The organism is Enterococcus spodopteracolus (assembly GCF_030441955.1).
GTDB classification, from domain to species: domain Bacteria; phylum Bacillota; class Bacilli; order Lactobacillales; family Enterococcaceae; genus Enterococcus_B; species Enterococcus_B spodopteracolus.
On the sequence record NZ_JARJHD010000015.1, the window covers coordinates 1 to 46168 of the forward strand.

Consider the following 46168-nt stretch of genomic DNA (forward strand, 5'->3'; position numbering starts at 1 on the left):
TTTGATGTTTCTTCAGTTGTGTCGTCTGCGAAAGCTGTGATGCCTCCGGCAAAAATGGTGGATGTTAACGCTGCAATGGTAGCTAATCTAACGAATTTCATGTATTTAAATCCTACTTTCTTTTATTGTTTTTTTCATTTTGTGTTTCCAAAAACTAAGAGTAACGACGATGATCAGAATACCCAATATTTTCCAAGTATTCATCTGACTCTCGTTCGTTTGCGGTAATCTTTTATGCTCGCTCTTTGTCACTTCTGATGGTGCTTGAGCGATTTCTTTGGGAAAGGTTGGTTTTACTTCAACTTCGGGTGCTGGCTCTGGCGTTCCCGGTGTTTCATAGACGCCAGTAAAACCAATCGTCCCTTCAGTTTCCACCGAACGTACTTCTGTCCCATGAACAACTAGTGGTGTATACATTTGAATCAGTAACATACTTACACTTAGTATGTATCTTTTTTTGAATTTCATATCCCTCCCCCTACACTTGTTTCTGACCAGTAAGAGAATATTTTGTTGTTTCCTCTGCCTGTACATACAAGGTTAACGTAATACAAACAAAGAAGAAATTCAGGATTTGCACTAACTAGTGAACCTGATTGTAATCATTACAATCTTGTAGTTATATTCTCTTTATCTTTCTTATTACAAAACAAACAATCGAGAAAGAACCAATAGAAACTGCTTTCCTTAAGTCCTTCCTCAATTGAGTGCTATTTATTCGCTATGTCATGCTAAAAGCATTTTATCAATTAGAGGGTTCATGCTTGTTAAAATATTAAGCCAATCGTTTTTATCCGGTACGCGATTAATCAACAGGTAATCTTTTTTTAATTGATAGTCTAATAAGTATGGTCGATAATTGGTCACGATCAAGTCAACATGTTCAACATTCAAACGTTCCTCTGTGAGTTCTTGTAACCGAATAAATAGAACGTTGTGTTGCTTTGAAAGAAGTTGGATTGCTTGGACTTTGATCAGTTGAACCATCAAGTGATTCCCTTCTAAAAGAAACAATACTGTTTTTTTCGGACCATAATAAGAAAATAGAATCTCTGTGTACATTGTTAAACTCGCTACGACATCATCCAAATAGGCTTCTGAAAAAGCCAGTGATTTTTGATTTCTAAGGATAAATTGCTTGTTTTTTTCATAGGGTATGGCGTATAGTTCTTGGATGGTTCTATTTTCCTCACTTAGTAGCTTATTCAAAATAGGACAGATTTCATTATTGATTTTTCTACCTAGAAAAAATGCTTTTAGGAAAATTGGTAAGACAGAGTCATTTGCCACATCGATATGAAATACTTCAAAATAGGACTCGACAACTGCAGTAATTTCAGGCCATTGATTATACTGCTCGAAAAAAGTTACCTCATGTGACACGCTATCAATGGTTCGTTGACTTACGGTAACAAAGAAAAGCCAGATCAATTCGTCAGGGTGTAGAGTAATTCCATAGTTTTCTTCGATAAGAGGAACAATTTCAGAAAGCAAGACAAAATCTTCTGTATCTGAAATTTTTATACCCTTGATGCTTTGTGGAAGTATAATGATGTGTCCTTGCTGATTTCTGACCATTGAAATGTATACACAATAATAAAAAGCATTGACCATGATCCCTGTCCCAAATTCATACTTACCAAGACGTTCACCTAGATTATCTAAAAACATCTGGTGGATACTTTCTGGGGGATAGACCGTATAAGGAGTAGGCTCCCCTTCGTAAAAGAAATCAAAAAAGAACTTGCGGATATTTCCTTCTTCTCCAACAAGATCTACTGGTTTCAAACTAAGTGAAAGCTGATATTCTTCTAACGCCTCATTGATTTGAGATACTGCACGTAGCATTGTACTTTCTGAATAGCTATAACGATCCGCTAATTCTTCAATCGATACTAGTTCTCCGAAAAATATATCGCTAACGATCTCAAACCAAATTTCAGATTCTAATAAAGCTTCTTTCTTTTCGTGATACAGTTGGCGATTTGTTTCTTTAAAAAAATAACCAGATGTATTTGACTCAAAAATTGCAGTATCTTCAAAGTATTTTTTCAATTCGCTAACGTCTTTTAGGATCGTCCGTTTAGATATCACAAGTTGCTGCGAAAGACCAACAATTGTAAACATATTTTGTTGTTCGATGACATTTAGGATACGCATCCACCTTTCCGTAATCGTGTTCGTGATAAACTTTAATTGTAATTCTCGCATCTAAGCACCTCATTTGTTTTTTATATCTATTCTTAAAAAAAATAGATTGTAAACATGTATAACAAAAAAAGTGAAAAAATACTAATAATAAATAAGTAAATAAACTAAAAATAACACACTTATGGTACCTTTTTATGACAGAAACACCGGTTGACAGGTTTCAACTTATGATGTTACTCTCACTTTAACAATTGAGGTCATTATGCGAGAAACATTTTTAGCGTTATTACGGGATTCCACGCCGCTGTTTGCAACATTACAAGAAGAAAATCGTCAAGAAATCGTCAGTTTACTAGTAGAAAAAGGCGGCTTAAGCGTGACAGAAATCACAGAAGAAATGTCGATTTCTCGCCCAGCTATTTCTCATCATTTAAAGTTACATTTACAAGCAGGGATTGTGTCTGTCGAAAAACGTGGCAAAGAGTGGATCTATTCTTTGGATGTTGCCTACATCCAACGTAACTTCAAAGGATTTATGCAACTATTGGAAAAAATATAACCAGGCTACGGCTTTTCTTTTTAAATAAACAGGTTCATAAGTTCGAACATATAAATCGATTAAAAGGAGAAAACGGATGATCAACCAACTTTTACAAGAGCAACAACAATTTTTTGAAACAGGACAAACAAAATCAATTGATTTTCGCTTGGCACAATTAGCAAAACTGAAACAAGAAATGAAAGAGAGCGAGATTGAATTGACACAAGCCTTGTTCAAAGATTTGCGAAAACCAGCACATGAAGCATACGTAACTGAAATCGGGGTCGTCTATCAAAGCATTTCTATGATGATCAAAAAATTAAAAAAATACGCGAAACGTCAAACCGTTCATACACCGATCTATATGTGGGGAAAAAGTTATCTTGATTATGAACCTTATGGACAAGTCTTGATCATCGCACCTTTCAATTATCCTTTTCATTTAGCTATCGAACCACTGATTGGGGCGATTGCTGCGGGGAATACGGTAATTTTGAAACCAAGTGAATTAGCACCCAATGTATCCAACGTTCTGGCAAAGCTGATCCGTTCAATTTTTCCCAAAGAGTACATTGCCTCGGTCGAAGGTGGTGTGGACGTAACGACTGAATTACTCGCACAAAGATTCGATTATATCTTCTTTACTGGCAGCGTACCTGTCGGAAAAATCGTAATGCAAGCTGCCGCAAAGAATTTAACACCCGTCACTTTAGAATTAGGTGGCAAAAGTCCCGTGGTCGTCGATGATACTGCGAATCTAAAATTAGCAGCCAAGCGGATCATTTGGGGAAAATTGCAGAACAACGGACAAACATGTATTGCACCAGATTATGTTTTAGTGTCTCGTAAACGAAAAGAGGCATTAATCAAAGAAATGATGATTGCCATGAAAGAATTTTATGGTTCTGATGTCAGAAAAAATACAGATTACGGCAGGATCATCAATGACCGGCATTTTATGCGACTACACAATTTGTTGAAAGTAGATCAATCATTCATCGCCGCGGGTGGTGAAACCAATCGGGCAGACTTGTTCATTGAACCGACTTTACTAGACCTTCCTTCCCATGAAGCGGCAAGTATGCAAGAAGAGATTTTTGGTCCGATTTTACCAATCTTGTCGTTCGATACGATCACTGATGCAATCACTCAAATCAAATACTATGAAAAACCATTAGCATTGTATCTTTTTACAACCTCTACTAGGAATAAAGAGAAAATCATGTCGGCCATTTCATCAGGGAATGTCACCGTCAATGATGTACTCAAACATGTCGCGAACCACCATTTGCCTTTCGGCGGAGTTGGAGAATCTGGTATAGGCGGTTATCATGGCAAGTATAGTTTTTTGACTTTCTCTCATCAAAAAGGAGTATATGAAAATCGATCGAAATTCAATGTCCCCGGCTTATTTCCGCCATATAATGAGCGAACTTTAAAATTACTGAAGCAAATATTGAAATAGATATCCAGTCATTTTAGAATAAATAGAATGATGCCTCTCCCGTATCTCCTAAAACTGAATTAACAGCAAAAACAGAAGTACAATCATTGAAAATAAGGTGACCACCATGAAAATTGCTCTGCCAATTTTTGTGGTTGTCGCCTTATTTCTCAAGTCTAAACACTCCTGTCTCAACCTCATTTTCAAGCAATATGATTTGGCAAAAAAAAGGAAGTTTTACCCTCGTTGCTACAATATAGATCCAATCTGATAGTTACTTTGATTATTAAAAAAATGAGAGGGGCTACCCCACAACAAAAAAATTTTACCCTTATGTATTGTATTCATTAATCAATCGAATTATTTTCCTATTCTTTTATTGATTATTAAAAAAACTGACCTAATTTCTTAGATCAGTAAATATCTCTATAGAGTTGATTAAATATGAATAGCCACTTACAAATTTTCATAGAAAAAGCAATATATTCACTTTTACAGGAATGAGAAAGAGTAAAACTCACCCTTTAAGAAATTGATGATTCATTGCCTGTAAACTTAGTTGATCGATAGCCAATGCTTGTTTCAAATAAGTTTGGATCGACCCGTATTCCTTTTCTATCACTTGATAAAAACGGTCCAAGTAACTACTGTCCACATTCAATGCAACATTTAAAGCAGCTAGATTCCCCTCGTTCAAGTGGACTTTTTTAGCTTGCGCCAAAATCAATGCATTTTCTTTTTTACGTAGTTCATTCGTGCGTAAATAATCGACATAGATTGCCTTACGAGGAACGTCTAATGACTCTAATATTAGCAAAGCTGCGATTCCCGTTCGATCTTTCCCAGCAAAACAGTGAAATAACAGACTTTCCTCTTGATCCAAAGTAAGTACTTCTTGGAAGAAACGAGCATATCCTTTCTGTGAAGTGGGATTCAAGGCAATATCTTCATATATTTTTGTCATATAGTTCGTGGCTTTTTCAGGTGAGCCGATTTTCACAAAATCTTCCAGCCCAGCGCCTTCTTCTGCCACATCTTTCATGATGTCGATATGAATATACTTCGTTTGTGGAACAGGTTTATCTGGTCGAGCTTGGATTTCATCTTCGCCACGTAAATCAACGATTTTACTTAAACGATAGGAGGTTTCTAAATGTTTAGCATCTTCTTCTGTCAAACTAGATAATTCACCTGAACGCAAGAAAACATTTGTTAAAACTTCTTTGCCATTTCTATTTTTGATGCCACCGATATCGCGAAAATTTGTGATTTTTACCATTTCTGCAATGACCTTCCTTTTTCCATATTTTAGGATTTTTTCCACTTAGTTCCTCAGAAGCGGTTGCGTACTGCATCTGAAAGAACCACCAAAGATCCTTGTCAGTTGATAGTCAACATACTCGACGGTGATTCCTCGTTTCTCTAATTCTTCTCCAATAAACATAAATTCTGGATCTGTGATGTACGTTGTTTCATTGATCGGCAAGCCATTCGTTGCCAAGCGAGAGGCTTGTGCTAAAGACACATCTACCCGATCCCAATGGCTTAATTGTTCTGGGATACCACTTAGGAACGCTTCTTCACACACGATCATCAATCCATCTTTGACAAGGCTTAATGCGCAGTCTAAATGTAGGATCGTCGGATGAAGTGGCACTTCGATCACTTTGTAGCCAAATCGCTTGACTAGATTTCTTAACCATTCAATACCACGAGTATTGGATGCTAACCCTGAGTTACCTGCAAAAATCGTTTTTCCTAATACTAAAACATCTCCACCTTCTAAGAAAGGCCCTTGTTCTGAATCGATACCTTGCGAAATATCCGGCTTAGGAATAGAAAAATACAAGCAGTCATTCTCATTCGATTCATTCATTAGTAGCTCACGAATCGGTAGAATCTCATTTCTGCGGTGTGGGAGCTTCAATGAGCCTTCAATCAATAGATCCCCGATCGTAAAAAAGGGATCTCGGGTGAAAAAGTTACTGTAGCCATACTCTAGTCCTAGTTCTTTTTCAAAAGAGGTCAATTTTCTTGGTAAAAGGACTTCTACCTCATGTTTTTCTAGTACTTTTTGTAAATTCTTTCGTTCGACTTCCCAAGCTTTTTGTTGTTCTGGGAAAGCTTCACTAAAGTCTTTGCCTATCACTTCAGGCCCACTAAATAATTCATGGTTTTCTTCTGTCAAGAAATCGACACCGGTTAATTCTTTCGTAGGAAAGCCAAATTCAGACTGTGCTAAAACGACCCGTTTTAGCGGTGCAAACTCGCTTTTCACAAAAATATGATCCATCGTTTCTGCTCCTCCTCGATTTGTTCGAATCTTTACAGGAAATAACATGCGAAACCAACCAAAAATATTAAAACAATCAAAGCAATCATTGGTTCGACCCATGTTTTTTTCGAAGAAAGAAAGACATTTTTCTTATTTTTTACAAATCCCCAACCAAAATTTCTAGGGAGTTGTACTTCTAATATCATCCCACCTGATAAAGGCAACAGTGCCACTTTATATCTGGATTTTGCAAACAAAAACAATGACATAAAATAAAGACCGAACTGGATGATTTTGATCAATCGAATGATTTGGATATTTTTGATTTTTCTCACTATTTCTCTCCTTCTATCCTAGCGGTTATCGTCTAACAATAACACCCTTTCTCTTTTTCTTAGGATATTTTTTAATTATTTGGTTAAAAGAGCGTCCTATTCCGTTACCTCTGCTCCCCAACCCCCACTATCTGTCAGAAGCAACTTTTTTACTATAGCATGAGTTGACTTCGTCTAGATCAAATCGATCATAATCGTTGGTTTTAGACTCATAACCTGCAAAATCACTCACTAAATAGCCCACATCCAGTCGATTGGAGGTGGGCTATTTTCTACCGAATTATTTCATTTCTACGCTTTCACCATTTGTCGCAATCACTTTTTGATACCAGTAAAATGATTTTTTAGGCGAGCGGGCCAATGTTCCGTTGCCCTCGTCATCTCGATCGACATAGATAAAGCCGTATCGTTTACTCATTTCACCAGTTCCTGCACTGATCAAATCAATACAGCCCCATGAAGTATACCCGATCAAGTCCACGCCATCATCGATTGCTTTCCCCATTTCTTGGATATGTTGGGCGAGATAATCGATTCGGTAATCATCATGGATCGAGCCATCGGATTCTACTTTATCGACCGCACCAAGTCCGTTTTCTACGACCATCACTGGGATTTCATAGCGCGAATAGATTTGATTCAAGGTATATCGCAGTCCGACCGCATCAACTTGCCAACCCCACTCGCTTGTTTCAAGATACTCATTGGCAACCCCACCAAATAAATTGCCGCCACTTTTATCTGACCGAGTATTTAGATCATGTGCTATACACGTACTCATGTAATAACTGAACGTATAGTAATCGACAACGCCTTCCTTCAGGAGTGCCAAATCCTCTTCTGTGATGTCCACTTCGATTTGTTCTTTTTCAAAGTAGCTTTTCATGTAATAAGGATAGGCTCCTTTGACTTGGACATCGCCACAGAAATAATTTAACCGGTCATTCATTTGTTGCGTCTTCAACACATCTAATGGATGACATGTTTTGGGATACATCGTGATATACGCCAACATACAGCCGATCTGAAAATCCGGATTGATGTTATGTCCAGCAATCACCGCGCGAGCAGAAGCAAGGAAGACATTGTGTAAGGCTTGATATTTTTCTGTTTCCGTATACGTTCGATTGAATAATCCATTGATTTGTTTGCCATGCTCTAAGACACCAAAATTGATTTCATTGAAGGTCAACCAGTATTTCACTTTGCTTTTGTAGCGTTCAAAAAGTGTCGTTGCGTAACGTTCGTAATACTCGATCGTTCGTGTGTCTAAAAATCCGTCATACGTTTTTCCCAAATGAAACGGTAACTCAAAATGTGAGATCGTCACGATCGGTTCGATCCCATATTTATGTAGCTCATCAAACACTGCATCATAGAATTTCAAGCCTTCTTCATTTGGCTGTGCCTCATCCCCATTAGGAAAAATCCGTGTCCACGCAATCGATAAACGATAGGCTTTAAATCCCATTTCCGCAAATAATGCGATATCTTCTTTGTAGCGATGATAAAAATCAATCGCTGTGTGGCTCGGATAGTAATACTTGGTTTCATCAATCACCAAATCAAATGTGCGCCGTTCCCCCATCTCACGATTGCCTGCCCGATTGTGATCGCTGATCGAATCTCCTTTGCCATTGACATCCCATGCTCCTTCACATTGATTCGCCGCTGTTGCACCACCCCATAAAAAATTCTTCGGAAAACTCATCAGTCATTGCCCCTTTTCAGTTTGATATGATAGCCTTACCGCAGTTATTCTGCCGTTGGGTATAAAAAAAGACCCAATCTACCACCTAAAAAGGCCGTTGATCAGGTCTAGCTTAACTGAATAATCACTATCCTAACTAAAAAGATACTATTTTTTGTAAACGTTGTCAAATATTGATTTATTCGTCATCTTCAGCCAATGCAGCAATCACTTGGTTCACATTCAGAATATTTTCTGCACCAGAGCGAACATATTCCGGCGCCGATCCAACCATTTGACTATTGATAAATTCGATGACCATTGGCATATTCATGCCTGCATATAATTCGATTGCTTCGCCTTCCATGATCAATTGAGCAATACTATTTGCAGGTGTCCCACCCATCAAATCACAAAAAACGACATAGTCTTCCAACGAAGAAACGACCGCAAGAAATTTTTCTTTGAAGTCCTCTGTTCCTTCTTCTGGCAATAAAGCCACAGTATGAATATGAGCTTGCGGTCCCATGATCATTTCGGTACTTGCCTTTAGTCCTTCACAAAGTCCTCCGTGACTGACAAGAACTAACTGTTTGCTCATTTTCACCACTCTCCTATTTTGAAATCACACCTAAAGCGGATAAAACGACACAGATGATCAAGACGATAAAAATTGCTCTTGTGGATGTCATATTCTTTTTGCCTAATAACCAATAGACACCACCAACGATCGCGGCTGGTAATAATTTAGGCAGGATCATATCAATATTATTTTGCATGTTCATCGTCACATCACCAATGCTCGGCGCCCAGGAAACTTGTACATTCACCATTGTAGCAACTAATGCCCCGACCATAAACACCCCTAACAAAGTGGCGGCATCTGTGAGGGCTGTTAACCGTGATTGCATCGTGGTCACTAAAGAAATTCCTTCCTTATAAGCAAATTGCAATTGTTTCCAACGAAAGACCATGACTGCGATTTGTGCTACTATCCAGATAAAAATCCCCGCGGGGTTCCCATTAATTGCCATATTTGCGGCTAATGCCCCAAAAATGGTCGGGATCAATGCGGCGAAAATGGAATCGCCAATCGCGGCGAAAGGCCCCATCAATCCAGCTTTCATCCCGGAAATGGTTTCTTTTGCAGCAATGCCCTCTTTTTCTTCAATTGCTAAATCGATCCCAGTAATGATCGTGTTGAAAAAGTTAGAGGTATTAAAAAATTGTGTATGAGTCTTCATTATTTCTTTTAATTCCGGCGTATCATCTCCGTAGATTTTTCGCAATTGTGGCAGGATCGTATAGAGATAACCTGAACCTTGCATCCGCTCATAATTCCAGCCTAATTGGAAGGTCAACAAGCTTCGGCGGTTGATTTGTGTAAAGTCTTCTTTCGTTAACTTGTAATTAGATTTCGTCATCTTCGATTTCTCCTTCCTCAGAGGTTGTATGGGGACTTGCTACTTGCTGGTTTTCTGTTCGTTGATTGTTTTTATAGCTGATCGCTGCTAAAGAGAAACCGATCATTGCTACTGCCAACATCGGTAATGAATTGAAGGTTGCCGGCAAATCTTTGACGACACTTGCGACACTCGTGCCAAGCAACTGGACATTTGAGAACAACGTTGCTAATAAGGCAGTGATCGTAAAACCTAAAATCAGATAGGGAAAATGTTTCTTGACCGGTAAATAGCGTAGTAAAATAGCAAAACCAACAGCTGGTAAAACGGCTCCTGCGACAGATAAGCCATCGCCTAACCATTTCAACTCGCCATTTAGTACAGCGACGACGTTTTCGACTAATCCGCCACCAAATGCTAAGGCTAAAAAGACAGGGATCAAACGTGACAAGGACCAAGGAAGAGCACCTAATAAATAATTGCGTTCAATTGCTTGATAATTCATTGTTTCGACATGTTGGTCGATACGATGAGCGAAGTACGTATTCGCAAATCGAGCTAAAATATCCAATTGGATCATTAAACTAGCGACAGGAACTGCAATAGCCGCAATTGCCTGTTCTGGATTCATCCCTAATGAGATGGAAAAAGCAGTTGCTAGTATCGTTCCGGAGTTTGCATCGATCCTTGAAGCACCGCCAAATGTTCCAACACCTAGAACGGTCAATTGCATACTACCACCGATGATCAATCCAGCTTGTAAATCCCCCATGACTAATCCGGTGAACAAACCGGCAAAAACGGGGGCACTCATTGAGGAATAAATTTGTAGTTCATCTAAAATCTGATAACCTGCATATAAAGATAATAATAAGATTTGCCACCATTGAATGGACATCTACTTAACCCCCTTATTTATTCAAAAGACTCATAAAATCTTCTGATTTATCACTTGGTACCATTTGTGCGGTCAAATGGACCCCACGCGCATGTAACTGTTTGAAATCCTCCATATCCTTTTCCACCACATTGATCGATTTGGTGATTGATCTGGTTTCATTTGTCTGAGACATATTCCCTACATTGACTTCCTTGATCGGCACGCCTCGTTCAACAAGTTTCAATAATCGATCAGGTTTTTTGGCGACGATCAGTAAGCCTTGGGAGTCATATTTCCCAGCGAGAATATTCTCTGCAGCTTTTTCAATCGGTAAGACACTTAACTTTACTCCTGCTGGTGTGGCTAATTTCAAGCCACTTTTTTCTACTGTATTCATTGCAACCTCATCATCTACAACTAGTATCCGAGTAATCGACAACTTCGTTACCCAAAGATTCGCGACTTGTCCATGTATCAAACGTCCATCGATTCTTACACCAATAATTGCCATTGTTCATTCTCCTTTACCACTAAATTTATCATTCTTAAACCAAAGGTAACGCTTACATTATTCACCTGTTTTTTGATACCAAGGTGTTGCTGTCTGGTTGATTACTTGATTCAAGTTCTCAATATTCTTTCTACCTTGTGTCCGTAACCATTTGATGGCTCCTTCTTTCCCAGCATCTACATAAGCTTTGACGCCATCTTTCCAAGTCGCTCTTCCGCACAAGACACCATTGAAGGTGGAACCTGACTCATGAGCAAAGACTAGTGTTTGTTGGAATAATTCAGAAGATACACCCGCACTCAAGAAAATGAATGGCAAGTGAGTCGCCTCGCTTTGTGCCTTGAAAAAGTCAGCTGCTTCTTTTTGACTATAGACGATTTCCTTGTCACCAAAACCTTCGACAAAGTTCATATTGACTGGTACTTCGACTTTCAAAACATCTACTTGGTAGCGAGGCTTTGAAAATTCTCTCATCATTTCAATCACTTTATGCGGTTTGACCTTTGCATACTCCGATGAAGCGTTATCATTTATGTTTGCATCATAAGAAAGCAGTTCTAAATAAAACGGGCGATCCTCTCCTGCACATTCACTTCCTAGACGTTCAATAAAGACATGTTTCAAATGATTGATTTTTGGATCTTCATCAACGTCATAATAAAGTAAAAATTTCACTGCATCTGCTTGTTCTTCTTTTAATCTCAAGGAAGACCAGTCTCCTAATAGATCTGGTAAACGTCCAGGAGTCGATACGTCATAACCCGTTTTTTCATATGCCAAGAGCAAACCAGCGGATTGATCACGTACTTTGGCCGCAGGCAAACCATATTCAGGATCTAATAAAATAGCTGAAGCATAGGGCGTCAACTCACGAGAAACCAACGCTTTGAACTCAATCAATTGTTCATCTGTGGGTGTTTCTCCTAAAGCCGACAGCATTTTCTTCAATGCCCCCCGCTGATCGATTGCTAATGCACTGATGATGCCGTCTTTTGTTGCTAATCGTTCCATCGCTTTTTTCTTATTTGGTGTCATCGTTTTTATTGACCTCCTTGTGATTCATTTTGGTACGCATGGATCGTCACACCTTTGACTACTCGATTCACCGTTCCTGTCGGTGAAGGTGTGTCAGGCGTATTTCCGACTTGGATCGACATCTGCAAAGCAATGATTTGTGCGGTCAGGATCATCACAACAGATAGATAGGCATCGGGTAATTCTAGCGCGACTGGTTCTAGGAAAAAGTTTGCTCCAGAAAAGTCTCTTTGCGTCGATTGAGCAATGGCTAACACCTTTGCAGCAATAGCATTGCCATTGATTTCCTCTAAAATATCTAAATCATAGTTGCGTGTGTACTCTTGGTTCGTCACAAACCCAATCACTAAGGTTTGCTCATTGACAAAGGATTTTGGTCCATGACGAAAGCCCATCGAAGAATCAAAGATCGTCGCGATTTTCCCAGCAGTCAACTCTAAGATTTTCAGCTGTGCTTCTCTTGTGGCGCCAGCCAAGCTACCTGAACCAAGATATGCGACCCGATTGAACGGTACTGCTAAAAATTGGCTCAGTTCTTGCTCTCTTTTTAGAACATCTTTGCCGATACGGATCAAGGAATTAACATACTTTTGTTTTGTTTCTTGGTTCGTTTGATCAAACAGCCAAAGGGCACTCAATAACATACATGTAAAACTACCTGTCATGGCAAAGCCAGCATCATTTGCTTTTTGTGGCATCAACAACAAGAAATGTTGCGATTGTTCACGTGCAACTTGTGCTAATTGTCCATCTTCTGCACACGTAATCGCTAAATGAAACAACGTATCCACCACTTGATCGGCGATTTTGACCGCTGCCAGACTTTCCGGACTATTGCCACTTCTAGCAAACGAAATCAATAACGTGGGTTGATCCGGAAACAAATACTCTCTTGGCGAAGCAACAATATCAGTCGTACCAAAACTATGAAAAGCAAATCGTTTGGTGTCTCCATGCTCATTCAAGTAAGGAACAAGCGTATCGCCTACATATTGAGAAGAGCCTGCACCGGTAAAGATGACTTGGATTTGTTGCTTGTTTGCTTGTTTTTCAAGTTCATCAAAGAAAAGAGTTAATTCATTTTTCTTCTCTTCTAAGATGTCCACAACCACTTCCCACAGATTTGGTTGTTGTTTGATTTCTTCTGTAGTGATCCTTGCCCCTATTTTTTCTAATTCATCCTTCGACAGTTCAAACATGTTATTTTCCTCCTAGATTACTCCGAACATGACGGATCTTATAATGGAATTGGTCTGCTCTTGCGATACTATCGGTGTATTCGATGATCTCGTTTTTAATATTGAATGTCGTCCGTTTCAAATGTAGGATCGGCGCACCATCACAGATGTGCAGTAACTCCGCATCTGTTGCGTACACAATACTCGCATAGAATTCTTCTTCTGCCACTTGGACATGTTGATCAAAATCCTGCAGAAAGACATCATATAAAGGCTTACTTTCCAATAACGATAAATCAAGACCAAGAAATAGTTTTGCTGGTAAATAAGATCGCTCAACCATTAAAGGTACATCGTTCGCCAAACGTAATCGTTTGATCTTGAAAATCGCTTCGCCTAAATTGAGATTCAAACATTCAGCCAACTGCTTAGTCGCAGCTTGTTTTTCAAAAGCTAAAATAACCGTTTTCGGTGTACGCCCCAATGCCAACATTTCTTCTGTGAAGCTGTAAGCACCTGCTAAACTCGCTGCTTGATGCGATAAGTCACTGACAAACGTCCCTTTTCCATGTTTTTTATAAATATAGCCAAGTGTTTCTAATTCCCGTAATGCCAATCGAACCGTCGTCCGACTCACACCATAGTAGAGACATAATTCCCTCTCAGACAGCAATTTATCATGGGGGATCATTTCTGTCTCAATTCGTTTCTTTAGCACATCAACTAGTTGATAATATAACGGTTTCCCTTTACGAGAATTTTCCATTTCTTTACCCCTTCCAACTGGTTATAACCACAAGACAATCGTAAAGTAATAATAACTAGCTGTCAACATAAAAATCGTTTAAAAACCTCTACATAACAACGTTTACATTAACTATATATAAAAAAATTTTAAATACCTCGAAAATACCACTTAAAATAAAAAAACAGCATAACCCTCATAAAAAGAAACATAAAGCTTAGCCTAAAAAAAGCTTGTTATACTAGAAAATTTATAAAATAATGAACAAATCCAACGATTCTTTTTCTTCCATTCCGCTAAATTCCAATGAAAAATAACAAAAAAAGAAACACTTCATTTGCCATGTCTAGGCGCTCAAAGTGTTTCTATTTACTATTTCAAGATGACTAACCAACTAGCGACAAATCTTATTTTGCCAAGGCGAAGCTGTCTTCATCAAGACGCCATTTAATTCCTCAATGTTGTTTCTTCCTTGTTCAGCTAGCCATTTTTTTGCCGCCTTTCCCCCTTGATCTGCAAAAGGTACCACGCCACCTGCCCATGTAGCTCGCCCACATAAAACACCATTGAACGAAGACCCAGCGTTTTTGGCAAAGTGTAACGTTTCTTGGAATCCTTTGGCACTGACACCTGCACTCAGAAAAATAAACGGTAAGTCAGTGGCTTGGCTTTGCTTGATGAAGAAAGCGGACGCCTCTTGCTTGGAATAAATGATTTCTTCTCCAAAACCCTCAACATAAGTCATATTGACAGGTACTTCTACCTTCAGGACATCCACATTGAACCTCGGCTCTGAGAATATTTCCATCATTTCAATGACTTTTTTTGGTTTGATCTTGGCATATTCTTTGGAGGTCGTATCTGGGATCGTTGCATCATAAGATAGCAATTCTAAAAAGAAAGGAAGATCTTCCGCCAGACATTCTGAACCGATTCTTTCTACATATGCCTGTTTCCGTTCATTGACTTCTTCGCTTTCGTCGACATCATAGTAAAGCAAGAATTTGCAGCCATCTGCTCCAGCTTCTTTTAGCCTTTTGACTGACCAAAAAGCTAAAGTATCTGGCAAACGTCCAGGTAGCGTTGTATCATATCCTGTTTTCTCATAAGCCAACAATAGTCCAGCTGTCTTGACGCGTTTTTCGGCAGCGGGCAACCCATATTCTGGATCTAAAAGAATCGAAGAAGCAAAAGGTGTCAATTCTTCGGACACGAGTTCTTTGAAATGGATCAAATCATCCACTTTGACCTCCTCTTGATGTCTCGCTATCATTTTTTTCAATGCCCCTCTTTGATCAATTGCTAGAGCCCCAATGATTCCGTCTGGATTACTCATGTTTACCAATGCCTGATATTTTTCCGCAGATACTTTCCTCATATTCTTAACATCCCTTCTAACTTAGACTCAATCAAACCAACAATTTCTTCTTGGTTGGGAGCCGCAATAAATGCCTGTTTAAAACTATCATCCAGCAACATTCGTGCCATTTGCGAAAGAAGCGCCAAATGACTGGTTCCTGCTTCTTTGGCTGGAATAAACAACGCAATCACATACTTGATCGGTTGACCGTCTAAACTATCCCAGGCCACTGTATTCGTTAATTTCAAGATCATGATCGTTGGTTCTTCTATACTTTCACTTTTCGCATGAGGGATCGCAAAGCCATCCATCATACCAGTCGTGCCTTCTGCCTCTCGTTGTTTCAAGCCGATTTTGACCGCCTGTTCATTGGTCGCTTTTCCTACCTCGACGATTTTTGTTGAAAGAAACTCAAATACCGCTTCACGAGTATTCGCCGTCACATTGGTATAAACAAATAAATTTCCCATCAAATGAATCCTCTCCCTTTCACACACTCAGTGACTTTCTTTTTTGAACCAAGCCTAGTAATACTCCGCCGACAACAGAACCAGCAAGAATCGCAAGCACCCACAGTAAGCCATGCGTCACTACTGGTAAAACGAGAAATCCGCCATGGGGTGCCGGTACTTGTACGCGAAAGAAATAGGTCAATACAGCGGCGATCGACGAACCAAGCATCATGATCGGCAAGACACGAAGCGGATCTTTTGCTGCAAAAGGAATCGCCCCTTCCGTAATATGTGTTGAACCTAAAATGAAATTCACTAGACCAGCATTCTTTTCGTTTGGCTCGAAGTATTTCCCAAAAAGCAAGACAGCAAAGCCTGTAATCAACGGCGGAGCAATACAGGCTGCAGAAACGCCCGCCATAAAGCTAGTATTTCCTTGTGCTAACAGAGCAGTCCCAGTAACATAGGCTGCTTTATTGATCGGACCACCCATATCGAATGCACACATACAACCGACGATCACCCCTAACACTAAGGGACTTGAGTTTTCAAAACCTGCTAGAAAATCCATCATTCCCTCATTGATACTAGCCATCGGTTCTGAAATGACCGTCATGATCAAACCAGTAGTTAACACTCCTAGGACAGGATACAAGAATATCGCTTTTAAACCATCCAGTGTTTTAGGTAAAATTTTCAATACTCTCATTAGCCCCAACACCACATAACCTGCCAAGAAACCTGAGATAATCCCACCTAAAAAACCTGTGCCACCATCTGAGGCAATCAATCCACCGACAAAACCAACAACGAGTCCAGGACGTTTTGCAATTCCTTCAGCAATAAACGCGGAAAGGATTGGCACCATCATACTCATCGCAAAACCACCGATTCGATTCAAACTCGCAGCAAATTCATTGTATTGTGCATTCGTTGGATCAGCAGAATAGATGCCCCATAAAAAAGAAATCGCAATCAAGACCCCACCACTGACAACAAAAGGCAACATGTGGGAAACCCCATTCATTAAGTTCTTATAGATTTCATGCCCCACGCTTTGTTGTACATGTTGTTTTTCCTTGTCTCCTTCGGCCCTTTCGATTTTTTCAGAAATCACACCTTCACCGTTCAAAACCGCAGCAATCAATTGATCGGCTTCTTTGATCCCTTTCGAAACAGAAACATCAATGATCCTTTTCCCAGCAAATCTTTCCGATTGGACATCTTTATCCGCCGCAATAATCACTGCTTCTGCTTCAATGATTTCTTGTTCCGTCAGTTGATTTTCTACCCCTACTTGACCATGGGTCTCCACCTTGATTGAAATGCCTTTTTTCTTTGCTGCCTGTTCCAGTGCTTCTTGTGCCATATACGTGTGGGCGATACCTGTCGGACAACCGGTTGCTGCAATTAATCGATACTTAGCCATTATTTGAATTCCTCCTTATAAATGGTGATTGCTTTTTTCAACGCTGCGACATCTGTAAAATCAGTCAATCCTTTTTGAAACGCAGTCGAGCTGCCCGCAGCTAAACTATCCTTTAAACAATCGGTAGGGTCTTCTCCTTTGATCATACCTGCCAGAAAAGTCCCTAATAATGTATCGCCGGCACAGGCAGTATTGACGACTTTTCCTTGTGGGGCATTTCCTGTCAAACAATAATTCTTGTTTACATAGATGCCACCAGCTTCACCTAATGACAACAACACATTTTGAGCGCCTGCGACTAACAACTTCTGACAATAGTTCACGTATTGCGTTTCTGCGATTTCTTCCTCAAACCATTCTGCCAATTCCTGCTCATTTGGTTTTAGCAAAAATGGCTGATACTTTAAACATTGGGTGACAATCTTAGCGCTCGTATCTAAAATCAAACGCACGTGATTCTCATGACAAATTTTACTGATCATTACTAAGATTTCTTCTGGTACCCCTCTGGGCAAGCTCCCCGAAACACAAAGATAATCCCCCGCTGACAATTGCTCGATTTTCGCAAGCAATTCTTCCATCGCTAACTGGTCGATTTCTGGTCCACGATTGACCAACTTGTATTCACTTGATTCCTCATTCACTTGTGTAAATACGTTGATGCGCGTCATTCCGGGTATAGAAACAAAATGAGCATCGATTCCTTCCTTCGCCAAACATTCCTCAATATAAGCCCCAGTAAATCCTCCGCTAAAGCCCAACGCAGTATTTGGTATCCCGAGTTTATTTAAAATCAATGAAACATTGACCCCTTTCCCATTTGCTTGGATGTCCTCATCGATTGAGCGGTTCACGATATTCGGTTTGAGTTGTGCCACTTCAATAAACAGATCAATCGCTAGATTCATCGTACATGTATATACGTTAGCCACCTGTATCCCTCCTCACTTTATCTACAGTATGACCTGTTTTTGGATGTACATGTTTTCTAAATAAGCGAAATTTTAGGTAAATATTTACAAAATAAAACTCATCCAAGTAAGGGTTTACATCCGTGGTAGAATAAAAAGAAGCTACAAAGAAAAGGGGAGGAGTAAATGGAACCTAAATTAAGCGAGGCAGAATATTTTTTATGGGCGTATATGATGAATCACATCCAAGAAATCCCAAATCTATCAATTATCAAACTAAGCGAACGAGCCAACGTATCCACCACGACCATTGTTCGTACCATGAAGAAAAAAGGGTACGAAGGCTATACTTCTTTTAAGCATCATTTAAAAGAAAAGAAGAATACCACCATCAATTTTGCTATGGTCGATAAAGTAGATGAAGAAATAAAAACCTCCATTCTAAAAAACGAGCAAGAAGTCGTACGTACCATCAATCTATTGGATACAGGAGTAATCGAAGATGCGATTCAAAAAATCTGGAGCTCACAAAGAATCATTATCTTTGCCAGAGGATTTTCAGAAATGATTGGGGAAGAAATACAAACAAAATTCCAACTACTCGATAAATATTGTGTCCTTCATACCGATCCAAATATCATCAAAACCGTTAGTCGCAAACTGCACAAAAAAGATGTCGTTCTCTTTATTTCCTTAAACGGTGAAACAGACGAACTCGTAGCAGCAGCGGAGAATTGCTACCGCGAAGAAATCAGTTCGATCCTGATCACCGCCTCACGGGAAAGTCGCTTGAACCGCTTAGCAGAATTATCCTTGATCGGCTTCAAATCCGAAATCTCCTTCTTCCCTGAATATGAAGTCCGCTCTCGCCTGCCACTTTCTGTGATTGCGCGGATCTTGCTAGATTCGTATGCGATACGGGTGAAGAAGGGGGATTGAGAAATAAGTGTAAGAAGCATCAATCACCGAAAATGTGAAGTTTTTTCGGTGATTGATGCTTCTTTACGAAAGAGTTTATTCAGTTTTATTTACGTTTGATTTACATTTGATTTACATTTGATTTATGACGTTCATCTACATTCATGTCTTGTCATAACGCCAAAACAAAACAAATAATAGAAACTACAACCGTCAAAACAAATTCAACCTTCACTTCCGTTCCATACGTTTGATTCGGTAGATAGATTGCTTTTCGTTTCGATTGATAGGGGATTTTTGGTCGATTAGGTTGGGCAGACTCAATGAGTATCGATAACAAAATCAGTGTGAAGTAAATAGTATTTTGCTGTGCCGCAAAATAGATGCTTGAAGCTAATAAAATCAAACTAGTCCCTTTTAGTATCCTAGCGTAGGGCATTTTTATCTCTCCGTTCTATTCTTCTATTTGTAGATTTTCTGTCCTGTTTTCTAACTATTTTCTATTATTTTTATACCTCCACATGACAATCAATAGAATCGTCATCACTAGATAGGAGGTGAGAACAATTATTTGGTTCACTCTTTTCACCTTCTCTAAAATTCTCAAACGATCGGTACTTTTATGTATTCATTTTTATTACTAATAAATAGACGTGGTTCAAATGATTCCTGTTACTAAAAATGATACAATTCTAATTCTAAAATGGAGCAAATCATAAGAACTAAAATCGTGGGAATCAGCGCAAACATCACTTCCGTTTTAGATATTTGATTCGGTAGATAGATTGCCTTTTTTCCCGATTTGTAAGGAGTTTTAGGTTGGTCGTATTGAACATATTCAATAAATAGTGATAGCATAATCAGTGTGGTATAGATCGTATTTTTCATTGCCGCAAAATAGATGCTTAGTGCTAATAAACCCAGTTGGATTATTTTGAATATTCGAACGTAGGTCATCTTTCAACTCTCCATTCTATGTATAAATAGTAACCGATCCCTCTCTACAAATATATATACGTAAAGCGCTAAAATATTACTTTAACAAATTAAAATAACTTCCACTTTAATCATATCAAAAAATATCAAAAAAATTTATTTCATTCCTAAAAAGCTGTTTTTACATCATAATTGCCCTTATTTTATTTGCCATTTAAAAAAATCGTTAAACAAATAAAAAAACGAAACAACAGGCTGAATGTTTCCATCTACCTGTTATTCCGTATTTACTATTACTTAAATTTAGTTTTTATTCCACAAATGGCTCTTCACCTAGTGCTTGTTGTGCGGCTAAGTTTAGTAGGCTCCATTGACGGTCGTGTTCTGGTTGGAAGAAGAAGTCTGCTTCTGCCAAGTCTTCGATCGTTAATTTTTGTTGGATCGCTAATGCCAAGACATTGCCTTGTGCAGTGATGTCCTTCGTTGATAATACCGCACCGCCTAGCAATTGATGGGTAAATGGATCGTACGCTAATTGCACAGCTGCTTTCGCATTACCAAATTCTTCTGGGACGAATTTGGGACGGATCGTATCTTCGTAGAAGGCTGTTTTGATGGCTACGCCAGCACGATCAGCTGTGAAACTGTTCAAGCCGCTTGCAGCAAAATGATAGTCAAACACACGTAACGCAGATGAGCCGATTAAGCCACCAAATGGTTTGCTTGGTGTTTGTTCAAATAAATGTTGGACCACATAGCGTGCTTCTCGACGGGCAACTGTTGCTAATGCGATTGGCACTTTTTTGCCTGCTGGGATCGAGTAAGCAAGGGTTGCATCTCCTACTGCGTATACATCAGGTAAGTTGGTTTGTAGATATTCATCTGTCATGATCCAGCCACGTTCATCTAAATCAACGATGCCTTTCAACCATTCGGTATTCGGTTTGACACCGGCTGCTTGGATGATCAAATCCGTTTCGATTGTACCACTCTCTGTTTCGATGGCTGCGACTTTCCCCTCACCTGTGAAGGCTTTGATAGTCACGCCAGTTTCGATCTTCATGCCTTTTTCTTTTAAGTGCGCTTCTAAGATATCTGTCATTTCCTTATCTAAGTAAGTACCTAAAGGACGATCGATCATATCTAATAACGTTACTTCTTTTCCTGCATTCAAGAAAACTTCTGCTGCTTCGATTCCGATGTAACCTGAACCGATAACGGCTACTTTTTTCACTGCTGGGTCTGTCATGCGTTCTTTGATTTTCGTTGCCCAATTATAGCCACGCATCAAATATACATTTTCTAAGTCTGTTCCTGGAATAGGTAATGAGTTTGGTTTCACACCTGAACTCAAAATCAATTTATCATAAGCATACTCTTCTGTATGTCCATCTTCTTTACGTGTAACTGTCACTGTTTTTTTATCGGCATTGATTGTGTTGACTTCGTGGTTATTTAATATCGCCACATTTGGTTGTGGAAAGTTTTCCGGTCTGAAATTACGGACATCATTCACACTAGTGACTTGATCCTCTAAATATAATTCCATGCCACATGACATAAATGAAACATAGTCGCCTGCTTCAAACAAGGTGATATCCACATTTTCTCCGTATCTAGATAGTAATTCTAAAATGGATTGATGCCCTCCATGTGATGCACCGACAATAATGACTTTCGTTTTTTCCATTGACAAAACCCTCCTCATAACAATTGTTTAGAATCATTCTAAACAATTTCACGATATCATTCTACGAATAATAATGCAAATGAAAAGGTTTGCCTAAAAATTTTATTCGTTATTTTAATCTTATTGCTTTAATTGTGCTAAAAATGTGCCGATACGTTTACACGCTTCTTTTAGATCGTCCATCCCACTTGCATAAGAGATTCGGATAAATCCTTCGCCTTCTGGTCCAAAAGCGGAGCCAGGGATACAGGCAACCTTACCTTGTTCTGCGAGTGCTAAACAAAAATCCCACGAATTCATCTGGATCGCTTCTGGTAAACGACAGAACAAATAAAATGCACCATCCGGTTGAGAGATTTGAAAGCCTAATTCCGTCAGGTGCGGCAATAGATAATCTCGGCGTTCAATGTAGCGGGCTTTCATTTTTTCTCCTTCATCCATGCTTTTTGTCAGTGCTTCGACCGCCGCTTTTTGCGAAATCGTTGTGGCAGAAGTCACTAAATATTGATGGACTTTGATCAATTCATCGATCACTGGTTTTTGAGCAAAGAGAAATCCAATGCGCCAACCAGTCATAGCATGGGATTTAGAGAGTCCATTCACGACGATCGTTTGTTCAGGTAAGTACGTAGCCATCGATACATGATCCCCCACGTAATTCAACTCCGCGTAAACTTCGTCACTGATGACAAAGACTGGATGTTGGCTTAAAACTTCTGCAAGCTTGCTCATTTGCTCCGCAGATAATAATGTTCCAGTTGGATTACTTGGATAATTCAAAATCACTGCTTTAATTTCGTCTCCGTATGTGGCAAATGCCTCTTCTAGTTGTTCTGGCTGACAAATAAAGCCAGTGTCTGATGTATCGATCGTGATCAATTCGGCGCCTGCTAGATCAACGATTGGTTGATAGCCGGGATACGCAGGTGCCGGGATCAATACCTTATCTCCTTCTTCTAAGACCGCTAGTAAAGCTGTCGCGATTGCTTCTGTGGCACCGATCGTTGTCAGTACTTCCGTTTGCGGATCATAGGAAAGACCATAACGTTCTTTTTGGAAGAAACAAGCTGCCTCACATAATTCTGGTAAACCTCTCATCCCGGTATAATGAGAATAGTTTTCTTTGATGGCTGTGATACCAGCTTCTTTCACTGCTTCAGGTGTTGAAAAGTCTGGCTCACCTAATGTCAATTTGATGATGCCCGGAATACTTGAGATTTGCTGATCGAACATGCGGATCTGTGAGACTTCGACTTTAGCCAGCCTTGGATTAAAACGATGGTGTAAATTCATAGACTTCTCCCCTTTTGGTTACTATCCTTATTTTTTCAGAAAAGTTCCTTGGTGTAAAGGATTGTTTGGTACCATTCCAAGCCTTTTTCTAAAACGGACATATCAAAATCAAATGTCGCATCATGCAGGGCAGGTGTTTCGCCTACACCTAGAAAGAAAAAGACACAAGGATAGTGTTCCGTATATACGCCGAAATCTTCTGCTTGTAAGACAGGCTCAGTTAATTCATGTAATAATTCTGAATGAGCAAGTGACGCGTACAATTTTTCATCATTTCGCACAGCAGGATATCCATCGTTATAACGAAATGAGATTTTCGCTTGAGAAGTTTGTTGGAATTCTTCTGCTAATCGAGCTAATTGTGTTTTTAAGTCTGTTTGTGTCTGACGACTGTATGAACGAATGCTGCCTGAGATAACGACTTCATTGGCTAAGACATTGCGGATCGTGCCGCCTGTGATCTGGCCGAATTTCAAGAGGTGTTCAAGATTTTCTGGCAAGGATTCGTCAAAGTCGTAGACTAACTTCATAAAACGGACGGCTGCTTCTAAACTGTCGATGCCTTTACCACTTGAGGCGATATGCGCAGATCTGCCTTTGACGATGATATCTGTTTCGCTACTTTGGGCCATCAACGCACCTGGTCGTGAAAATACTTTTCCTTCTGGCAAGCCTGGCCATAAATGAAAACCAAAGATTGCCTGTACCTTGTAATGTTCCAACCACCCAGAACGGATCACACTTTCTGCCCCGCCAGCGATTTCTTCTGAGGGTTGAAAAATCAAGACGATATTGTGCTGCATCTCTTGACGGTGCGTGGCAATATAATCGGTCAATCCTAAGAGCATTGCCATATGACCATCATGTCCGCAGGCGTGCATGAATCCTGGGTGTGTAGACGCAAAAGGTAACCCTGTGGCTTCAGTGATCGGTAACGCGTCGATATCTGTCCGAAAAGCAATCGTTGTGTCTTGGTGCTGATCAAAATAAACCAACAAGCCTGTTGCATCGATTTCATGGATCACACCACCGCAGTTTTTGATTTGTTCGTAAAGATATTCCTTCGTTTTAAATTCATGAAAGCCAAGTTCAGGAATTTGATGTAACGCCATTCGATGTGCTGCCAACATGTCGCTTCACCATCCCTTCATAGATGCCTTTTACTACGGTTTCGTACTGTACATTGGGTACACCGATGATCAAGTTCAACTCTTGTGCCCCTTGTGATAGAATCGAGGTCCTGATTTCTAACTCATTCAGAATCGACAGCACTTTCCCCGAAAGTCCAATTGGTTCCTTGTGTGGGCCGCCTACAACCGAAATCAAGGCAAGGTCTTCGATGATCTCGATTTCCTCTACGCCTAATTCCTCACGTAATTCTTTGGTGATCAAAAACAATTTATCCATGATCAATTCCGCTGAAACGACGACGCCGATATTATCGATGCCCGAGGGGATATGCTCAATCGAAATCCCATGTTTTGCAAAAATACTCATGGCTTTCCAAATAAAACCGATTTCGTCTGACATATGTTGTTTGAACAAGGTGATTGAAAGAAAGTCTTTTCGCCCGGCGATCCCCGTCAACCCATTTTCTTTTTCGACTTCATGATTTGAGATTTTTGTGCCATGATCATTCGGTCGATTCGTATTTTTGATTTGGATCGGGATATCAGCTTCTTGGACAGGAAAAACCGCTGATTCGTGTAAGACGTTTGCACCCATATACGCCATTTCTCGTAATTCACGGAAAGAGATTTCTTCAATGACTTTCGGCGAGTCGATGATTCTCGGATCTGCCATCATGATGCCTGAAACATCCGTCCAATTTTCATAAAGATCTGCCTGTAAGGCACTGGCTAAAACGGAGCCGGTAATATCACTGCCCCCACGACCAAGTAATTTTTCTTTTCCTGCTGGGTTCGCGCCATAAAATCCTGGGACGATCAACTTTTGGTGTTTCTGGTACATCTCACGTACTGCTTGCTCTGTACGAGGAAAGTCGATGCCTCCTTCATAATCAAAGTGGATCAGCTCACTCGCATCGGCAAAGGTATACCCTAAATATTCCGCCATTAATTGCGCGGTCAGATACTCCCCACGACTGACTAAATAATCGATCGTCACTTTTTCCTGTTTTAGTTGTGTTTCGATCATGGTTAATTCTTTTTCAATCGGAAAGTCAAGTGACAGAAGATCTCTTACTTGAATAAAACGTTGCGTGATCCGTTCCCATAGAGACGTCCAATCAACCTTATGTTGAAGATACGCATGGATCAAATAGAGTAAATCGGTCACTTTATCGTCTTCATTAGTTCTTTTTCCTAAAGCGGAAACGACAATGACTTCTCGACGAGGATCAGCTAGCACGATCTCACGGACTTTACGGAACTGTTCTTCATGAGACATCGAGCTTCCACCAAATTTTGCGACTTTCATGAAAGGACCTCCTCTTGAAGAAGTGACAAAGCAATTTGAACAGCGTTAGCTGCAGCGCCTTTGCGGATATTGTCAGCTACGGTATAAAAGAGCAAACCATTTTCAACAGAGAGGTCGCGACGAATACGTCCTACGTATACTTGGTCTGTGCCTCTTGCTAATGTACTTGTGGGATATTGGTGTTCTGCTAAGTGATCGACGACCAAAATCCCTGGAAACTGACTGAAGCAAGCACGGACTTGTTCTAGGGAAAATTGCTTTTCTAACTCGACAGCAATCGAGACACCATGACCATTTTCAATCGGTACACGTACACAAGTCGCAGAAACAGGCAAATCTGGTTGATGCAAGATTTTTTTCGTTTCATTGATCATTTTTTGTTCTTCTTTGGTATACCCATTTTCCATCGGGCGATCGATTTCTGGAATGACCGTTTGACTGATATCATGCGGATAAAAAGTTGCTGGTGCGCCATTTTTAGTCGCCTGTAGATCAGCGATCCCTTGTTGCCCTGAACCCGAAACAGCTTGATAGGTCGTGTAATTGACCCGAACCAAGCCAAAGGTGTTCTGTAGTGCTTTCAGTGGTAAGACGGACTGGATCGTCGAACAATTTGGATTGGCAATCAATGGATCTAACGTATGATCTTCTAGATTTACTTCAGGGACGATCAACGGGATCATCGGATCTTCTCGCCACGCTGAAGAATTGTCGATGACCACTAAGCCAGCTTGACGTGCAATTGGGCCAAATGTTTGAGACACGGATGCTCCAGCTGAAAAAAGCGCTAAATCATACCCAGAAAAAGAAGTCTCAGTCAGTTCTTCGATGACGTACTCTTTTCCCTTAAACACAGACAGACTCCCCGCAGAGCGTTTGGATGCTAAAAGCTTGAGTTTTCCTACTGGAAAATCGTACTCCTCTAAGACTCTTAACATAGTTTGACCGACTAATCCCGTCGCTCCGACAATACAGGTATCTATTTCGCGCATATTTTTCATCCTTTCTTTGTCTACAATTCTCTTAGTGCTGCAATCAATGCGGTATTTTCTTTGGTTTGATCATCTTTTATTTTTAATACACGTGCCGGTGTACCACCAACGACCGTCTCAGGTGCAACGTCTTCTAAAACGACTGCTCCTGCTGCGATGACTGCATTCTTTCCAACACGAACACCTTCGACAATCACTGCATTCGCACCAACTAATACACCGTCTTCGATCACTACTGGTTGGGCGGAAGCTGGTTCAATGACCCCTGCTAGCACAGCGCCGGCACCGATATGACAATTCTTGCCGACAGTCGCACGTCCGCCTAGTATTGCTCCCATATCGATCATGCTATGATCCCCGATCTCAGCACCGATATTGATCACAGCGCCCATCATGATCACTGCTTGATCGCCGATGGTCACTTGATCACGAATGACAGCGCCTGGTTCGATGCGAGCGTTGATGTCTTTGACATCCAGTAAAGGAACTGCACTGTTTCTAGCAGTTTGTTCTAGTTCGATCGCTAAGATTTTTTCCGCTTCTTTTTCTAGTACCGGCGCGATGTCTTTGTAATCTCCAAAAACGATTGGACTATGCACTTCACCAAATACTTTCGCATTCGGAAACTCGACAGGTTCTGATACATTTAAATAAACTTTGACTGGGGTCTTTTTTTCTGCTGTTTGAATAAAACGAATGATTTCTTGTGCGTTCAACTTAGGCTCCTCCTCTAGGTTCAAATAAATCTTCTAATTGATATGAACCGGCTGACTGCTCGGCCAACCAGATACTTGCTTGAACTGCCCCTTCTGCAAAAATTCGATTTGAAAAGGCTTCGTGTTTCACTGAAAGGACTTCATCTTTGGTCGCAAAAAGGACCTCATGTTCTCCAGGAAAAGAGCCTGCACGTAGGCTATGAACACCGATTTGTTGGTCTTTTCGAGGTTCGTCTGTCCATTGATAGACAGGTGTCAGCTCTCGAACGGATTGTAGTGTTTCTACTAAGCGCTTGGCTGTGCCAGAAGGTGCGTCTTTTTTTTGGCTGTGGTGTTTTTCGATTAATTCGATCTGCCAGCTGGCTAAGTCTTTAGCTGCTTGTTTGATCAAGCGATTCATCACCATGATCCCTAATGAAAAATTAGCACTGTAGAGTACAGGGATCGTTTGAGCTGCTTGGGCGATTTCAGCAAATTGCTCTTCGGTATAGCCTGTTGTGCCAATCACCAGTGGGACTTGGTGAGCTTTGCTGTATCGCAAGATTTTATCCAAACCAGCTGGATGAGAAAAATCGATCATGACTGCTGGTGTCTGAGCAAACGATAATTCCTCCGTTGCTTGTAAGGATTCGGTCGAACTCAATGGCTGATGTTGATATTCTTCGGTAACTTCTGCAATTCGCTTACCCATTTTTCCACTTCCGATGATCCCTATATTCATGTGCTTGCCCCTCCGTTTTCTGTTAACAGTGCGATAAGTTGTTGCTTTTTCTCCTCGCCTAATTCAATCAGTGGTAGTCTTAATGGTCCAGCAGGTAAGCCTAAATGATTCATTGCTGCTTTCACTGGAATTGGATTGGTTTCACTGAATAAGGCATTGATCAACGCTAAATGAGTCAATTGTTTTTCTTTTGCTGAAGGACTGTTTCTGTTTAAGTAATCATGAACTAATTCATGGACTACTTTTGGCTGGATATTTGCCCAAACACTGATCACACCGATACCACCAATACTTAGAATAGGTAAAATCAAATCATCATTGCCACTGTATAGTGCAAATGATTCATCAATCAGTTGCGCCACTTCCATTGTATAGGACATATCACCAGAGGCTTCCTTGATGCCGATGATTCGTGGATGCTTCGCTAGTTCCGTTAATACAGGTAACGAAATCGTCATCCCTGTTCGTGACGGTACGTTATATAAGATGATTGGTAGCGAGGAAGCGTCTGCGATCGCTTTAAAATGAGCCAGTAACCCTACATCACTCGTTTTATTATAGTAAGGGGTGATCACTAATAATTGGTCTGCCCCAAGTTCAGCAAAGCGTTGGACTTTCTTGACCGTTTTCGCCGTTGCATTTGATCCTGCACCAGCAATCACTGGGATACGTCCATTGACTTTTTCAACGGTGAATCGTACGATCTCTTCCTCTTCCTCCTCAGATAGTGTGGGTGATTCCCCAGTTGTTCCAAGGACCAGTAAGCCGTCTGTTTGTTCTTTCAGATGAAACGCAATCAGCTGCTCCAAGCCTAGATAATCCACTGCACCTGTTTCCGTCATTGGTGTCACTAACGCGACAATCGAACCTTTGATCATGCCTCTACCTCCAAATTTTTATGCCATTCATATGTGGCTGGTCCCGCCATCGTGATCGTTTTATCGCCAGAAATCAGTAAATCGCCTTGCTCTAAATGGATCGTCGCTTGTAAGCCGGAAAGGTATCCTTGATCTCTTGCGACGACATACGCTGCACAACAACCTGTACCACAAGCTAGTGTCCAACCGACCCCACGTTCATACGTGCGGACGATCAATTCTTCTTCATTGACAGATTGGACAAAATTGACGTTTGTTTTCTCTTTGAATAAGGGATGATGGCAGAGTTTTTCTCCCGTCTCTTTGGTTAATTCAGCCAACGCATCTTCAACAAAAACAACTGTATGGATCGTCCCCATGAATAAACTAGTCAGCTCTACCTTTCGCTCATCAATCATCAGTGCTTGTTTGATGATAGGTGTTGATTGTGCTACGCCTACTTTCTCTGGTTGGTAGTCCGGCGCTCCCATGTCAACTGTGCAATAAAAAGGCTCTCGTGAATGGATTGTCACATGGATCATCCCAGCAAGCGTTTTGACCGCAAATTGTGGCGCTTTAAGTAATTGTTGATCGCTGACATAATTGGCAAAACAACGGATACCGTTGCCACACATCGGCGCACGGCTACCGTCTTTATTGTAGTAGATCATTTCTAAAGGTTCGGTTTTAACAGCAATCAATCCATCCGTATCGTAAGCCGTGGATGCACACAAGCTTTGAGCCAAATGACTATAGTCGATCGTTTCATCGTAATCTAAGAAAATAAAGTCATTGCCACAACCATTATATTTATAAATCTGCATAGACTTCTCCTCTCAATAGATCCGCATAAGTTTGCCGACGCACGACTTCTCTCGACACGCCATCTTTGACAAAAACAACTGCTGGTCGAAGTGCACGATTGTAATTGCTACTCATCGAATATCCGTAGGCTCCTGTGGCATACACTGCCAGAAGATCACCTGGCTCTGCAGGAGGCAACTGTGTTTCTTGGATCACCACGTCTCCTGATTCACACATTTTTCCGGCAACCGTCACTTTTTCTGTTTTTTCAATGTCTAGTTTATTTGCCAAATCACAGGTATATTCTGCTTGATAAAGTGCCGGTCGAATATTATCTGTCATCCCACCATCCACAAAATAATATTTCTTGTGAGGTGTTTCTTTGATATAGCCGACTGTATAAAGTGTTGTTCCGGCTTCACCAACGATACTTCTCCCAGGTTCAATCAATAAGCGATCGATCGTTAAGTTTCTGTCAGCTAGCGTCTGCTCTGTGTGTGTAACCAGATGTTTGACTGATTCTGCAATTGGTAAAGGTGTGTCCGCTTCGGTATAACGGATACCAAAGCCCCCTCCCAGATTTAAAGAAAGCGGTTGTTGAAAATCTTCAAGGTAGGTAACCAGCTGGTCGATCTCAGCCAGCCAAGCAGTCATATCAAAGATTTGTGAGCCGATGTGGGCATGAAAGCCTTCCAATCTAAGAAATTCACTTTGTTGGATACGTGCAATCGCTTGTTGGCAAACATCGCTATCGTAAAGCATGCCGAATTTTGAATCGATATGTGCGGTGACGATGTATTCATGGGTATGTGCTTCGATCCCTACGTTCAATCGCAACATGATCTGTAGCTTTTTCTGATATTCTCGGCTTAACTCTTCCAAGACTTCGACTTCCATCCCATTATCTGCAACAAAATGGCGTATATCATTTTCAATGGCATATCTTAATTCATCAATCGTTTTGTTGTTGCCATGGAAATAAACATCTTCTAAAGGAAATCCAGCTTGTAACGCGGTATAAATCTCCCCACCACTTACGACATCTAGACCTAACCCTTGTTCAGCAATTAGCTGGAGTAATTCTACCGTTTGAAAGGCTTTAGACGCATACAAGATCTTTGTTTGAAAAGAATCAGAATCAAAGTTCAGCTTAAACGACTTTATCGTTTCTTCCATCTTTTTTTCATCATACACATATAGGGGTGTTTGAAATTCTTTTGCTAATTGACTCACTGGAATTTCGCCGATCATTAATTCTGTCATTCTCTTTTCCCTCTTTTCAAAAATTGTTTTCTCATCAAATTGAAATATCCTTAGATTATAATTTGAATTTTATTTGAATAATATTAAACAAAATTGTTTGAATTGTCTAGTTTAAATCGTTATTTTCAGCAAAAATGTTTAATTTTTCAATTTTATTGCATACATAAAATAAAAAATAAAAAACCACTATTTATTTTCACATAATCCTCTTAGAAACAGACAAAAAAAACTGACCAATAAATTGGTCAGTTTTTTGAATCGTATTTTTCTTAAATCAATTACTTACATAGATTGCTAAAAACATCAACGCTGCACCTAACATGACAAATAGATGCCAGATCACATGGGTGAATCGTCTGCTTTTCATGCTATAAAATAGTGATCCCACAGAATAAGCGATTCCTCCGCCCACTAGTAATAGTAAGCCAGTCAAATCGATATTCTGATAGAGCTTAGGTAGCACAACGATGATTGCCCACCCCATCACATTGTAAATGATCGTTGAAACTTTTGATACCTTGTTTGTCTTTGTTAAAGTCAAACATTTATAGATAATGCCAATCACTGCTGTGGCCAAAATGACACTTAGCAATACTAGTCCTGTCGTTCCTTGTACGACTAACAGACAAAATGGCGTGTAAGTTCCAGCAATTAAAAGGTAAATCGAACAATGATCAAATACCTGGAATACTTTTTTTGCTTTCGTAAAAATCAAACTGTGAAATAACGTGGAAGAAAAGAAAAGCAGAAAAAGAGAACAGCCATAAATCGCAAAAGCGACATAATCTAAGGTCGTATGGGCGCGATCCATCAGCAAATTGAAGCAAAGCAGACTTAATAAAGCTGCAATCCCATGGGTCACCGCATTTAATACTTCATTGACGATTTGGTACTTTCGGCTAAATTCTATCTCCATCTTGATCCACTCCATTTCGTTTGTTCAATTTCATTATACATGAAGGATGTTCTGTTTACAAAAACTTTATCATCTAGTTTCCAAAACTATATTATTTTTTAATAACTTTTGTAAAATATTTTATCATCATGATAAGAAATAGCAACAAAAACACACTGATCAAGCCATTTACGAGTAAAAATGCAGCACGCTTCGCCTGTTTCACTTTTTCTAACGATTCTTTTATTTCTTCTGGTTCAACAGCGACCCTGTGTCCGCGTACTAATAAACGGTGACTATTAACCATATACGGAGTACAGGTAACCAGTGTGACTAAATCTTGATTTTCTTGAATTTGCAGCGCTTCTGTTTCTGTCGGTGCTACGGTTTTGATCTGATCGACTTGATACGCAAGATACTGTCCATTGATTTCAATATAAAAGTGATCTTCTATTTTTAATTGAGGTAAATCTGTAAACAATTTTGCTTGCGGCAAGCCTCGGTGACTGGAAAGTACCGCATGTGTCGATTTGCCTCCGATCGGGTATGAGGTGCCCTCGAGCAGACAAGCGCCTTTTTCCAATAGTTTCGTCGTTGTTTGATCAAAAATCGGTAAACTGACATTGATTTTGGGGATCGTCAAAACACCAACGGTATGTGATTCGATATACGATTTCTGAGATTTTTGATCATTCTTTTTTTTCTTGGAAAATGGGTCTGCTTCTGGCATCGCTACGTTTGATGCCAGTTGTTCATTTTTTTTGATCATCTGCTTTTGTAATTCAGCAAGTTCTGTCGCATGTTCAGACTTTGCCTTTTTTTGATAATTTTTGATGATCTGCTGGTCGAGATAATCATTCAACGTATCACTGACAAAAGGATACGCCAAGCTGAGGACACCGATAAAAAATACCGAGAACATGATTAGATCTAACAGACGCCATTTTTTTTGTTTCATTTTATTCTCCTCAGCGAGTCACTCGTTCTTCATTTTGAGACTATTTAACTTCTGGTCGTTTTAGCCAGTACGCACCCACGATTGTCAGTAAAACCACACCTAAGAAAATGTACAATGAAATGCCTTTGCCACCAGTTGCTGGTAATGTCCCTTTGTGTTTGTTTGGTACTTTCTCTGGTGCAACCAATTCACCTACAACAGCATAAGATTGTTGATCGACCTTGAACGCCATTCGTTCAGTTAGTTTCACATAATTGTTTGGTGCTTTTGTTTCTTCTAAATAATACGTTCCATAAGACAAGCCTGTGATATCCACTAATCCATCACTTGTTGTCGTGAAAATCGTTGCTTCTTCCTGTGATGTAGTCCACGTCACTGCTTTTGTTACTGGATCAATGATCAAATATTTCGCTGTTGCTTCATCTTGATCACGTACCACAAACGAAGCGTCTGCTAATGGTTTGATATCAGCTACTGCTCCATCTACTTTAATGAAACGTTTCCCACCTGTCAGTACCTCCACAGTTGGTGGTGTTTGATCGGTCGTATGTCCAGTATCAACATTTGCTTCGTTGTTATAACCTTGGGTTGGCTCTGCTAACTGATTCAAATGCATATAATAAACAAAACGCAACGTACCACCTGGAGTCAATGAAGGAATATAAGTTGGTTCAATCGTTACTGTGAAGCCGTTTGTTTGTTCAGTTACGTGGTAATTCGTTGAATCAATGATCGTTTCACCATCGTAAAGTGCATATCCTGTTTCTCCCGTTGATTGGTTCATGAACGTTAAAGCTGGATCATGTGTATCAATCAATTTGAAGGTGGTATATTTATTATTGGATCCTTCTTTATCCGCAATACCAAGAGGAATATTGACGCTGATCTCATAATTGACTGGTTCCCCGATTGCTACGTCTTGCCCATCTAATTGCGGAGTTTCTTTTTCTACTTTCGTCGTATCATTTTTCACCGTAAGTTCAACTGGCGTTTGACTACCAGCAACAATTGTGAATGGGGTCTTCGTTTGCTCAGTGATCATCGCTGCATTTTCAGGTGCTTTTACTTCTTCTAACACATATTCGCCAACTTCTAACCCAGTAATAAGCATGTGGCCTTTCTCTGCTTCTTTTTCAGCAACGTCCTCTTCACCGATTTCATAGCTTTTGCCAGTCCCAAAGTGTTTTGCTTTAGATTTATCAGTTGTCCATGTATACATTCCTTGTGCTACACCATGCAAATATTTGGCAACACCTGCATCTTCTTTCACAATGACAAATTCCGCACCGTTTAGTGCTTCACCTTCTGCTGAACCTACTTTTTTGACCTTCAGCGTTCCTTCATTTTCCACGACATTTTTAGGATATAAATGAACTACGTCTAGTTCTTCTGTCCCATATTGATATGAACCGTCGGATTGTTTGATCAGTTCATATACTGGAAATGCCACAACCATATTTGCAGCAGCTGTTACTCCTGATTTTGTTTCTTCTTCAATCACATAGACTGCATCTTTTCCAGCTTGTTTTTTTGGCAACGCTAAAGAAAGATCCCCCTGAGCGTCTGTTGTACCAGAAAGAAGAGCTGTGCCAGAAGTCTGTGATTGGACGATCGCTTTTGCTTCTTCAATCGTCGCGCCATTTTTTCTTTCTTCAGCAAAGGATTCGGTGACATCATACACATGGAATGTCACATCTGCCAACCCTTGATAGTTGTTGAATTCAGTCATTTCTTTCCCTGTATTTTGGATCTCTTGTTGTGGGAAATCTAACATTTTCTTTTTGTGAATCACCAATTGTGCATCCGTTCCTTCAGCAAACACTTGTGGATTAGGAAGTAATGCCACCAATGTAAGTAGTGATGAAATAAGACATAGTAATACTTTTTTGAAATTTTTTCTATTCTTCATTCTTCTTTACTCCTGTTCTTTTGATAAATAATGAAACTACCTATGATCGATATGCCACCAATCATACCAACACTTATTTTTTCGTCAGTTGTTTTTGGAAAAAGAAAACTCGTTTCTTGTTTCTGATTAGTGATTTTCAAAGGTTCACTAGGTTGTCCATTGATGGCATATGACATACTTTTTACGACAAACGAGACAGCATAAGGGTTTCTTTTATACCCTTTTGGTGCTTTGATTTCTTCAAGTAAATATTCTCCGTCTGCTAAGCCATTGATGGAAAAGAAGCCATTTCGATCAGAAGTCAGCGTTATTGCATCTCTTGCTCGTTTTTTCCAGCAATATTTTCCATCTTTCAAATGCAGGTATTCTTCCTGTTGGTTTTTGATCATAAACATTGCATCTTCTAGCACCTGTTGTTCCTTATCTGTTGTAACTTTTTGAAACCACTTCCCCCCTGTTCGAATGCGTGTACTTCGTGACAATGATGCTGTTCCGATGTTTAATGTCGCTTGATTAATGATCGATTGATCAGCAATTGCATCTTGTAGTAAACGCATCTGATAGTTGATCCTCACTGTTTTACCTGCCAGATCTTGCAAGTCTTGACCGTTAAACGCAATGCTGAATCCTTGACTATGGCTATGAAACGTCAGATTTTCCAAGCGTTTTTCTTCGCTGTGGACTTTGAGTGATTCAGTTAGCAATTCCAACTCTTTCGTCGCACTGTCAGTGACTACACATGTTTCTTCAGTTGCTATCCCATTTGGAAACTGGATATCCAATTGATAGTAGATCTTTTCACCAATCGAATAAGTGTTTTTTTCCTCTACAAGCTTTTTTTCAAAGACGATCGCAGATGGCTCTTGGTTCATTTTAGGATAGAGATGGATTGCCTTTTGTGGGTGATCATATGAATCATAAAGAGGCAAAACCACGACTACATTTTGTGATCCTGCAAACGCATCTGCTATGTGAGTGGTTTCATTCACTAAATAAACGTTACCTATTTGATTCGTTGACTCACGTAGATCAAAGATTGCTACATCTTCTCCATCATTGTTCGACTTCACCAGTTTTTCCATTAGAAAAGAACCTGCTGAAGTACCTTGTTGCGCAATGATTTGTTGTGTTTCTTCGACAGTAAATCCTTTTTTACGTAATTGATAAAATAATTTTGTCACATCGTAAACCGCAAAACTTGCTTGATGGGATTCCGTTTGTTTATCTGATGAGGGCTGCGTAGTATGGACAATCAACTGGACCATCTCTTGTGTTTGGGCGATACACGTTTTGGCACCACCAACTAACAGAAAAGGCAACAACAGCAAGAACCAATAATACTTGGTCAACTTGAAATGCCTCCTCGTTTCATCCCCCTTGAATAAACGACAAATGAAACAATCGCAAGGATACTTAATAATAAGAAGCCAAGTCGGCCAGATCCTCCGGTTTCAGGCAGTGGGATCAATGCCTGATTGGTGATGACCAAATGGATTTGGTTGTTCGTATGATCATTTTGTAACTGGACTTCTGTTGGTTCACCATCTACAGTTACTTTTCTATCCGTTTGGATAACGATCTGTACGGGTTGCTCTAATCCCAGATAACCTTCCGGTGTTTTGATCTCCTCCAACGTATACTCACCCGGTTTTAGGTTCTCAAAAACAAATGTATCAGTTACTTTTTCGTCGTTTGGTAATTCAATCTGTCCATCTGGACCGGATAGTCGGAAGACTGCCCCTTTTAGCGCCTGTCCTGTATCCGTTTGCTTTAGAACTGTTAAATCAAAAGGTTTGATTTGATTCATATGCGTCAATGTCCAAACGGTATCTTCCTCTACATTTTCTCCGTCATATAGAATCGTACCGTAAGGGTCAACTTTAAATTCATAGTTTCCTGGAATCGTATCGTAGCCAAGCGGTCCTACTGTTTCTACTAAACGATATTCCCCCGCTTTTTGTATCACGAATTCTGCCAATCCTGATGATGCGGTGACTTCCTCCTTCAGTGTATGATAGATTCCTGTTTCGCCTTTTATTTGTAAAGCAAAAGTTGCTCCTGCCAGATTGATTTTTTGTTTGTCCTTTTCGGTATATTTTCTTATGGCTATCGGAAGATCTGCAAATGGATTCTCAATCGTCAATTGGATCACTTGATCAGTGACTGTAGCTTGTTGTTTGTCCACTGTTACTTCCCCATTGTCAGAAATGGCAATTTCCCACGTCTGCTTTTCCGATTTTTCATGTCCAGCAGGTGCACTGATTTCTGTCAATGTATAAGATTTCCCTTTTTCAAGGCGTGTGCCTTCTGGCAATGAATAGGTACCATCCTCATGGTCGATCAGCTGAATCTCCTGACCTCCAATCGTTAGTTGAAACACTGCTCCTTTTAAGAGATGGTCAGCTGACGAAGTTTTCTTGGTTATTTTTAAATCTAAAGGAACAAATTGTTTTTTATTTTTCCAAGTCGTTGCGTTGATTTTTTCTGATTGATATCCTGGTACATCCAACTCATTCACCGCTTCATAGTGAAATTCTTGCCCTTGATTGTTGTATTTTGGCAAGTTGAGGGTTTCACGAGACGCTTCACTGGACGCTAAAAGTTTGGTGATATTGGTTCGCTCCCAAACATTGGTGTTCTCCTCTTCCGGTTTACTTAATTCTACATAGCCACTTTCCCAACTAGATGTTTCAATGATTCCTGTTCGCTTGATTTCATAAATCACTTTCTCTGGTCGAGTCGTCGTATCTTGATCAAATTCTTCCCATTCCTTGAAAAAATCAAGAGATACACCTGGTGCTTTGGCTGACGGCACACCGAATTTAGCAAGAACATCTGGATTGCTCGTTGGTTGGAAGATTGTTTGCCCATTCATTTGATACCAAGTATCAGTCTCGAACTTTTCGCTTTCTGTTTGGAGTCTCACTTGATAGTGTAGTTGGATTTCCTGACCTTTTTTTAAATAGATTTTATCGACATTGATCGTTTGCCCATCAATAGAAAGAAGTGGCTCAATCGATAGAGGGGTTGTCCCTACACTTGTAACAGAAGCGCTGTCTGGTTGATAAACAAATGGATCAATGATTGGATCCGTTATTTTTCCGTCAACAACTGTTCCAGAAAGCTGCACAGCTTTTTTGGCTAGATAATCGGCGATATCCGCAGACTCATTTGCAGATTCATAATATGCCGTACCGTCTTCGCCAGTGGTAACCATCTTACGCATTCGCCGTTCCACTTCTTCCTTCGTGATTCCTTCTGTTTCATCTCCTTGCAACTGTATACCCAAGCCATGGATTTCGATACCTCGTTCTTTCAATGCCATTGCTTCACCGATTGTTGCTGTGAATGTTGAATTGATCCAATGCCCTTGTGAATCTTGGTCTCTAACAGGTACAAGATAAGGCGGGGAAATTTTTGAAGTATATTCGGGATGATCGACTTGATTGCTAAAAGTCGCGCCATAATAACTACCGTCCTCTTCAGTCACCACACTTGATACGTGATAGGAGCATGTCGGAACACCATCAGTCAAAAGAACGATCACCTTTTTGTGACCATTTTGTTCAGACAACATCTCGCCTGCCTGACGTAAACCATTTTGAGTAAACGTACCACCACTTGTTGAATCAGGTGTGGCTGCTTGGATTTCTTCCTTTACAGAATCAAATCCAGCAATCGGTATCATTCGATTGTCGTAGCCTTCACTAGAAAAACCAACATAACCTAAATTGATTTTTTCCGTTACACCACTTTCTGATAAGGTATCGACAAATCGATCAATCCCATTCTTCACTTCAATAATACGATTGTCCTCATTCATACTGCCAGACCAGTCAACAACCAGAACGACATCTAAAGGAGTGATATTTTTTTGGGTATTTCCTCGAACATTCAGATACAAGTCAAACAATCCAGGATTCGCTGTCTCTTTGGCAAATTTACGGATTGCGTAATCGGCTTCTTCTTTTTCCCCACCATATTCAATATAAGAATTGTTTTGATTGGTTGGGTCACCATCCCAATTCGTCAATCCATCCCATTGTGATTGACCATGACGATTCCCTTGATGATTTCGTACATTCTCGTCATTTTCCGGTTGCCACATCGCTTGCGGATAGGTTCCTTGCTCATCTGTGGTATATTCCGGTTCAATCGTAGCTAACCCTTTAGGTTTCAACTGTTCATTGAATAATTGTGGTTGTTCAAACGGACGATATTCGTTTTTAGCTACCGCTGAATCATCCGACACCTCACTGTTTTCAGAAGAAGTCGTGGTTTCAGACGTTGGTTCACTCGTTTGTGCAGTTTCCTGATTCTCGTTATCTATAGAAAATGAAAAGGAAGCTGGTTCAGATAAAAGTAACTGACCCGTTTTTTCTTCTATCTGAATATTGAGTTGAAATTCTTTGCTCGTACTCGGTAATTCAATGGACAATTCTTTTTCTTCAACGGCTTGAGAAAAATCACCTGCTAGCCATTTTCGTTGTTGTTCATCTGTGTATTCTTGATATTCTTGAGAAACATAAGAGGAAAGCAGATTCGTTTCAGGTGCATCTTTTGGATGTAACTGGAATAAAAATCGGTTTTCTTGTGTTTGCTCTTTTAATCGATACACGACCGTTAGCTGATGATCTATTTTCCTAATACTTACTTTGCCATATTCATTATTTAATACTTCAATGGTTGCTTCTTCATTAGCTGCCACAGTCTTTCCTTTTTGGAAATAGAAATAGGTGACGAAAAATAGAGAAAATAGACAGAAAACGATGAAATAATTTCGCTTCTTCATTTATGGATACCTCCTTAAAAAAACTTTAAAATTCAATTAGATAATATAAAAAAAAGAAAAAATTCACTAATCTTTCTAGTTCTTCTCTCTTTTGTTTCTAACTATTAAATTAAAGTTATTTTAAATGGTTTGATTTTTTATACAACAAATAATATAAATTAATAATTCGTTATTTAAAATCAATTTATTATTCTTTTCTCTCACAAAATAAACATATTGGAGGATAGTTTTGAGACAAATTTAAAAAAAATGTTTCTAAATCCTGTATAGTTTTTTTAGAAAATTGAGACAAGTATTTACAAGGCAAAATAAATAGGGTATTAATAATGAAAATATAAAAGAAGGTGAAGAATTGATTGAAAAAATTTTATTAGATGACCATGCACGAATGAAATTAAGTGTGTATGGAAAGGTGATGACCTTATGGCCAGGGGAATATAGTTTAGATCATGTACGAGAAAACTTAGATTTCTATTTTAGTGCGACTCGTTTCAAAAAAATCCTATATGCTATACAAGATGATTTAGAACAATTTACTGATATTAAACTGTTACATACTAAAAACAAGTTATCCATTCCTGAACAACTTGTTCAATATACCCAATATCAACATTACCTATCAACAGAAAGTGTTTCTTATAAATTATTGATCAGTCTTCTGACTGAACAAGATGAAGATCTTGCAGCTTTTTGCAATCGTCACTTTATCAGTCGCTCAACGTGTTTTAGACAAACAAAAAAATTGGCTGAATATTTGAAGGAATACAATATCAACTTGAATTTATCGAATCTTACCTTATCTGGTTCTGAAACACTGATTCGTATCATTTTTTTCAATTTCTTTTGGTTTGTTTCACTAGGAGAAAGTCTGGACAGCAATCCTTACAGCCAAGAAATTCGCGCATTGATTTATAAACACGAAGGTTCGCAACACAAGAATAAGTTTGATTTAGGAAAAAAACAAGCTAGTCTCCATTGTCTGATTTGTTTGCTTAGGATCGAAAATAATCATTTTACAGATATTTACAGTTTATCGAAAGATTCTTTTATTCCAAGTGAAACAAACATTGACTTTTTTTATGACTTCTTCAAAATTGCAAATCTTCGTTTAGATATCTTAGAGGTAAACTCTTTATTTTATTTGTTCTATTATTGGCCGTTTCTTACCTCTAATCAAGATATTCGTGTGCCGATCGTGCAACATTCCTATCAACAACCGAGTAATGAGATCAAAGCTATTTTAGATGAATTTCAGGAGCATTGCCATACATTTATTGGTACATTTCATTTTGAGAAAGAGCCAGCTTTGCTTTTGAATCTCTATCTATCTATTGGTAACTTTAGCATGTTTAAACAAAAAATTCCTTTGACCACATTATTTATCTCTTCCTATATTCAAGATAAATACCCACTCTTACGTATCTTGACAATCAAAATTGAAGGATTTTGGAAAAAAATCGCACAACGAAAAAACTATAAATGGTTGAAATCTTGCGTAAGTGAATTAGCCTATCTACAAGCCAGTTTACTTTATCCTTATTATTCAGAAATCGACGAAAACTATAAATTGAAAGTTGGGTTTGTCAACGTCTCTGAACATCTGATCTCCGCAGAAATCTTAAATTTAGGTAAGAAGATCCCCTTTGTAGATATTGAGCGACTCACACTTCCCATCATTGAAGAGTATGATTTTTTTATCTTTGGTTCCCCACTACTAATCCCTATTGGACTTGATCCTTCTAAGTATACAGTCCTTGATTTTTGTCATTATAGAGACTTTGAAACAAATCTGTATCAACGACTGTTAGAAGTTCATCATTTAAAGCTACAAACATTATTTGCTGATTAATGTAAAAAAAAGCTTTTAAGCATCCTGCTTAAAAGCTTTTTTACTGCACTCGATTATTTCGCACGTTTTACGTATGAACCTTCTGCTGTATTGATTTCTAATAATTCATCTGTTTCGATGAAATCAGGTACGTTGACTACTAAGCCTGTTTCCATTGTGGCAGGTTTACCAGAACCAGTCACTGTCGCACCTTTGATCGATGGTTGTGTTTCAACGACACGTAAGACAACTGTTGTTGGTAATTGGACACCAATCACTTCGCTACCGAAGAATTGGATTTTAACTTCCATGTTTTCTAAGATAAATTTCATTTCTTCAGATACAGTTTCTACAGGGATCTCATATTGTTCGTATGTTTCTAGATCCATAAAGAATGCTGTATCATCCATTGTGTATAAGTATTGAACTGGTTTTGTATCGATGTGTGCTTTTTCAAATTTTTCATCTGGTCTTAGTGTCGTATCGTAAGTAGCACCAGTACGAACATCTTTTAGCTTCATACGCATCACAGTATTTCCTTTACCAGGTTTGTGATGACTTGCATCAATTACTTTGATCAATTTTCCGTCTTGGACAAATGTCATTCCGGCTTTTAAATCGCTTGCTGAGATCATTATTTTTTGCTCCTTTTTCTCTTAATCATAATCATCCTTATTGTATCAGACAAACGCTGATAAGACTAGAAAATTATTGATTTTGAAATTTTACTCTTTGACTTTCTTGTTTATTCATGCTATTTTTAGTTAAATCATTATTGGAGGGATAAGCATGGCAATCAATTACTCAAAACAATTGAAGTATTGTTGTTATATGGTGTGTAAAAACAGCATACTGTTTGCCATGTCTATTAATTGCCCTTCATAGTTGAATGAAAGATTTCTTTCTGTAGTGAAAGTGTTTTCTTTCTTAGTCTTTTCAATTTACGATCTTACAAGGAGCTGATTAATTAGTCAGCTCCTTTTTTATTTTACTTTTTGGAGGTATGGATTCGTGATCATCTCATCAATTACTGAAGCAGTCGGGCATACGCCCATCTATCAATTTACTGCAAAAGATTTTCCTATGCCCAAAGATTCTGTGATCTATGCAAAACTGGAATACTTGAATCCCGGTGGCAGTATCAAAGATCGTTTAGGTTTGTACTTACTGTCCTCTGGGCTTGGAAGCGGAAAAATCGATCAAGAAACAACGATCATTGAGCCGACTGCCGGAAATACCGGCATTGGTTTAGGTCTGGCAGCTTTGAAATTCAATTTAAAAACAATTTTTGTCGTACCAGAAAAATTTAGTATCGAAAAACAAAAAATCATGCAGGCACTAGGCGCAAAAATCGTACACACCCCTACAGAAGAAGGAATCGTTGGTGCGATCGAAAAAAGTAAACAATTAGCTTCTGAGATTCCAAATAGTTATGTTCCCTTGCAGTTTGAAAACCCACACAATCCAGCTACTTATTACCAAACATTAGGGCCCGAATTGTTTCAAGAATTGAAAGGATCAATCAATAGCTTTGTTGCCGGTATTGGAAGTGGTGGTACGTTTGCTGGAACCGCAAAATTTCTAAAAGATCGTTTACCTGAAATTCGCTTGATTGGTGTTGAGCCAGAAGGATCGATTTTGAATGGTGGTCCTTCACATGGGCATGAAATTGAAGGCATCGGTGTTGAATTTGTCCCCCCTTTTCTTAGTGAGTTGACAATTGATCAATTTGAAACTATTTCTGATGCCGAAGGATTTGCTTACACACGTCAACTAGCAAGAGAACACGGATTATTAGTAGGCAGTTCGAGCGGGGCCGCTTTTGCCGCAGCATTAAAAGAAGCGCAACGTTTACCTAACGGACAGTCTATCCTGACCATATTTCCAGATACATCCGATCGTTACTTATCAAAAAATATTTATCTGTGAGCAATCATCCAAACAACAAACTCAATGAAGAAACTGGAGGAAACAATTATGCATATTCAAACAAAATTGATCCATGGTGGTATTAGTGAAGATCCAACAACAGGAGCAGTTAGCGTACCAATCTATCAAACATCGACTTACCGCCAAAATGCAGTTGGACAACCGAAAGAATATGAATATTCACGTTCAGGTAACCCAACACGTTTTGCTTTAGAAGAATTGATCGCAGACTTAGAAGGTGGGGTTCGTAGCTTTGCCTTTGCCTCAGGTCTAGCAGGAATCCATACAGTGTTTTCCTTATTCCAATCTGGGGATCACATTCTCTTAGGCGATGACATCTATGGCGGAACTTTCCGTTTATTTGATAATGTTCTTACAAAAAATGGATTAGAGTATACAATCGTCGATACAAGTAATCTTGCACAGATTGAAGAAGCGATTCAAGATAATACAAAAGCGTTATACCTAGAAACACCAAGTAACCCCCTATTGAAAATCACTGATTTGAAAGCAGGTGCAGCAATTGCAAAAAATCATGACTTGTTAACAATCGTGGATAATACATTTGCTACACCATACTTTCAAAAACCTTTAGAATTAGGCGCTGATATTGTTTTACACAGTGGCACAAAATATCTAGGCGGGCATAGTGATGTCGTTGCTGGATTAGTGACGACAAACAACCAAGAGTTGGCGGATCAAATCGGTTACTATCAAAATGCGATCGGTAGCGTATTAGGTCCACAAGATAGTTGGTTGATGCAACGCGGGATCAAAACTCTTAGTGTGCGTATGGAGGAACATCAAAAAAATGCCTATGCTGTAGCTGAATTATTAGCGAACCATCCTGAAGTTGAAGCAGTCTATTACCCTGGTCTAACAACTCATGATAATCATGAAATTGCGAAACAACAGATGTCAGGTTATAGCGGAATGGTTTCCTTTACCTTGAAAAATGACGCAGATGCCATTCCTTTTGTTGAAGCTTTGCAACTATTTATCCTCGCTGAAAGCCTAGGTGGTGTCGAAAGTTTAGTGGAAATTCCTTCTGTGATGACTCATGCCTCTGTACCTAAAGAAAAACGCGAAAAGGCTGGAATCAAAGACGGATTGATTCGTTTATCCGTAGGAATCGAGTACGCCCAAGATCTTTTAGATGATTTGAACCAAGCCTTTACTCAATTGAAAAATCACTGATCCATTTTATCTTTAAAGAATTGAAGAAAATCAATCAGTTTTCTACACCTGGCCTGCAATAAGTGTTAGAATTTAAATAAATCGACCCAATCTTTTTAGAGGATTTTTATTTCTCTAAAAAGAATCATCAGATAGTTAGGAGTAATTCAATATGAAAATGAATGTCGAAAGTTTTAATTTAGACCACCGTAAAGTAAAAGCCCCTTATGTTCGTGTAGCTGATCGTAAAAAAGGCGAACATGGCGATTTGATCATCAAATATGATGTCCGTTTCAAACAGCCAAACAAAGAACACATGGATATGGCAGGTTTGCATTCTTTAGAACATTTAACTGCCGAAAACATTCGTAATCATGCAGATTATATTGTAGACTGGTCACCAATGGGATGCCAAACAGGCTTTTATCTTACTGTCATCAACCATGAAAATTATGACGATATTTTAGATGTTTTAGAAAAAACGATGGAAGATGTGCTACAAGCGACAGAAGTTCCAGCAAGCAACGAAATCCAATGTGGATGGGCTGCAAACCATACGCTAGAAGGCGCACAAGCTTTAGCGCGTGAATTTTTAGCAAAACGAGATGAGTGGTCAGACGTCGGAGTCTAAGCAGACTATAAATTTATTTAAGCATAATAGAGATTAAGGAAAGTGACCTCCATCTCATAGTCATAAGCCGTAAAAGACAAAAGAACATGCCAAATCTTTGTCTTTTACGGCTTGTTTTGGTAAGTTATGAGAAAGACAGTTTGGCATGAACATTAGGAGAAAACTCAAATAAGAACTCTTAGTCTTCCGTTTTGGCTAATAATCGAAGGCATTGACTTTCGCTCATTATGTTTTAAGTTTAGGGGACTACATCAGCAAACCCTTTATTATACATCAACAAATAGGAGGAAAAAACAAATGGATATCTATGATTTTAACGTCACATTAGAGAATGGGACAACTTACTCATTGGACAAATACAAGGGCCATCCTATGATCATCGTTAATACTGCAACAAAATGTGGTTTGGCGCCACAATTTGAACAGTTGGAAGAGCTTTACCAGACGTATCAGGAAAAAGGATTAGTAGTATTAGGTTTCCCATCGAATCAATTCAAGCAAGAAGTAGCTTCTGCAAATGATGCTGCGGAAGCCTGCCGAACAACGTATGGGGTTACGTTTCCCATGCACCAACTAACAGTGATCAATGGTGCGGATGCTGATCCTCTATTTGATTATTTGAAAGAACAAGCACCAGGTACTTTGACACCTGCAATCAAATGGAATTTTACAAAATTCCTTATTGATAAAGACGGCCAAGTAATTGAACGTTTTGCGCCAAAAACTTCACCATTAAAAATGAAAGAAGCAATCGAAGCCATTCTTTAGTTAAGATGCAATAATTGGACAATCAACAGTTTAGATGATTGGTCAAATGAAACTCACTTCTATTTAGAGAAAAAGCTTAGATCTACTTTAATAAAGTACATGACCTTGAAAAAAATTCTTTTCAAGACCATGTATTTTTTTGGCTAGAATACTGACAATAATTTTTGCTATTTCAAAAATATAAACAAAAAAACAGCTGAACTTTCGTTCAACTGTTTTCATTTGCGTGGCGGCGTCCTACTCTCACAAGGGGCAACCCCTCACTACAATCGGCGCTAAGAAGCTTAACTTCTGTGTTCGGCATGGTTACAGG

At 39.4% G+C, this 46168-nt stretch carries 43 protein-coding genes and 1 rRNA gene; 8 read left to right on the forward strand and 36 right to left on the reverse strand.

What is annotated here, in order from left to right; all coding sequences use genetic code 11:
- Positions 1-105: 105 nt before the first annotated feature.
- Together P3R27_RS12280 and P3R27_RS12285 are read right to left on the reverse strand one after the other, a co-directional pair.
- Positions 106-468: an EF2685/EF0750 family sortase-dependent surface protein gene (locus P3R27_RS12280; RefSeq protein WP_126133893.1), complete on the reverse strand. Its 363-nt coding sequence runs from the start codon at positions 466-468 to the stop codon at positions 106-108.
- Positions 469-726: 258 nt separating this feature from the next.
- Positions 727-2211 (reverse strand): AcpB/EbpR/MafR family transcriptional regulator, encoded by a 1485-nt coding sequence (locus P3R27_RS12285; RefSeq protein WP_034689965.1) that lies wholly within the window; start codon positions 2209-2211, stop codon positions 727-729.
- A gap of 202 nt (positions 2212-2413) precedes the next feature.
- On the opposite strand from P3R27_RS12285, the gene P3R27_RS12290 reads away from it, so the two are divergent.
- Both P3R27_RS12290 and P3R27_RS12295 read left to right on the forward strand, forming a co-directional pair.
- Positions 2414-2710 carry an ArsR/SmtB family transcription factor gene (locus P3R27_RS12290; RefSeq protein ID WP_034689967.1) on the forward strand — a complete coding sequence of 99 codons (297 nt, stop codon included), beginning with the start codon at positions 2414-2416 and terminating at the stop codon, positions 2708-2710.
- 76 nt (positions 2711-2786) lie between these two features.
- Positions 2787-4157 (forward strand): aldehyde dehydrogenase family protein, encoded by a 1371-nt coding sequence (locus P3R27_RS12295; RefSeq protein ID WP_126133892.1) that lies wholly within the window; start codon positions 2787-2789, stop codon positions 4155-4157.
- Positions 4158-4653: 496 nt separating this feature from the next.
- On the opposite strand, the gene P3R27_RS12300 is transcribed toward P3R27_RS12295, so the two are convergent.
- The 15 genes from P3R27_RS12300 to pfkB all read right to left on the reverse strand — a co-directional run bounded on the left by P3R27_RS12300 (position 4654) and on the right by pfkB (position 18361).
- Complete coding sequence (locus P3R27_RS12300) at positions 4654-5460, reverse strand: tyrosine-protein phosphatase (protein WP_034689968.1); 807 nt, start codon at positions 5458-5460, stop codon at positions 4654-4656.
- Positions 5461-6429: a dimethylarginine dimethylaminohydrolase family protein gene (locus tag P3R27_RS12305; protein WP_034689969.1), complete on the reverse strand. Its 969-nt coding sequence runs from the start codon at positions 6427-6429 to the stop codon at positions 5461-5463. It abuts the gene before it with no gap.
- A gap of 32 nt (positions 6430-6461) precedes the next feature.
- Complete coding sequence (locus tag P3R27_RS12310) at positions 6462-6746, reverse strand: hypothetical protein (protein WP_034689970.1); 285 nt, start codon at positions 6744-6746, stop codon at positions 6462-6464.
- Positions 6747-7026: 280 nt separating this feature from the next.
- Complete coding sequence (locus P3R27_RS12315) at positions 7027-8457, reverse strand: glycoside hydrolase family 1 protein (protein WP_034689971.1); 1431 nt, start codon at positions 8455-8457, stop codon at positions 7027-7029.
- Positions 8458-8635: 178 nt separating this feature from the next.
- The gene (locus P3R27_RS12320) at positions 8636-9037 is read right to left on the reverse strand and encodes a PTS sugar transporter subunit IIA (RefSeq protein WP_034689972.1); all 402 of its coding nucleotides are present in this window, start codon (positions 9035-9037) and stop codon (positions 8636-8638) included.
- 13 nt (positions 9038-9050) lie between these two features.
- Positions 9051-9860, reverse strand: coding sequence for a PTS system mannose/fructose/sorbose family transporter subunit IID (locus P3R27_RS12325; protein ID WP_034689973.1), 810 nt, complete (start codon positions 9858-9860; stop codon positions 9051-9053).
- Positions 9847-10737: a PTS mannose/fructose/sorbose/N-acetylgalactosamine transporter subunit IIC gene (locus tag P3R27_RS12330; RefSeq protein ID WP_034689975.1), complete on the reverse strand. Its 891-nt coding sequence runs from the start codon at positions 10735-10737 to the stop codon at positions 9847-9849. The genes P3R27_RS12325 and P3R27_RS12330 overlap by 14 nt, the downstream gene beginning before the upstream one ends.
- A gap of 13 nt (positions 10738-10750) precedes the next feature.
- The gene (locus tag P3R27_RS12335; protein ID WP_301356797.1) at positions 10751-11230 is read right to left on the reverse strand and encodes a PTS sugar transporter subunit IIB; all 480 of its coding nucleotides are present in this window, start codon (positions 11228-11230) and stop codon (positions 10751-10753) included.
- Between the two features lie 57 nt (positions 11231-11287).
- Complete coding sequence (gene lacD, locus P3R27_RS12340) at positions 11288-12265, reverse strand: tagatose-bisphosphate aldolase (RefSeq protein WP_034689977.1); 978 nt, start codon at positions 12263-12265, stop codon at positions 11288-11290.
- A gap of 5 nt (positions 12266-12270) precedes the next feature.
- A complete protein-coding gene (locus P3R27_RS12345; protein WP_126133891.1) occupies positions 12271-13464 on the reverse strand; it encodes an SIS domain-containing protein in 1194 nt (397 codons plus the stop codon).
- Between the two features lies 1 nt (position 13465).
- Positions 13466-14209 carry a GntR family transcriptional regulator gene (locus tag P3R27_RS12350; RefSeq protein ID WP_034689980.1) on the reverse strand — a complete coding sequence of 248 codons (744 nt, stop codon included), beginning with the start codon at positions 14207-14209 and terminating at the stop codon, positions 13466-13468.
- A 373-nt stretch (positions 14210-14582) separates the two neighbouring features.
- Complete coding sequence (gene lacD / locus P3R27_RS12355; protein ID WP_034689981.1) at positions 14583-15566, reverse strand: tagatose-bisphosphate aldolase; 984 nt, start codon at positions 15564-15566, stop codon at positions 14583-14585.
- Positions 15563-16018 carry a fructose PTS transporter subunit IIA gene (locus P3R27_RS12360; RefSeq protein WP_034689984.1) on the reverse strand — a complete coding sequence of 152 codons (456 nt, stop codon included), beginning with the start codon at positions 16016-16018 and terminating at the stop codon, positions 15563-15565. Before P3R27_RS12360 ends, lacD (P3R27_RS12355) begins: the two co-directional genes overlap by 4 nt.
- A 19-nt stretch (positions 16019-16037) precedes the next feature.
- The gene (locus tag P3R27_RS12365; RefSeq protein ID WP_034689985.1) at positions 16038-17429 is read right to left on the reverse strand and encodes a PTS fructose transporter subunit IIC; all 1392 of its coding nucleotides are present in this window, start codon (positions 17427-17429) and stop codon (positions 16038-16040) included.
- On the reverse strand, positions 17429-18361 hold the full coding sequence (pfkB, locus tag P3R27_RS12370; protein ID WP_034689986.1) for a 1-phosphofructokinase: 933 nt from the start codon (positions 18359-18361) through the stop codon (positions 17429-17431). The genes P3R27_RS12365 and pfkB overlap by 1 nt, the downstream gene beginning before the upstream one ends.
- 165 nt (positions 18362-18526) lie before the next feature.
- Here pfkB and P3R27_RS12375 point away from each other — a divergent pair, with 165 nt between their 5' ends.
- Positions 18527-19279: a MurR/RpiR family transcriptional regulator gene (locus P3R27_RS12375; RefSeq protein ID WP_034689988.1), complete on the forward strand. Its 753-nt coding sequence runs from the start codon at positions 18527-18529 to the stop codon at positions 19277-19279.
- A 151-nt stretch (positions 19280-19430) separates the two neighbouring features.
- Here P3R27_RS12375 and P3R27_RS12380 read toward each other — a convergent pair whose 3' ends face one another.
- The 17 genes from P3R27_RS12380 to P3R27_RS12460 form a co-directional block, all read right to left on the reverse strand.
- A complete protein-coding gene (locus tag P3R27_RS12380; RefSeq protein ID WP_034689990.1) occupies positions 19431-19697 on the reverse strand; it encodes a hypothetical protein in 267 nt (88 codons plus the stop codon).
- A gap of 236 nt (positions 19698-19933) precedes the next feature.
- Complete coding sequence (locus tag P3R27_RS12385; RefSeq protein WP_034689992.1) at positions 19934-20215, reverse strand: hypothetical protein; 282 nt, start codon at positions 20213-20215, stop codon at positions 19934-19936.
- A 289-nt stretch (positions 20216-20504) separates the two neighbouring features.
- Positions 20505-21884 carry an FAD-dependent oxidoreductase gene (locus tag P3R27_RS12390; protein WP_034689994.1) on the reverse strand — a complete coding sequence of 460 codons (1380 nt, stop codon included), beginning with the start codon at positions 21882-21884 and terminating at the stop codon, positions 20505-20507.
- A gap of 120 nt (positions 21885-22004) precedes the next feature.
- Positions 22005-23177 carry a pyridoxal phosphate-dependent aminotransferase gene (locus P3R27_RS12395; protein ID WP_034689996.1) on the reverse strand — a complete coding sequence of 391 codons (1173 nt, stop codon included), beginning with the start codon at positions 23175-23177 and terminating at the stop codon, positions 22005-22007.
- 35 nt (positions 23178-23212) lie between these two features.
- Entirely contained in the window at positions 23213-24307 is a 1095-nt protein-coding gene (locus tag P3R27_RS12400) for an amidohydrolase (RefSeq protein ID WP_034689997.1), read from the reverse strand.
- Positions 24267-25616 (reverse strand): aspartate kinase, encoded by a 1350-nt coding sequence (locus tag P3R27_RS12405; protein WP_034689999.1) that lies wholly within the window; start codon positions 25614-25616, stop codon positions 24267-24269. The genes P3R27_RS12400 and P3R27_RS12405 overlap by 41 nt, the downstream gene beginning before the upstream one ends.
- Positions 25613-26608, reverse strand: coding sequence for an aspartate-semialdehyde dehydrogenase (locus P3R27_RS12410; RefSeq protein ID WP_034690001.1), 996 nt, complete (start codon positions 26606-26608; stop codon positions 25613-25615). Before P3R27_RS12410 ends, P3R27_RS12405 begins: the two co-directional genes overlap by 4 nt.
- A 20-nt stretch (positions 26609-26628) precedes the next feature.
- Complete coding sequence (gene dapD / locus P3R27_RS12415; RefSeq protein ID WP_034690002.1) at positions 26629-27324, reverse strand: 2,3,4,5-tetrahydropyridine-2,6-dicarboxylate N-acetyltransferase; 696 nt, start codon at positions 27322-27324, stop codon at positions 26629-26631.
- Position 27325: 1 nt separating this feature from the next.
- Positions 27326-28045 carry a 4-hydroxy-tetrahydrodipicolinate reductase gene (dapB, locus tag P3R27_RS12420; RefSeq protein ID WP_034690004.1) on the reverse strand — a complete coding sequence of 240 codons (720 nt, stop codon included), beginning with the start codon at positions 28043-28045 and terminating at the stop codon, positions 27326-27328.
- Positions 28042-28923, reverse strand: coding sequence for a 4-hydroxy-tetrahydrodipicolinate synthase (gene dapA / locus P3R27_RS12425; protein WP_034690006.1), 882 nt, complete (start codon positions 28921-28923; stop codon positions 28042-28044). Before dapA ends, dapB begins: the two co-directional genes overlap by 4 nt.
- The gene (gene dapF, locus P3R27_RS12430) at positions 28920-29726 is read right to left on the reverse strand and encodes a diaminopimelate epimerase (protein ID WP_126133887.1); all 807 of its coding nucleotides are present in this window, start codon (positions 29724-29726) and stop codon (positions 28920-28922) included. The genes dapA and dapF overlap by 4 nt, the downstream gene beginning before the upstream one ends.
- A complete protein-coding gene (gene lysA / locus P3R27_RS12435) occupies positions 29713-30969 on the reverse strand; it encodes a diaminopimelate decarboxylase (RefSeq protein WP_034690010.1) in 1257 nt (418 codons plus the stop codon). Before lysA ends, dapF begins: the two co-directional genes overlap by 14 nt.
- A gap of 274 nt (positions 30970-31243) precedes the next feature.
- Positions 31244-31885 carry a PAQR family membrane homeostasis protein TrhA gene (gene trhA / locus P3R27_RS12440; protein ID WP_301356798.1) on the reverse strand — a complete coding sequence of 214 codons (642 nt, stop codon included), beginning with the start codon at positions 31883-31885 and terminating at the stop codon, positions 31244-31246.
- A 91-nt stretch (positions 31886-31976) separates the two neighbouring features.
- Complete coding sequence (locus P3R27_RS12445) at positions 31977-32822, reverse strand: class C sortase (protein ID WP_034690013.1); 846 nt, start codon at positions 32820-32822, stop codon at positions 31977-31979.
- 40 nt (positions 32823-32862) lie between these two features.
- Entirely contained in the window at positions 32863-34731 is a 1869-nt protein-coding gene (locus tag P3R27_RS12450) for a SpaH/EbpB family LPXTG-anchored major pilin (protein ID WP_034690016.1), read from the reverse strand.
- Positions 34728-36080 (reverse strand): isopeptide-forming domain-containing fimbrial protein, encoded by a 1353-nt coding sequence (locus P3R27_RS12455; RefSeq protein WP_034690018.1) that lies wholly within the window; start codon positions 36078-36080, stop codon positions 34728-34730. Before P3R27_RS12455 ends, P3R27_RS12450 begins: the two co-directional genes overlap by 4 nt.
- Positions 36077-39523 carry a SpaA isopeptide-forming pilin-related protein gene (locus P3R27_RS12460; RefSeq protein WP_034690020.1) on the reverse strand — a complete coding sequence of 1149 codons (3447 nt, stop codon included), beginning with the start codon at positions 39521-39523 and terminating at the stop codon, positions 36077-36079. The genes P3R27_RS12455 and P3R27_RS12460 overlap by 4 nt, the downstream gene beginning before the upstream one ends.
- A gap of 352 nt (positions 39524-39875) precedes the next feature.
- On the opposite strand from P3R27_RS12460, the gene P3R27_RS12465 reads away from it, so the two are divergent.
- Positions 39876-41372 (forward strand): helix-turn-helix domain-containing protein, encoded by a 1497-nt coding sequence (locus P3R27_RS12465; protein WP_034690022.1) that lies wholly within the window; start codon positions 39876-39878, stop codon positions 41370-41372.
- 53 nt (positions 41373-41425) lie between these two features.
- Here P3R27_RS12465 and efp read toward each other — a convergent pair whose 3' ends face one another.
- The gene (gene efp / locus P3R27_RS12470) at positions 41426-41986 is read right to left on the reverse strand and encodes an elongation factor P (protein ID WP_034690907.1); all 561 of its coding nucleotides are present in this window, start codon (positions 41984-41986) and stop codon (positions 41426-41428) included.
- Positions 41987-42362: 376 nt separating this feature from the next.
- Here efp and P3R27_RS12475 point away from each other — a divergent pair, with 376 nt between their 5' ends.
- From P3R27_RS12475 to P3R27_RS12490, 4 genes are all read left to right on the forward strand, one after another.
- On the forward strand, positions 42363-43280 hold the full coding sequence (locus tag P3R27_RS12475; protein WP_034690906.1) for a PLP-dependent cysteine synthase family protein: 918 nt from the start codon (positions 42363-42365) through the stop codon (positions 43278-43280).
- 48 nt (positions 43281-43328) lie between these two features.
- Positions 43329-44477, forward strand: a complete 1149-nt coding sequence (locus tag P3R27_RS12480; RefSeq protein ID WP_034690905.1) for a cystathionine gamma-synthase — start codon at positions 43329-43331, stop codon at positions 44475-44477.
- Positions 44478-44628: 151 nt separating this feature from the next.
- The gene (locus tag P3R27_RS12485; protein ID WP_010736339.1) at positions 44629-45087 is read left to right on the forward strand and encodes an S-ribosylhomocysteine lyase; all 459 of its coding nucleotides are present in this window, start codon (positions 44629-44631) and stop codon (positions 45085-45087) included.
- 297 nt (positions 45088-45384) lie between these two features.
- Positions 45385-45855 carry a glutathione peroxidase gene (locus P3R27_RS12490; protein ID WP_034690903.1) on the forward strand — a complete coding sequence of 157 codons (471 nt, stop codon included), beginning with the start codon at positions 45385-45387 and terminating at the stop codon, positions 45853-45855.
- 224 nt (positions 45856-46079) lie between these two features.
- Here P3R27_RS12490 and rrf read toward each other — a convergent pair.
- A 5S ribosomal RNA gene (gene rrf, locus P3R27_RS12495) occupies positions 46080-46168 on the reverse strand; the annotation flags it as partial.

Excerpts from the sequence above, each read along its gene's own strand:
- P3R27_RS12280 (WP_126133893.1), bottom strand. The coding sequence starts at position 468 with ATGAAATTCAAAAAAAGATACATACTAAGTGTAAGTATGTTACTGATT.
- P3R27_RS12285 (WP_034689965.1), bottom strand. The coding sequence starts at position 2,211 with ATGCGAGAATTACAATTAAAGTTTATCACGAACACGATTACGGAAAGG.
- P3R27_RS12290 (WP_034689967.1), top strand. The coding sequence starts at position 2,414 with ATGCGAGAAACATTTTTAGCGTTATTACGGGATTCCACGCCGCTGTTT.
- P3R27_RS12295 (WP_126133892.1), top strand. The coding sequence starts at position 2,787 with ATGATCAACCAACTTTTACAAGAGCAACAACAATTTTTTGAAACAGGA.
- P3R27_RS12305 (WP_034689969.1), bottom strand. The coding sequence starts at position 6,429 with ATGGATCATATTTTTGTGAAAAGCGAGTTTGCACCGCTAAAACGGGTC.
- P3R27_RS12315 (WP_034689971.1), bottom strand. The coding sequence starts at position 8,457 with ATGAGTTTTCCGAAGAATTTTTTATGGGGTGGTGCAACAGCGGCGAAT.
- P3R27_RS12320 (WP_034689972.1), bottom strand. The coding sequence starts at position 9,037 with ATGAGCAAACAGTTAGTTCTTGTCAGTCACGGAGGACTTTGTGAAGGA.
- P3R27_RS12325 (WP_034689973.1), bottom strand. The coding sequence starts at position 9,860 with ATGACGAAATCTAATTACAAGTTAACGAAAGAAGACTTTACACAAATC.
- P3R27_RS12330 (WP_034689975.1), bottom strand. The coding sequence starts at position 10,737 with ATGTCCATTCAATGGTGGCAAATCTTATTATTATCTTTATATGCAGGT.
- P3R27_RS12335 (WP_301356797.1), bottom strand. The coding sequence starts at position 11,230 with ATGGCAATTATTGGTGTAAGAATCGATGGACGTTTGATACATGGACAA.
- lacD (WP_034689977.1), bottom strand. The coding sequence starts at position 12,265 with ATGACACCAAATAAGAAAAAAGCGATGGAACGATTAGCAACAAAAGAC.
- P3R27_RS12345 (WP_126133891.1), bottom strand. The coding sequence starts at position 13,464 with ATGTTTGAACTGTCGAAGGATGAATTAGAAAAAATAGGGGCAAGGATC.
- P3R27_RS12350 (WP_034689980.1), bottom strand. The coding sequence starts at position 14,209 with ATGGAAAATTCTCGTAAAGGGAAACCGTTATATTATCAACTAGTTGAT.
- lacD (WP_034689981.1), bottom strand. The coding sequence starts at position 15,566 with ATGAGGAAAGTATCTGCGGAAAAATATCAGGCATTGGTAAACATGAGT.
- P3R27_RS12360 (WP_034689984.1), bottom strand. The coding sequence starts at position 16,018 with ATGGGAAATTTATTTGTTTATACCAATGTGACGGCGAATACTCGTGAA.
- P3R27_RS12365 (WP_034689985.1), bottom strand. The coding sequence starts at position 17,429 with ATGGCTAAGTATCGATTAATTGCAGCAACCGGTTGTCCGACAGGTATC.
- P3R27_RS12375 (WP_034689988.1), top strand. The coding sequence starts at position 18,527 with ATGGAACCTAAATTAAGCGAGGCAGAATATTTTTTATGGGCGTATATG.
- P3R27_RS12380 (WP_034689990.1), bottom strand. The coding sequence starts at position 19,697 with ATGCCCTACGCTAGGATACTAAAAGGGACTAGTTTGATTTTATTAGCT.
- P3R27_RS12385 (WP_034689992.1), bottom strand. The coding sequence starts at position 20,215 with ATGACCTACGTTCGAATATTCAAAATAATCCAACTGGGTTTATTAGCA.
- P3R27_RS12390 (WP_034689994.1), bottom strand. The coding sequence starts at position 21,884 with ATGGAAAAAACGAAAGTCATTATTGTCGGTGCATCACATGGAGGGCAT.
- P3R27_RS12395 (WP_034689996.1), bottom strand. The coding sequence starts at position 23,177 with ATGAATTTACACCATCGTTTTAATCCAAGGCTGGCTAAAGTCGAAGTC.
- P3R27_RS12400 (WP_034689997.1), bottom strand. The coding sequence starts at position 24,307 with ATGTTGGCAGCACATCGAATGGCGTTACATCAAATTCCTGAACTTGGC.
- P3R27_RS12405 (WP_034689999.1), bottom strand. The coding sequence starts at position 25,616 with ATGAAAGTCGCAAAATTTGGTGGAAGCTCGATGTCTCATGAAGAACAG.
- P3R27_RS12410 (WP_034690001.1), bottom strand. The coding sequence starts at position 26,608 with ATGCGCGAAATAGATACCTGTATTGTCGGAGCGACGGGATTAGTCGGT.
- dapB (WP_034690004.1), bottom strand. The coding sequence starts at position 28,045 with ATGAATATAGGGATCATCGGAAGTGGAAAAATGGGTAAGCGAATTGCA.
- dapA (WP_034690006.1), bottom strand. The coding sequence starts at position 28,923 with ATGATCAAAGGTTCGATTGTCGCGTTAGTGACACCAATGACGGAAACA.
- dapF (WP_126133887.1), bottom strand. The coding sequence starts at position 29,726 with ATGCAGATTTATAAATATAATGGTTGTGGCAATGACTTTATTTTCTTA.
- lysA (WP_034690010.1), bottom strand. The coding sequence starts at position 30,969 with ATGACAGAATTAATGATCGGCGAAATTCCAGTGAGTCAATTAGCAAAA.
- trhA (WP_301356798.1), bottom strand. The coding sequence starts at position 31,885 with ATGGAGATAGAATTTAGCCGAAAGTACCAAATCGTCAATGAAGTATTA.
- P3R27_RS12445 (WP_034690013.1), bottom strand. The coding sequence starts at position 32,822 with ATGAAACAAAAAAAATGGCGTCTGTTAGATCTAATCATGTTCTCGGTA.
- P3R27_RS12450 (WP_034690016.1), bottom strand. The coding sequence starts at position 34,731 with ATGAAGAATAGAAAAAATTTCAAAAAAGTATTACTATGTCTTATTTCA.
- P3R27_RS12460 (WP_034690020.1), bottom strand. The coding sequence starts at position 39,523 with ATGAAGAAGCGAAATTATTTCATCGTTTTCTGTCTATTTTCTCTATTT.
- efp (WP_034690907.1), bottom strand. The coding sequence starts at position 41,986 with ATGATCTCAGCAAGCGATTTAAAAGCCGGAATGACATTTGTCCAAGAC.
- P3R27_RS12480 (WP_034690905.1), top strand. The coding sequence starts at position 43,329 with ATGCATATTCAAACAAAATTGATCCATGGTGGTATTAGTGAAGATCCA.
- P3R27_RS12485 (WP_010736339.1), top strand. The coding sequence starts at position 44,629 with ATGAAAATGAATGTCGAAAGTTTTAATTTAGACCACCGTAAAGTAAAA.
- P3R27_RS12490 (WP_034690903.1), top strand. The coding sequence starts at position 45,385 with ATGGATATCTATGATTTTAACGTCACATTAGAGAATGGGACAACTTAC.